The 43,888-nt window shown below is 65.1% G+C and carries 29 protein-coding genes and 1 tRNA gene; 16 read left to right on the plus strand and 14 right to left on the minus strand.

Going from position 1 to position 43,888, the window contains the following annotated elements; all coding sequences use genetic code 11:
* Nucleotides 1–183 precede the first annotated feature (183 nt).
* Nucleotides 184–891: an endonuclease domain-containing protein gene (locus tag MHY23_RS03810; RefSeq protein ID WP_239306493.1), complete on the plus strand. Its 708-nt coding sequence runs from the start codon at nucleotides 184–186 to the stop codon at nucleotides 889–891.
* A 140-nt stretch (nucleotides 892–1,031) separates the two neighbouring features.
* On the opposite strand, the gene amn is transcribed toward MHY23_RS03810, so the two are convergent.
* Entirely contained in the window at nucleotides 1,032–2,390 is a 1,359-nt protein-coding gene (amn, locus tag MHY23_RS03815) for an AMP nucleosidase (RefSeq protein WP_239306494.1), read from the minus strand.
* Between the two features lie 9 nt (nucleotides 2,391–2,399).
* Entirely contained in the window at nucleotides 2,400–2,987 is a 588-nt protein-coding gene (locus MHY23_RS03820; RefSeq protein WP_239306495.1) for a TetR/AcrR family transcriptional regulator, read from the minus strand.
* 41 nt (nucleotides 2,988–3,028) lie between these two features.
* Here MHY23_RS03820 and MHY23_RS03825 point away from each other — a divergent pair, with 41 nt between their 5' ends.
* Together MHY23_RS03825 and MHY23_RS03830 are read left to right on the plus strand one after the other, a co-directional pair.
* On the plus strand, nucleotides 3,029–4,339 hold the full coding sequence (locus MHY23_RS03825) for a M20/M25/M40 family metallo-hydrolase (protein ID WP_239306496.1): 1,311 nt from the start codon (nucleotides 3,029–3,031) through the stop codon (nucleotides 4,337–4,339).
* Between the two features lie 136 nt (nucleotides 4,340–4,475).
* Nucleotides 4,476–5,030 carry a hypothetical protein gene (locus MHY23_RS03830; RefSeq protein WP_239306497.1) on the plus strand — a complete coding sequence of 185 codons (555 nt, stop codon included), beginning with the start codon at nucleotides 4,476–4,478 and terminating at the stop codon, nucleotides 5,028–5,030.
* Here the strand turns inward: MHY23_RS03830 and MHY23_RS03835 are convergent.
* The 3 genes from MHY23_RS03835 to MHY23_RS03845 are packed head-to-tail and all read right to left on the minus strand — an operon-like array spanning nucleotide 5,009 to nucleotide 9,087.
* On the minus strand, nucleotides 5,009–6,166 hold the full coding sequence (locus MHY23_RS03835) for an alpha-amylase family protein (protein ID WP_239306498.1): 1,158 nt from the start codon (nucleotides 6,164–6,166) through the stop codon (nucleotides 5,009–5,011). The two genes, MHY23_RS03830 and MHY23_RS03835, sit on opposite strands and share 22 nt — an antisense overlap.
* Before the next feature lie 10 nt (nucleotides 6,167–6,176).
* Entirely contained in the window at nucleotides 6,177–7,421 is a 1,245-nt protein-coding gene (locus MHY23_RS03840) for an ATP-binding protein (protein WP_239306499.1), read from the minus strand.
* Nucleotides 7,422–7,455: 34 nt separating this feature from the next.
* Nucleotides 7,456–9,087: a glutaminase gene (locus tag MHY23_RS03845; RefSeq protein WP_181889467.1), complete on the minus strand. Its 1,632-nt coding sequence runs from the start codon at nucleotides 9,085–9,087 to the stop codon at nucleotides 7,456–7,458.
* 57 nt (nucleotides 9,088–9,144) lie between these two features.
* Here MHY23_RS03845 and MHY23_RS03850 point away from each other — a divergent pair, with 57 nt between their 5' ends.
* Nucleotides 9,145–10,317: a globin domain-containing protein gene (locus MHY23_RS03850; RefSeq protein ID WP_239306500.1), complete on the plus strand. Its 1,173-nt coding sequence runs from the start codon at nucleotides 9,145–9,147 to the stop codon at nucleotides 10,315–10,317.
* Here the strand turns inward: MHY23_RS03850 and MHY23_RS03855 are convergent.
* Nucleotides 10,314–11,000: a metalloregulator ArsR/SmtB family transcription factor gene (locus tag MHY23_RS03855; RefSeq protein ID WP_239306501.1), complete on the minus strand. Its 687-nt coding sequence runs from the start codon at nucleotides 10,998–11,000 to the stop codon at nucleotides 10,314–10,316. The genes MHY23_RS03850 and MHY23_RS03855 overlap by 4 nt on opposite strands.
* A gap of 91 nt (nucleotides 11,001–11,091) precedes the next feature.
* Between MHY23_RS03855 and MHY23_RS03860 the strand changes: the two genes are divergently transcribed.
* Complete coding sequence (locus tag MHY23_RS03860) at nucleotides 11,092–11,475, plus strand: cupredoxin domain-containing protein (RefSeq protein ID WP_239306502.1); 384 nt, start codon at nucleotides 11,092–11,094, stop codon at nucleotides 11,473–11,475.
* Here MHY23_RS03860 and MHY23_RS03865 read toward each other — a convergent pair.
* The 5 genes from MHY23_RS03865 to MHY23_RS03885 form a co-directional block, all read right to left on the minus strand.
* Entirely contained in the window at nucleotides 11,456–12,649 is a 1,194-nt protein-coding gene (locus MHY23_RS03865) for a copper oxidase (protein ID WP_239306503.1), read from the minus strand. The genes MHY23_RS03860 and MHY23_RS03865 overlap by 20 nt on opposite strands.
* Nucleotides 12,642–13,994: an MFS transporter gene (locus tag MHY23_RS03870; RefSeq protein WP_239306504.1), complete on the minus strand. Its 1,353-nt coding sequence runs from the start codon at nucleotides 13,992–13,994 to the stop codon at nucleotides 12,642–12,644. The genes MHY23_RS03865 and MHY23_RS03870 overlap by 8 nt, the downstream gene beginning before the upstream one ends.
* A gap of 68 nt (nucleotides 13,995–14,062) precedes the next feature.
* Entirely contained in the window at nucleotides 14,063–15,325 is a 1,263-nt protein-coding gene (locus MHY23_RS03875) for a hypothetical protein (protein WP_239306505.1), read from the minus strand.
* A 504-nt stretch (nucleotides 15,326–15,829) separates the two neighbouring features.
* Nucleotides 15,830–16,381 (minus strand): phospholipid scramblase-related protein, encoded by a 552-nt coding sequence (locus MHY23_RS03880; protein WP_239306506.1) that lies wholly within the window; start codon nucleotides 16,379–16,381, stop codon nucleotides 15,830–15,832.
* A gap of 378 nt (nucleotides 16,382–16,759) precedes the next feature.
* A complete protein-coding gene (locus tag MHY23_RS03885) occupies nucleotides 16,760–26,935 on the minus strand; it encodes a hypothetical protein (protein ID WP_239306519.1) in 10,176 nt (3,391 codons plus the stop codon).
* 387 nt (nucleotides 26,936–27,322) lie between these two features.
* Here MHY23_RS03885 and MHY23_RS03890 point away from each other — a divergent pair, with 387 nt between their 5' ends.
* Both MHY23_RS03890 and MHY23_RS03895 read left to right on the plus strand, forming a co-directional pair.
* A complete protein-coding gene (locus MHY23_RS03890; RefSeq protein WP_239306507.1) occupies nucleotides 27,323–27,739 on the plus strand; it encodes a hypothetical protein in 417 nt (138 codons plus the stop codon).
* A 305-nt stretch (nucleotides 27,740–28,044) separates the two neighbouring features.
* Complete coding sequence (locus tag MHY23_RS03895) at nucleotides 28,045–29,733, plus strand: ATP-binding protein (protein ID WP_239306508.1); 1,689 nt, start codon at nucleotides 28,045–28,047, stop codon at nucleotides 29,731–29,733.
* 84 nt (nucleotides 29,734–29,817) lie between these two features.
* Here MHY23_RS03895 and MHY23_RS03900 read toward each other — a convergent pair.
* A tRNA-Leu gene (locus MHY23_RS03900) sits at nucleotides 29,818–29,904 on the minus strand.
* Nucleotides 29,905–30,083: 179 nt separating this feature from the next.
* Between MHY23_RS03900 and MHY23_RS03905 the strand changes: the two genes are divergently transcribed.
* The 9 genes from MHY23_RS03905 to MHY23_RS03945 all read left to right on the plus strand — a co-directional run bounded on the left by MHY23_RS03905 (nucleotide 30,084) and on the right by MHY23_RS03945 (nucleotide 41,390).
* The gene (locus MHY23_RS03905; RefSeq protein WP_239306509.1) at nucleotides 30,084–30,977 is read left to right on the plus strand and encodes a DUF3662 and FHA domain-containing protein; all 894 of its coding nucleotides are present in this window, start codon (nucleotides 30,084–30,086) and stop codon (nucleotides 30,975–30,977) included.
* 12 nt (nucleotides 30,978–30,989) lie between these two features.
* Nucleotides 30,990–31,439 (plus strand): FHA domain-containing protein, encoded by a 450-nt coding sequence (locus MHY23_RS03910; protein ID WP_239306510.1) that lies wholly within the window; start codon nucleotides 30,990–30,992, stop codon nucleotides 31,437–31,439.
* On the plus strand, nucleotides 31,436–32,806 hold the full coding sequence (locus tag MHY23_RS03915) for a protein phosphatase 2C domain-containing protein (protein ID WP_239306511.1): 1,371 nt from the start codon (nucleotides 31,436–31,438) through the stop codon (nucleotides 32,804–32,806). Before MHY23_RS03910 ends, MHY23_RS03915 begins: the two co-directional genes overlap by 4 nt.
* The gene (locus MHY23_RS03920) at nucleotides 32,803–34,155 is read left to right on the plus strand and encodes an FtsW/RodA/SpoVE family cell cycle protein (protein ID WP_239306512.1); all 1,353 of its coding nucleotides are present in this window, start codon (nucleotides 32,803–32,805) and stop codon (nucleotides 34,153–34,155) included. Before MHY23_RS03915 ends, MHY23_RS03920 begins: the two co-directional genes overlap by 4 nt.
* Nucleotides 34,152–35,606, plus strand: a complete 1,455-nt coding sequence (locus MHY23_RS03925; RefSeq protein WP_239306513.1) for a penicillin-binding transpeptidase domain-containing protein — start codon at nucleotides 34,152–34,154, stop codon at nucleotides 35,604–35,606. The genes MHY23_RS03920 and MHY23_RS03925 overlap by 4 nt, the downstream gene beginning before the upstream one ends.
* Nucleotides 35,607–37,169 carry a serine/threonine-protein kinase gene (locus MHY23_RS03930; protein ID WP_239306514.1) on the plus strand — a complete coding sequence of 521 codons (1,563 nt, stop codon included), beginning with the start codon at nucleotides 35,607–35,609 and terminating at the stop codon, nucleotides 37,167–37,169. It begins immediately after the preceding gene.
* The gene (gene pknB / locus MHY23_RS03935; RefSeq protein ID WP_239306515.1) at nucleotides 37,170–39,266 is read left to right on the plus strand and encodes a Stk1 family PASTA domain-containing Ser/Thr kinase; all 2,097 of its coding nucleotides are present in this window, start codon (nucleotides 37,170–37,172) and stop codon (nucleotides 39,264–39,266) included. It abuts the gene before it with no gap.
* Nucleotides 39,267–39,314: 48 nt separating this feature from the next.
* Nucleotides 39,315–39,590, plus strand: a complete 276-nt coding sequence (gene crgA, locus MHY23_RS03940) for a cell division protein CrgA (protein WP_181889436.1) — start codon at nucleotides 39,315–39,317, stop codon at nucleotides 39,588–39,590.
* A 390-nt stretch (nucleotides 39,591–39,980) separates the two neighbouring features.
* Nucleotides 39,981–41,390 (plus strand): hypothetical protein, encoded by a 1,410-nt coding sequence (locus MHY23_RS03945; RefSeq protein WP_239306516.1) that lies wholly within the window; start codon nucleotides 39,981–39,983, stop codon nucleotides 41,388–41,390.
* Between the two features lie 70 nt (nucleotides 41,391–41,460).
* Here MHY23_RS03945 and MHY23_RS03950 read toward each other — a convergent pair whose 3' ends face one another.
* Together MHY23_RS03950 and MHY23_RS03955 are read right to left on the minus strand one after the other, a co-directional pair.
* Nucleotides 41,461–43,026, minus strand: coding sequence for a catalase (locus MHY23_RS03950; protein WP_239306517.1), 1,566 nt, complete (start codon nucleotides 43,024–43,026; stop codon nucleotides 41,461–41,463).
* 73 nt (nucleotides 43,027–43,099) lie between these two features.
* Entirely contained in the window at nucleotides 43,100–43,306 is a 207-nt protein-coding gene (locus MHY23_RS03955; RefSeq protein WP_181889433.1) for a hypothetical protein, read from the minus strand.
* Nucleotides 43,307–43,888 lie beyond the last annotated feature (582 nt).

The raw sequence follows: 43,888 nt of genomic DNA on the forward strand, positions 1-43,888 counted from the left end.
TGGAAAACGGATATTCGCAGCCAGTTGGTGGACGTTCGGGGGGCGGACTCTTCGCAACGCTTAGCGCTCCTCAACAATGAGCTCATTCGCCTATCGACGACCCACGCCCTGAGCCGCACCACATACACAGAGCTACAACGAAACCAACAGCACTGGGCACGGGCCTACTGCGTAGGGTTGTCCGTGCGGCAGGCGGTGATCACCGGACGCGCGTCGGCGTACTTGAACGACATGTGGGTGGCCAATACGCCGCTAGATCGGGTCGCACTGGTCGCCCGGCACGTCCCGCCGCGCTCACAGTGGCCGGATGGGGTGCAGTACGTCAAGGGGCGGCTCGCGGAGCGCGACCTGGTGCGGGGGACGGCGATGTCCACGACTTCCCCGCTACGCACATTCTTCGACGTTGCACGTTTCGACGGCTTCGCCCACGCCCTAGTTGTCGCCGACTGGCTGGTCAAACACGGCGGGTGCACCCCGGACCGGTTGCGAACTCTGGTGGAAATCCAACCGACATTCCCCGGGAAGGTTGCTGCCCGCTTCGCCGCACAGCACGTGTCGACCCGTCCGGATTCCGCGCCCGAGTCGTACGCGCGCGGGCTACTCCTCGCTGCTGGCATTACCAACGTGCAGGTCAACGTGTGGGTGCTGGGCGGGAAGTACCGGGTGGACCTGCTTATCAACGGGTGGCTGGTCATCGAGATCGACGGCTGGATCAAATACGACGGTGAAACGTACGGCAAGACCGACGAGCAGCTCATGAAGGAGAAGCAGCGCCAAAACGAGATCGAAAACGACCAGTTCAAGGTACTCCGCTTCTCACCCCGCTACCTCGAAGAGCACCCGGATAAGTTCATTGCCACCGTGAGGAAATGGCTGGCAAAGGGGTACTAACGGGTCGATATGCCCATGTCGATACCTCTATGTCGATAGTTCCTGGTCACAGCGTCGGACCCAATTTCAAAGTCATGTGTACCATAAATCGCTGACCTGCAACTATCGACATAGGCCTATCGACTTCGAGGTATCGACCCCTACCTAAACGGCACCTCGCCGATCGCGCGGCGCAGTTTGCGGGTGCGCAGTCTCTCCGGGTGCCGCGCGAGCTTCTCCACGGCCCTCACGGCGCACATGACGTGGGCTTCCTTCGAGTTGGAGTAGAACGCCTGGGCGCCGGCGGGCAGTTTCGGCACGGCGTGCAGCGGCAGGTCGGACACCGCCAGCAGGGTGCCGTAAGGAACGCGGTAGCGGTAGCCGTTCGCGGCGATGGTGCAGGACTCCATGTCCACGGCCGCCGCCGTGGAGCCGCGCAGCCATTCCCACAGGTCGCGCGGGTCCTTCCACTCCCAGTTCCGGTCGCCGGTGGACAGCACGGTGCCGGTGCGCATGAGCGACGCGTCCGAGCCGTAGACCTTCGACACCGCCTTTTCCAGGGTGCGCTGGATCTCGGGCACGGCGGGGATGGGCAGTTCGCGGCGCAGGTAGTCATCCAAAACGTGGTCGTGGCGCTCGTAGGCGTTGCCCAAAATCAGGTCGCCGATGCGCATGCGGGCGTCCAGGCCGGCGCAGTGGCCGATCATGATCCACGCCTCCGGCCTTAATACCGCCAGCGAGTCGGTGATGGTCTTCGCGTTGGACGGCCCGACGCCGATGTTGATCATGGTGATGCCGTCGCCGTCCTCGGTGACCAGGTCGTAGCGCGGCATCTGGAACTTCGACTCCAGCTCCAGATCCTCCAGCGCCACCGTGTCGGACACGGTCTCCCCGCTCGGCAGCACCAGACGCGTGTAGCGCGAGTCAGGATCAGACAGCTCGCGCAGCCCGAACTTCACAAACTCGGTCACGTGCATGGCGTAGTTCGTGAACAGGATGAAGCGCTGCAGCGAGTCGGCCTCGATGCCGGTGTAGTGCTCCAGCCGTGCCAGCGCGAGGTCGAAGCGTTGCGGCCCGAAGTGGAACAGCGGTTTCTCGGCTCCGTTGAAGGCGTCCCAGTGGCCGTCGACAATCGCGTCGTGCACCTCATCCAGGGTGGGGCGGGGCAGGTTCGCGGTTTCGTCGATAGGCGGCATGCCCTTGATGTAGGCGGGCGGGATCGCCACATCGGAGTACCCGACCTCGACCTCGCACGGGTAGTTCGAGGTCAGCGCCTCAAGCTGCGCCGTGAGGTAGCCCTCCATGAGGTCCGGGCGCGAGATGACGGCGGAGTAGGTGCCGGCCTCGTCGACGTAGCCGAAGGGCTCGGAGCGGTCGATCGGCCGCCACTGCTCCACCTCCACCGTGAGTTTGGGGTAGCGCACCTCCCCGTACCGGTCGAACTCCCCCGAGCGCGCGATTTCGCACGACTGCTCGTAGAGGGCTTTTAGCTTTGCGACGACCTCCGGTACCTCACACATGCAGCCAGGCTACTCACGAATGAGCACACGGCGCACGGCTTCGGCGCGACGGCCGATTTCCTCCGCGGTGCAGCCTTCGCGGACGCACTGCTCAATGAGGCGTTGCATGCCGGCGACGTAGACGCGGGACATGTCCGCGATGAGCTCAGCGTCCGCGTCCTCCCACTCCTTCGAGCGCGGCAGCAGCTGCTCGCGCATCGTGTCCTTCATGACGCGCTGCACCTCGTTGTCGAACACGGTGTGCACCGGGGAGTCGATCAGGCGCACGGCGGCCTCGTTCTTGCCGTCGACGACGCTGGCCAGCTCGACGACGGACGCCTCGAAGTTTTTGTCGATGCTGAATCGCTCCGCGAAGTGCTCGTAGGCGTCCAGCACCCAGTCCATGGCGGCGGCGAGGATCACCGCGTCGCGGTCCGCGAAGTGCTGGTAGAACACCTGGCGGCTCACCCCAGCCTCTTTCACGATTTGGGACACATTGAGGTCGGACACCTCATGGTCGTTGAGGAGGCGGAGCACTGCGTCGACAAGTGCCTTGCGGGTACGAAGGGCGCGCGGGTCGGTGCTGTCAGACCGGCGGCCGGGCAGGTCGTGGTTCATCCTGGACTCTCCAAAGACTTTGGACGTTAGGCTTTTGTGATATGAGCCTAACTGATGACACCATCGCATTATTGCAGAACCTCATCCAGAATGGATGCGTCAACTATTTTTCGGCAGATTCTGGACAGGAGGCAACTAACGCCGACACGTTGGAGGCCTTCTTCGCAGGTACAGACGTACTAGTGGAGCGTTATGAGCCGCACCCTGGACGCGTGTCCATCAGCTTCACCGTGGAGGGCACCGACCCCTCCGCCGAGCCGCTGACGCTCCTCGGCCACACCGACGTCGTGCCCGTGGACGAGGACAAGTGGACCACCGCCCCGTTTGGGGGCGAGCTTATCGACGGGCGCGTGTTCGGCCGCGGCGCCACCGACATGCTCTACATCACCGCGGCGATGGCGGCGTGCGTGCGCGACGTGGCCCGCGGGGAGCGGCCGCGCGGCACCCTAACCTTCGTGGGCTGCGCCGACGAAGAGGCCCGCGGAGGGCTCGGCGCGAAGTGGCTTGCCGAGCACGGGAAGTTCTCCTGGAAAAACTGCCTGTCCGAGGAAGGCGGCTCCCACATCCCTGCCGCCGACGGGTCCGACGCGCTGGCGGTCGTCGTCGGCGAAAAGGGCGCTGGCCAGCGGCGGTTGACCGTCCACGGCGACGCCGGGCACGGCTCCGCCCCGTACGGCCGGGACCTGGCCGTCGCGAAGATCGCGGAGGTGGCCCGGCGCGTCGCCGCGATCGAGCCCGAGGTGCGCGCCGACGACATCTGGGAGGGCTACGTCCGCGCCTGGAAGTTCGACCCCGCGACCGAGGAGGCGCTGTTGCGCGGCGAAGGCTACGAGGCTTTCGGCCAGCTGGAGAGCTACTCCCACGCCATGAGCCACCTGACCATCTCCCCGACCGTGCTGCGCGCCGGAAACGGCATCAACGTCCTGCCATCCGAGGCGTGGCTGGAGCTGGACATCCGCCCCCTGCCAGGCCAGACGCAGGAGGAGATCGACTCGTTGTTGCGTTCTGCGTTGGGCGAGCTCGCCGACGAGGTGGAGATCACACACCTCATCACTGAGGACGGCACGGTCTCCCCCACTTCCGGCCCGCTTTACGACACCATCTGCCAAACCTTCAACGAATTCTTCCCCGGCGCCCCCGTCGTGCCCACCATTGCGGCCGGCGGGTCGGACCTGCGCTTTGCGCGCCGTAAGGGAGGTGTCGGCTACGGGTTCGCCCTGCACGCGCGCGAGGAGACGCTCGGGTCCGTGCTGGGCCAGCTGCACAGCCACGACGAATCCGTCGCCGTGGAGGACGTGGACCTCACCGTGCGCGCGTACCGCTCTCTGATCCGCCGCTTCGTCGGGGCTTAGGCGCTCCCCTTCCGCAGACCCTGGGATCCAAAGCCTGGGATCGGCCGGGCGCGATCCCAGGGTCTGGATCCCAGGGCCTGCCTCAGGGGGTCGTCACTTCTGTCACATTTGCCCCATCCGTGACATACTGGCCTGCATGAAGATCCGCACCCTTGCAATGACCGCCACCCTCGCCGGCACCGTCGCGCTTGCGCCGACCGCCGGCGCCGACGCCATCGACGACACGCTGGCCAAGCTGCCGTCCGGCCCGATCTCCTGCGACCAGGCCTCCCGCTACTGGACCAACGACGCCGACTACCAGCAGAAAGTCCGCCAGGCCCGCGCAGTCGCCGCGTTCGACAGCCGTGGCCCGCAGATCCTCGACGCACTTTCGCGTGTCGACGAAGCCGCGAACCGCTGCGGCCTCAAGGGCACCCAAGGCGGCGCGAAGCCGGCCCAGAACACCCAGCAGCAGACCCAGCCGAAGCAGAACACTCAGAACACCCAGCCGGCCCCGAAGCAGCAGACCCAGAACCCGCAGAACCTGAACGTCCGCCCGCAGATCCCGGAGCGGATCAACCTCGCGCCGGCTGGTGCGCCCAGCTTCGACGTGCCGGTGGCGAATATCACTACGCTGCAGCTGCCGGACATCATCAAGATGATCCAGCAGGCGCTGGCGCAGATCCTGGCTTACTTCAACATCCAGCTGTAGAGCTCGTCCCCGCCAGCGTGGATGCGCACGCCGGGGGTGGGCGAAAGCCACAAATCTGTCTGGAGGGAGTGCTCGCCGTCGAAACAACGAAACGAGATGGTCTCGTTGGTCTTGTCCAGCACCTCAACCGTCGCGCGGGTGAGCCACGCGTTGCGGCGGCGCACCCCGATCAGCCGCTGGTACTCGGTGAACAGCCAGCCACCTAAAGGCGACAGCTCCGCCGGCGAGGCGGGCAGGGCGGGGCGCACGGCGTCGTCGGCGGACCAGCTTTCGCCGCGCACGCCGGTAAACCCCTGCTCGTCGCCGTAGTAGATCGACGGCATGCCCGGCACCGTCATCAGCACCGCCGCGGCCAGGACGGCTTTCTCCGGCCCCACCTTGGAGGCGATGCGGTCCACGTCGTGGTTGCCCACAAACGTGTTGGGCAAAACATCAACAGGATGCCGCTCCAGCGCGTGGGCGAGCTCCCAAAAATTGACGTCCACCAGCGAGGACCAGGTCGCCTTCCACAGCTCATACTGGGTCACGGCGTCCAGGGAGCCTGCCTTGCCTATCGACGAGTAGTCCCCGTGGATGACCTCCCCCAAAAACATCGCGTCTGGAAACTCCGAACGCACGCGGGCGAGCACGTCGGCCCAGAAGTCGGCGGGCACGGCGTATGCGACGTCGAGGCGCCAGCCCGCGATGCCGCGTCGCAGCCAGTGCAGCATAATCTCCACCACCGCGTCGCGGACAGCCGGATCCGCGTGGTGCAGGGTGGCCAGCTCGCCGTGGCCCTCCCAGTCCGTGTCGCCGGCAAGCCTCTGCTCAACCCACGGGTGCGTGCGGGCGACGTGGTTGAAGACCCCATCCAACATGATGTGGATGCCGCGGGCACGGCATTCGTCGATAAGCCAAGCGAAGTCCTCCTCATCGCCGAGGCGGGGGTCGATGCGGAAGTGGTCGAGGGTGTCGTAGCCGTGGGTGGCGGAGGCGAAGATGGGGCCGAGGAGCAGGCCGTTGCAGCCGAGTTCGACCAGGTAGTCCAGCCACGGCTCGAGGGCGCGGAGGCGGTGGGCGGTGTCGTGCTCCTCGCGGATCGGCGCGCCGAGGGCGGCCAGCGGGTAGACGTGCCACCAGATTGTGCGGTCCAGCATGCGACCGAGCCTACGCACCCAACAGCGCCAGGGGCACGACCGCGACGCCGTCCGGGCGGCGGTACGCGCGGGTGCCGGTGGTGAGGATGACGGTGTCAACCACGTCGTCGGGCAACTTCTCCCGCAGCCACAGCAGGTGCTTCACGTCGTCGTCGCCCACGTTCGCGGCGAGTTTGACCTCAAACGCCACGATGGCGCCATCCTGGTCCTGCGCGATCAAATCCACTTCCCTGTCACCTTTGACGGTGCGGAAATGGCCGACGTTGCCGAACGACGCTTGCGCCGCGACACGCACCGACAACGTGGCAAGCGATTCGAAGAGCGGGCCGAGCAGGTAGTTGAACCGGCCGGTGAGCTTCGCCGCGGGAATGTCTAAGAGCCGCAGCACAAACGCTGGGTCCGCGAGCTGGTGCTTCGGCGCTTTCGCCAGGCCCGCGAACGGAGAGCGCCGCATGTCCCACGCCGGCACCGGGTCCAGCATCCACACCTCGGCGAGTTTCTCGCGGTACACCATGGTTGTGGTTTTGGCGGGTTTATTCGCTTCTCCGGGCGTCGCGGCGTCGAGGATCTCCTGGTAGCTCGTGGTGGTCGAGCTCGCCGCCGCGTACGCCGCGAGCCAATTCATCAGCGCCGCCGGGTTGCGCACGACGTAGCCCTGCTCGGGCAGGTCTCGGTCCACCACCCGCGCGAGATACGAGTCGAGTTGCTGGTTGCGCAGCACCGGGGGCGCCTCGTAGAACCCGGGGAAGCCGCCCGATGCGATTGCGTCGATGTAGTGCTTGAGCGTGCGGTCGGTCTCTCCCGCAATCGTCGCGCCCCCTTGGAACAGCGAGCTCATGCTTATCGACGGCTCCGCCCCCGCCCGTTCAAACAGCGCCAACGGCCGCATGCGCAAGGAGAGAATACGGCCGGCTCCGCTGTGAGTGTCTGTGCCCGCCACTGGCGTGGCTGACCCGGTGAGGAGGAACCGGCCGGGCGCGGCGCCCTCATCGACGGCTCGGCGGACGTAATCCCAGGATTCGGGGTGCCGCTGCCATTCGTCGATGAGGATGGTGCCGGGCGCTTCCGCGCTGAAGGTGGGATCTGCGGCGAGCACGCCGGCGCCCTCCTGCGTGTCCAGCCGCATGACGGTGGACGCGCGGCGGCGCGCGGTTTCCGTTTTCCCCACGCCCTTCGGCCCCTCGACTGCGATTGCCGCAGCGTGGGGAAGGAGCTGGTCAAGCTGGGTGTCGACGGCCCGCGGAAGGTAAGTCATGGTGTCCTACACTACCAATTTTCCGCTCCCTACGCTACGAATTTTCCGCACGGTTGATCAAAGGCTGCAAGCCCTTGGCGATGCGGTCCTTCCAGGTTTTGGCGATCTCGTCGTAGCCGCGGTCGTGCGGGCGGATGCCGCGGTGGGTGAAGTTGACCTTGGTTTCGCCGTCGTCGTCCTCGGAGATGTCGAAGATCAGGGAGGTGTCGTCCCATTCGTGGTCGTTGTCGTCGGTGGGTTCGACGTTCCAGACCACGCGCTTGCCGTCGTCGGCTTCGCGCACGGAGAAGTCGCGGTCCTCGACGTGGAACTCGCCGCCCTTCTCGCTGGCGTTGCCTTCCGCTTTCTGGTCCCACCAGCTGTTGGGTTTGGTGATCGCGCGGTAGACCTCTTCGCGGGTGGCGGGCACGGAGAAGGAGGCGGTGAAGTCGCGGATGGCCTGGGCGGTGGTGCCGTCGGCGAAGGTCCAGTCGGACAGGGTGTGGTCCGGGTCGTAGATGGCCACCTCGACGCCGTCGTCCTTGTACTTCATCAGCCCGTCCTTGATCAGGTCGCGGCCGGCTTTGTTGAAGCCGGTCACGCCGGAGACGTCGAAGATCAGCTTGTCGCCGTGCAGCCGGCGCTGCGCCAGCCCGCGCAGGATCTTCTCGGCGGCGGTGAAGTTGATCATGCCCTGCAGCTCCACCACGTCCGCGCCCTCGCGCCGCTGCACGGACTTGATGCCCGGCGCGATGTAGAAGTTGGAGGACAGCAGGTTCAGCCCCAGCGAGCTGGACAGTTCGCGGAAGATTTTCACGCCGCGCACGGAGTTGCCTTGTTTGTTCAAGCGGGGGCTTAGCGACGCGATCCCGAGTTGCCCGGGCAGCGTTCCGATCAGTCCGCCGGCCACCCCGGACTTCGCGGGGATGCCCACGTTGACCATCCACTGGCCGGAGGCGTCGTACATGCCGGAGGAGACCATGACGGCCTGGGCGAGGCGGGCGGCTTCCGTGGAGAGCACCTTCTCGCCGGTGACGGGTTGGGTGCCGCCGTTGGCCAGGGTGGCGGCCATGGCGGCGAGGTCGCCGACGGTGACCAGCACTGCGCACTGGGCGATGTAGCTGGCCACGGCGTCGTGGGCGTCGTCGGTGATCATGCCGCCGTCGCGAAGCATGTGGGCGAGCGCCTTGTTGCGGTCGGCGCTGTCGAGTTCGGAATCCAGCACGCGCTGGTCCACGGCAAGGTCGCGGCCGGCGAGGCGGGAGAAGTAGTCGCGCAGTTTCTCGCTGCGCTGCTCCACCGGGATGTCGGGGCCGCCGATGAGTTGGTTCACCGTGATGGCGCCGGCGTTGATGAGCGGGTTGGCGGGCCGGCCGTCGTCGTCAAGCGAAAGCTCGTTGAATGCCTCGCCGGAAGGCTCCACGCCCACGTGTTTGTGCACCTCGTCGGGGCCGTACATGTCGAGTGCGAGCGCGTAGACGAAGGGCTTGGAGATGGATTGGATGGAAAACTCGTAGTCCGCGTCGCCGACGGTGTAGAGGTGGCCGTCTGTGGTGCACATGGCCAAGGCGAGTTTGTCCGGGTCGGCGTTCTTGAGCACGTCGATGTAGTCGGCGAGTTCGCCGCTGTCTTGGTCGCGGACGTCGTCCACGATGGCTTGGAGGTGTTCGGTCACTGACGAGAGCATGGCGCCAGTGTAGAGGTGTGCGCTGCGAAGCCATTTACACCGGATATAATCGGGTTTATGTACAACGACATTCTCCCAGATTCAAAGCACGCGCACCTCTCCGACGCCCACGCCGAGACCGTCAAGGCGACGCTCGGGCCGGTGGGCGAGAACATCCAGACCATCGCGAACACCTTCTACTCCAAGATGTTCGCCGCCCACCCCGAGCTCATCTCCGACCTGTTCAACCGCGGTAACCAGAAGCAGCAGGCGCAGCAGAAGGCGCTCGCGGCCTCTGTGGTGAAGTTCGCGTCGCACCTTGTGGACGACTCCGCGCCCGACCCGGTGATCATGCTCAACCGCATCGCGCACAAGCACGTCTCCCTCGGCGTGACCGAGGCGCAGTACAAGATCGTCTACGAGAACTTGATGGCCGCGATCGCCGAGGTGCTCGGCGACGCCGTCACGCCCGAGGTGGCCGAGGCATGGAGCGCGGTGTACTGGCTCATGGCGGACGTGCTGATCAAGGCCGAGAAGGACCTCTACGCCTCCGACGGCGTGGCGGACGGCGACGTGTTCCGCCGCGGCAAGGTCGTGGAGAAGCATGAGCTTTCCGACGCAGTGACGGCGTTTACCGTCGAGGGCGAGTTCACGCAGCCGAGGCCGGGGCAGTACACGTCCATAGGCGTCAAGCTTGACGACGGCGCACGGCAGCTGCGCCAATACTCCATCATCGAAGGCGACGCGTCGCGCTACCGCATCGCGGTGCAGAAAGACGGCGAGGTCTCCTCCTTCTTGCAGGAGCGTATCGACGTCGGCGACACCGTGGACGTCACCTTGGCCGCGGGTGACCTGGTGCTGCAGCCGGGCGAGCGCCCGGTCGTGCTGATCTCCTCCGGGATCGGCTCCACTCCCCTGACCGGCATCCTCCGCCACCTGGAGCAGAACGCCGATCCGCGCCGCGTGACGTACGTGCACTCCGACGACTCCGAGGAATCCTGGGCGCAGGCGCAGGAAACCCGCGAGTTGGTGGAAAAGCTGGGCGACGGGGCGCTGAAGACCTACTTCCGCGGTGATGCTGAGCGCGTCGACGTCGGCGAACTCGACCTCGCAGGCGCAGACGTGTACCTCTGCGGCGGCACCGGCTTCCTCCAGGCGCTGCGCGACGATTTGGCGCAGCTGCCCGCCGAGAAGGCCCCGGCCAACGTGTACTACGAGCTGTTCAGCCCGAACGACTGGCTGGTCGCTTAACCCTCCCGCTTAGTCAGACGCGCCCCGCACTGGCCGGGGCGGTCGTGCGGGATGAGCTGCACCTTCACGTCGCCGGCGCCCTGATCCAAGAAGCCCTCGTGCAGTGCGCACACCACTGGGGCGGGGCGGGTGCCCACTTCGGCGATGAAGGGGCAGGCGTTGAGCCCCACCTCGCGCACCTTGGCGGTGGCGGCGTCTGGGCGCGGCGCCGGGTCAAAGCCCATCTCGCGCAGGGTCTGGCATGTGTGGCGCTCCGCGGTGTCCAAGTCCACGCGCAGGTTGTCGTGGCGGCGGGTGTTCACCCGCTCCGCCCACTGGCGGCCGAGGCGCTTCGCGCTGTCGGTGTCCTGGTCGGCCAGGGTGCTGGCCAGCACCTCCACCAGGGCGATCATGGAGTGGGAGGCCAGGTTCGTGCGCGCCACGCGGGCGGTGTAGATGTGCGAGGGGCGGCCGCGGCCGGTGCCGGGGGCGACGCGGCGGGAGACCACACCCGCGGACATCAGCTCCTCCAGGTGGCCACGCACGGTGTTCGGGTGCATGCCCAGCGCTTTGCCGATCTCGGCGACCTGGATGCCGTCCGGGTTTTCCTGGATCACGTGAAACACCTCGAGCTGCTTTAGGCTGAGGTGGCCGACCGCGTTGATCAGATCACCGGCGGGACGGGGCGCGTGATTCCGTTCCATGCGCGTTCTCCTGGAGGCGTTTTGGTGTGACATCAAGAGTATATTCCAACCTAAGATGTAGGACAACTTGGTTTTTGGAGGTGTTGGCCACATGCCACGTGCGGTAGATGTTGCAGCGTGGGCGGTCGTCGTCGCGGGTGTCGCCGCCGTCGCCACCACGGCGGCGGTCACGCAGTCGCGCGAGGGCGAGCTACCCACCGGCGACGACGTGGTCACCGCCGACGTGCGCATCGAGCGCATGCGGTTTGTCCCCAACCAGATCGAGGTCCCGCGCGGCACCAAACTGGTGGTCAACCTGGTCAACGACGGCGACAAAGAGCACGACCTGAAGATCGGGGAGGCCAACTCCGGCAGGCTCTCCCCCGGCGAGGCCAGCGCCACCTACTTCGGGGAGTTCAACAAGGACACCCGCGGGTGGTGCACCATCGCCGGGCACAAGACGATGGGCATGACCTTTAAGGTCGACGTGACTTAATCACCGCCACCTGCGTCTTCACAGCGCGCGCCATCAGCGGCAGAAACGCCACCAGCACGCCGAACGCGATGAAGGACAGCACGATGCGTGCGTAGGAGTTGCCCACCACCAGCCAGGCCAAAAGCGCCGCGTTGAACAGGCCGGCGCGCAGGTAGGCGGCCCGGTTGAGCTCACGCAGTCCCGCCTTGACCGCCGCCGGGCCGCCGCCCATGGTGGTGGGCATGAGGTAGCTCATGGTGCCGATGAGCAGCTGGCCCGCAAACCCGAGCAGCAGCGGCAGGGTGGGGATCTCACCGGCCCCGCCGAACATCCGCACCGCGTACCAGGTCAGCCCTCCGATGAGCCAGGTCACCGCGAACAGCACGGACAGCGCCGGGTAGGTCACGCGCCCGCGGGGATCGTTGAGCACCGTCAGCGCGCTGGCCAAAAATCCCTGGTACAGCCACACCCAGCCCGCCAGGATGACCACAGTGCCCGCGCCCACGACCACGGGCAGGCGCATGAGCGACCCCGCCACCGCCACGACAACACCAGTGCCGGCCAGCGCGAGCGCCACGCCGACGCGGTCCTGCCCGCGGGTGCGCCACATCGCCGGGAACAGCACGCTCAGCGCGCCCATCGCCGCGAATCCGACGAACCCGCCCACGTTGGTGAACATGTGGGCCTGGCGCACCGCGCCATGCCACTGCCCGGGCAGCCCGGCGGACAGCGCGGCGCCGAACAGCGCGCCCACCGGCAGGCAGCACGCGGAGGCGAGGAATCCTACGACCCCGGCATGCTTACGAGACGCCGACCGCACCTGTTTAAAAAGCACCGCCGCGTGCCACGCCAGCACGACCGCGACCACGAGCGCGCCCGCCCACGTCAGCCAGTACCACCGCGCGACCTGGCCTACCAGCACGGCGACGGTGCCGGCGTTGAGGAGGTAGGTGCGGGAAAGTTGGGCGGGCCGGGAGGCGTCGTCAAGCTTGTGCCCCACAAAGCGCTCGGTGAGGTTTTGGGACCACAACATGATCGAGTTGGTCAAAATCCCCAGCGTGAAAATGTGGATGAGCAGCCACGACCCGTCCGGGATGAACGGGTGCGCAAGGCCGGCGAGGATGAACACCGCCATCCAGATGCTCACCGGGCGCGAGGCTTTGCGGTGCCACGCGCGGGGGTTCATGTCAGGCATTGACTCCTCCAGACTTCGGGTTGTCTCGGAAACACCACCAGGTGGCCGCAGCAAAGCACGCCGCACCCGCGGCCAGCACGCCGATCACACCGTTGTAGGCGTCCGTGTAGTCCGCCCCGCGGTCCAGCGCCGCCTGCAGCAGCGACCCCGTCAGCGCCACAGTAACCAGCGTGCCCAGCTCGTAGGACACCTCCTCCACGCCCGCGGCCATCCCGGAGCGGTGCATCGGCGCAGACCCGATGATCGCGATCGAGGAGACACTCATCACCGAGCCCGCGGACAGGCCCAGAAGCACCATGCCTATCGACGTCCATCCGGCCGCCAACGCCACCGCCCCCACTACCGCCCCGAGGAACCCGCCGGCGATGAGCGGCAGGAAGCCGACCTTGTGCAGATATGCCCCGCCGAGTGTGGAGGCCGGGATGGCGGACAGGGCCATCACGGCGACGGTGGCGCCGGCGTGAAGGGGCGTGAGCTCGTCGACAAGCTGCAGCTTCTGCGTGGTCATCAGTTCGGCGCCGGCGAGGACGAACATGCCGCCGGCCGCCGCGAGGACGCCGCCGGTGAACAGGCGGGAGCGGAAGATGTCGAAGGTGAGCAGCGGGTCGTCCAGGCGGTGCTGGCGGCGCACAAACAGCCAGGAACCGGCGGCGGTGGCGGCGAGCGCTGCGAGGGTGATGGCGGGGCTGTTGGCGGCCTGCTTGATGGCCATGGTCAGGCCCGACAGCGCGATCAGGGCGTAGAGCGAGGAGACCACGTCCCACTGTTTGTCCAGGTTGGGCAGGTTTTCCGGTGCGAGCGCAACGGTGAGCACGAGGGCGACAATGACGATGGGCACGTTGATGAGGAAGACGGAGCCGACCCAGAAATGCTGGATCAGCGCGCCGCCGACCACCGGTCCGAGCGCGCCGCCCGCCACCGCCACCGAGCCCCAGATGCCGATGGCGGTGTTGCGCTCGCGCTCGTCCGGAAACGTCAGCCGGATCAGCGCGAGCGTGGCCGGCATCATCACCGCAGCGCCCATGCCGAGCATGCCGCGCGCCAGGATCAGCTCCAGCGGGCCGGGCGCGAACGCCGCGCCCAGCGACGCCAACCCGAAGATAGCCAGACCCACGATGAACATCAGGCGGTGGCCCACCCTGTCGCCCAGCGCGCCGGTGCCCAGCAGCAGGCCGGAAAGCACGAGCGGGTAGGCGTTGATGATCCACAGGCCCTGCTCCGGGGAGGCGTCAAGGGAATGCTCCAGCGCCGGCAGCGCGGTGTACAGGATGGAGTTGTCCAGGCCAATCATGAGCAGCCCGAGCGAGACCACCGCGAAAAATCCCCAGCGCTGCGCCTTAGTCATGGGCAGATGGTACCGCGCGCAAAAAAGTGCGCCCCGGTTGCGGGACGCACTGTGTTTAGTTGGCGGGCTTAGCGCATTGCGAGGAATGCTGCGCCGATGCCGAGGACTGCCAGGGCCGCGACGACGCCGCCGATGATGGCCGCGACGTTGACCTGGTTGTTAGCCTGCTTCGGGGCCTCGGCCTTGGCCTTGGCTTCCACCTTCTGCTCAGCCTTGGGCTGCTCGGCGGGGACTTCACCCGGCTGGGCGGGGATTTCTTCCGCCGGCACGAGCGCGGTCAGGGGGTGCTCTTCGGCGACCTCGACGGGCTCCGGCTGTTCCACCTCGACGACCTCCTCCGGCTGCTCGATCTCCTCGACCTCAGCCTTTGCGCGGGCACCGATGGACTCGGCGTACGCGCCGATACGCGGGTTGTCGAGTACCAGGGAGTCCCAGTCGGCGGGGACGAGGACCTTGCCCGCCGGGGTGTCGGCGAAGTACGGCTTTTCGGAGTAGTTGAAGTAGTCGAACTGGCGGTCGTAGTTCATCACCGACTGGTAACCGGCCTGCATCGGGGAGCCTTCAGCGATGTCGGTGACGTACTGCTGAGCACCCCAGTGGCGCAGACCCAGGGTGTGGCCGAACTCGTGCAGGATGGTGTTGCGCACCTGCTCGTCGTTCGCACGCCCGCCGGGGTTGGCGACGTAGAAGGAGCTGTCGCCCACCAGCGACAGGCCCGTGGCGTTGGAGCCGGCGCGCATCCGGTCGCCCAGGACGCCGGGGCGGAAGATGTTGGCGCGGTCACCAAGGTTGTTGATGGTGTTAATGAGCTGGAACGCCTCAAACTTGCTCGGGTCGAAGTACGAGTCGCGGTACTCCAGCGTCTCGCCGCCGTGGACGTCGGAGTAGTTGGGGATGTTGGTGTAGTGCTCGCCGGCATCGATGTGCAGGCTAATGCCGTGGTCGGCAAACAGGTCCACTAAATCGTTCAGGCTCTGCTTCGACGGGGCGTAGGAGGTACGGTTGGCGTTGGCGCACTCGCGGGCGGCAGAAGTGTCGCAGCCGAGGGTGTCGTATTCGGATGCCATCCAGTTCAGCTGGAGGAAGACATCCGGGCGGTTAGGGTCGGCACCCCAGTCCGGCAGGGGGATTTCCGTGCCATCTGCTAAAACGACGCCTTGTTCTTCCCAGATGTCGGGCAGGCCGTCGCCGTCGGAGTCAACGAGGGTGGTGGTGTTGGTCAGCACCGGTGCCAGCTCAACGTCCTGCTGGGCGTGTGCGACGTTCGCGCCGGAAACCGCGATGGCGGCGGCAACTGCTGCGGCGATGGTGTTTCGGAATGCTGCTCGCATCTCGGTGACTCCTTGGTGTGTGTTTTTCTCTTTGTGACAACCCTGAGTTTATGCACCGAATATGCGCAGGTAAACCGCTCGCCGCCAGGCTGAAAAATACCCTAAATCGTTGAACATTCTTTCCGGATTGTTCAACGTTTCCACCCATTCCTAGCTGCGGATTGTTCATCAATCCGGGGGCGCGTTCCGGGGTTTCGTCAGTATTGTTCAACGATCAAACTGCGATCGCGTGCGGATGGTTGAACAATCCGTCAGCACTGCATTTTATGCACACTAAGGTGTTTTCCAGCATGGATCCCGGCAATTTTGCGTCTACCTGCATGTTTGGATTGCATACACAACTCATACACTCTTATTTTCCCCGGGTTTCCCCTCAGGGGTGTAGCAAACCCCCTGGATTGTTCAAAGATCCGCGGATTGTTCAGCAATCCGGAAAACCCTACTACCCCCGTTTTTTACCCCCGTTGCGGCGGCAAGGCACCGTCGCAAAGCAAAAAGCCCCCTTTAACCCGAGTTTCTGCGCATCTTGGCGCGGCGCATATCGATGGCCAACGCGATGCCAATGACCGCCGCGTGCTGGCGTTCGTCCAGGCCGGGCTCGATGCGCACGCGGTAGCTGGACTTGCCCATCAGCATCCGCCCCATGCCGGAATACTCGGCGTCCACGGTCGCGAGCGGACGGCCCTGGCTGGTCAGCGTGTAATTCAGCTGGAACGCCTGCCCCTGGATCTGCACGTCCGGGAAACCCGCGACCTCCACGTCGAACTTCGCGCCGATCCAGGCGAAGCGCTGCGTCAACCGCGCGAGCTCCAGCGGCGGGTTGACCTGGTGCACGACGTACTTGTCGCGGATGAAGTTCACCGGGTCCTCGATGCTCAGCACGTGCGCGCCGGCCGCGTCGAACACCTCCACCCCGCGCGACGCCTTGACCAGGTCGCTCATCTTCAGCGTCTGCCTGGCCGTGCCCAGCAGCTCCCCGCCCGGGCCCTCGATCGCGAACGTGTCGCGGCCCAGGGCCTTCGTTTGCCTTACGACGATCTCACGTTCCCTAAACACACCACCACCCTAACGGGGCGTGGCTGGTTGTGGGTGGGTGGTTTGGGCGGCTGGTTTTGCCTGCCCTGTCCCCCATCTCCACAAACCCCTAGTAAGCCCTCCCTAGTATGGCCATTTTTGGGCCTTAATAGGGGTTTGTTGCTCGGGGTATGTCCCGACGCCCGCCAGTCGAGTCGCTAACAGGTGAGACGCTCCCATCTCCGAGAGATACGCCTTGCCGTCGAGGTTGCGAGTACACTAGGGAGCCGTACGCCTCGGTGTCGCCTCTGCGAAAGCATGCGCCCGGGGCTTAAACTTTTTCGACTGGCCGCGCAGCGGAAAACCCCGGCGGGCTGGGGTTCCAGCCTGCCGGGGTTTCGCGCCTAGCTCAGAGGAGCGTTAGTTCGAGCTGCCCTCCGAGGAACCCGCGGAGGAGCCGTCAGCGGAGCCGGCCTCGGAGCCAGCCTCACCAGCGGCCTCGCCTGCGTCCTCGGCGGTTTCGTCGCGGCCGGGGGTGTTGGTGACGGGCGGGACGACCGTCGTCACGCGGTCACCCCCGAGGGAGGAACCGCCCACGCGCACCTCGTCGACGGAGGTCGACTTCTTCGGGCCGATGGCGGTGAACGCCTCGCCGGCCTCGTTGGAGCACCAGTCGTAGAGGACGGAGCCCGCGACAACCACGCCGGCGGCGATAGCTGCCCACTGGCCGTACTGCTGCACGTCCGGACGCATTGCCAGCTCCTGCAGCATGCGGTTCGCGGCCTCGGCCTTCGCGCGCAGCTCGGCGACCTGCTCGTTCTCCTGGCCGCGGCGGCCGTAACCGAAGTTCGGCGTCTTGCGGCGGATCTCATCCTGGATCTCCGCGGAGATCTGGTTGAACTGCTCGTTCACCGCGTTGACGTACGGGGCAGCGACCTCTCCCAGCACCTGGCCCGCCAGCAGCAGCGGCACCATGTACAGGATCGGCGAGCGCACCGCGTTGGCGACACAACGGCCGAGGATGTCGGTGCCTTCATCCACGGTGGCCTTGGTGGTGACCAGGGTGGTCGGCACTTCGGTGACCGTGATCTGCGGCAGCGTCTCCGTGACCACCGGCGGCAGCGTGTACGTTGCCGTCGCGGTCACCGGCGGGGTGTAGCCATCCACCGGGGTCGGTGCGACCTCGGTGACGGTCTTGCCGGAGTCGTCCACAACCACAACCACCTGGCCCGGAACATCCGGCGTGGTGGTCACTTCCGGACCCTCAACGGTGGTGACCACCGTCTGCGGCTCCGGCGTCACCGTCTGCACGGTGGTGACCGGCGTGGTGCGAGTGACCGTGATCGGATCCTGCGTCTGCACCACAGTGGTGACGATCGGCTCCGGGGTCTCCGTAGTGGTGACCTCAGAGGTGACCGGCTCCGGAGTCTCCGTGATGGTGACCTCGGAGGTGACCGGGTCCGGCGTGACCGTGGTGACCTCGCCGGACACGGTGGTGGTCACCGGCGCCGGGATGATCGTGGTGGTCTTGACCTCGCAGTCGCACGGTGCCACACCCGTGGTCGGGGTGGACTGCGCCTTGTTCGTCGGCGTGTTCGGGGTGCGCTCCACCACCGTGGTCTCGGTGACGAAGCTGCCCGGAACCGTCGTCGTCTCGTTGGTCGTGCCCGGCACGGAGGACACCACGGTCTCGGTGGCGGTGACCGGCGGTGCGGTCGCGATCGCCTCGTTGACGTGGTAGCCCGCCGGCGCGGAGACCTCGATCACGATCTCCACGGACTCGCCCGGCTCCAGGGACAGGCCGCGGCCTGCAGACTCCAGCGCCTTGTTGATCTCGGCGGTGAACTCGTCGGCGTCGCCGCCGTCCAGGCGGGTGACGTTGTCCACGATGTCGACGCCGTCCAGCTTCACGGAACCGGTGTTGGTCACCGTGTAGCGCAGCTCCATCGTCTCGCCCTCGCCGATCGGCAGGGCGTCGCCCTCGGTCTCGGCGTCGCGCCATGCGTCGTCGCCCTCATCCGCGCGCTTGATCTCCTTGAGGATCTCCAGCTGCGGGGAGTCGGAGGAGGCGTCATCCGGCGGCGCGGTCACGGTCACCACTGTCGACGGCACCGTGGTGCCCGGCACAGTCGTGTGCGGGTTCGTGGTGCCCGGGATCGTGGTGGCCGGGATGGTCACCGGCGGCACGGTCACGCCCGCGACGTTGTCGTGGCGGCCGGCCGGGGCCTTCACCGTCACGGTCACGTCCATGGACTCGCCCGGCTCGAGCGCGAACGGAGCGACCTTGCCCAGCTGGGCGTCGATGGCCTGCTGCAGCTCGGCGTTGTCTTCCTTCACCTCGTCGGTGAGGCGGATGCCGTCGATAGGCAGAGTGCCCTTGTTGGTCACCCGGTAGGTGATGTCCATGTCCTCGCCGGCGTTGACTAGGGCGTGCTCGTCGCGGCCGTTGATGAACTTCTTCACCTCAAGCAGCGGCGAGTTCGCGCGCGCGGTGGTGGACACCGTCGTGCCCGGACGGGTGGTGCCCGGCAGGGTCGTGCCCGGGATGATCACCGGCGGCACCGTCGTGGACGGGCCGGTCGTGCCCGGGATCGTGGTGCCCGGACGGGTGGTGCCCGGAACCGTGGTCTCCGGCACCTCGGCGCGAGCTTCGTTGACGTGCTCGCCCTTAGGCGCGGTGACCTCGATGCGGATGTCCTGGAAGGCGCCCGGCGCGAGGTTGAACGGCTTGGCCTTCTCGGCCAGCTCCGCGTTGATCTCGTCCTGCAGCTCCTGGTTGTCCTCGCGGATCTGGTCCGCGACCGCGATGTCGGTCAGTTCCACGTTGCCGGTGTTGCGGACGCGGTACCAGATCTCCATCTTCTGGCCCGGAGTGACGGAGGCGTCCTCGCGGCCGTTGATGCGCTTTTCAATGTTCAGGCGGCGCAGCTCAACCGGCGTGCAGACAACGTTGTTGCCCGGGCCGTCGGTGTCGCCGTCCATGTTGACCACGTTGACCAGGCCGGAATCCGCACCCGGGTTCGCGCCCTCGGCGGTGCACTGGCCGACAGCCTCCGGCAGGTTGTTCGCCGCGGCCTCAGCCAGGGTGCCGGTGACGGTGACCTTGTAGTCCTTGTACTTGCCCGGCTTCAGCTCAGCAGCGTCGGCGACCTTGTAGCGGCCGTTCTTCACGTCCACAGCCTTCTCATCGACGGTCACTTCGTTGACCGTGAAGCCGGCGCCGCGCAGCGGCACGTCCCAGATGGTGGCGTGCTCGCCGGCGACCAGACCGGAGTTGCGAACGCGGATGACGTACTCGTTGGAGTAGTTGTAGCTGCCCTCGTCGTTGCGGGTCAGCTCGACGTTGCCCGCACGAGCAGCAAGCTTCTCGACGGCAAACTGCGGCCGCTCAGGCGCCGGCGCAGTCGTCGTCTCCGTGACCGGCGGCGGCGGAGTCTGACGCGTCGTCGGCGTGGACTGTGCCTTATCTTCCGGCTCGTTCGGGGTGATGGTGACCTGGGTGGTCTCCGTGGTCACCGTGCCCGGAACCGTGGTCCCCGGGACCGTGGTGTCCGGGCTAGTCGTGCCCGGCTCAGTCGTGCCCGGGATGGAGGACACGACGGTCTCTTCGGTCACCACCGGCGGAGCGCTCACCTTCGCCACGTTGGTGTGAGCGACCTTCGGCGCCTTCACACCCTCGAGCTCGATGGTGATCTCCTGCTCCGGCTCGAGGTTGATGCCGTCCGGGTGCTCCTCAGCCAGTTTCGCCTCCAGGGCCGCGTTGATCGCGTCCTGCAGCTCCTGCTGGCCTTCCATCTCTTCGACGGTGTCCGTCAGGACCACGCCGTTGAGCGGCAGCGAGCCGGTGTTGGTGATCACGTAGCGCAGGTCCATGGTGCCGTCGGCGTTCACCGGTGCGGCGTCCTGCGCTTCCTCAGCATCGCGCCATACGCCGTCGACGCCGCGGATGTACTTCTTGATCTTCAGCTCAACCGAGTCGGTCGCTGCGTCATCCGGCGGCGCGGTCACCGTGACCACGGTCGCCGGCACGGTGGTGCCCGGGAGCGTGGTGCCCGGAACGGTCACCGGCGGGACATCGACGTTGACCTCGTTGCGGTGCTTGCCGGCCGGGGCCGGCACAGTGATGGTCACGTCGTGGGACTGGCCCGGCTCGAGCGAGATCGGGGCGAACTTGCCCAACTGCGCGTCGATGCGGCGCTGCAGGTCCTCGTTGGCCTCTTCGATCTTGTCGGTGAGGCGGATGCCGTCGATACGCACCGGGCCCTCGTTGGTGAGGCGGTAGGTGATCTTCATGTCCTCACCCGGGACGACCACAGCGTGCACGTCGCGGCCGTTGATGAACTTCTTCACCGACAGCTTCGGCGAGGACGCGCGTGCCGTGGTGGACACCGTGATACCCGGCTCAGTGGTGCCCGGGATCGTGCTCTCCGGGATGGTTACCGGCGGAATCGTCGTGGACGGACCAGTGGTGCCCGGGACCGTGGTGCCCGGACGGGTGGTCTCCGGAACCGTCTTCGGCGGAACCTCAGCCGTGACCTCGTTGTTGTGCTCGCCCTCAGGTGCCTTGACCGGGAACTTCACGTCCTTGTACTCGCCCGGTTCCAGGTTGAACGGGTTGTACTCCGGCTTCGCAAGCTCAGTCGCGAGCTTCTCGTTGATCTGCTTCTGCAGATCCGGGTTGTCTTCCTTGATCTGGTCCGCCAGCGTGATGTCCGTCAGGGTCACGTTGCCGGTGTTGCGGACGCGGTACCAGATCTCCATCGGCTCGCCCGGGGTGACCGGGGCATCCACGCGGCCGTTGATGCGCTTCTCGATGTTGAGGCGGCGCAGCTCAACCGGCTCGCAGACGATGTTGTTGTCGATGCCATCGCCGTCACCTTCCATGGTGACCACGTTGACCAGGCCGGAGCCTGCGCCCGGGTTCTGCGGCTTGACGGCCTTGCACTGGCCGACGGCAGCCGGCAGCGCAGCTGCAGCCTCGTCGGTGACGGTGCCGTCGACCACCACGCGGTAGTCCTTGTACTGGCCCGCGTCCAGCTCGGCGACGTCGGAGATGAGGTAGCGGCCGTTATCCGCGTCGACCTTGGTGCCGTCGACGGTGACTTCGTCGATGGCGAAGCCGACACCGCGGACCGGCACGTCCCACACCTTCGCGTGCTCGCCGTTGACCAGGCCCGTGTTGCGCACGCGGATGGTGTACTCAGCCTTGTAGGCGTACACACCCTTGTCATTGCGCTCCAGGGTGACGCCCGGGTTGCCCGCGTTGAACTTCTCCACAGCGAACTGCGGGGCGTCCGGCGGAATCGGAGTGGACTGCGCCTTGTTGGTCGGCGTGTTCGGAGTGATGGTGACCTGGGTGGTCTCCGTGGTCACGGTGCCCGGAACCGTAGTCCCCGGGACAGTGGTATCCGGGTTCGTGGTACCCGGCTCCGTCGTACCCGGGATAGAGGACACAACGGTCTCCTCCGTCACCACCGGCGGAGCAGTCACCTTCGCCACGTTGACGTGGTAGTCCTTCGGCGCCTTCACCGTGATCTCGACGGTTGCAGCGTTTTCGGCGCCCGGCTCGAGGTTGATGCCGTCCGGGAACTCCTCAGCCAGCTTCGCCTCGATTGCCTTGTTGATCGCTTCCTGGAACTTGTCCTTCTCCTCCGCGAGCTCCGTCACCTCATCGATCAGGGCCACGTTGTTCAACGGGACCGAACCGGTGTTGGTGATGGTGTAGCGAAGCTGGATGTCCTCACCCGGCACGACCGGGAGAGCATCTGCCGGTGTCTCGGCGTCGCGCCAAGCATCCTCACCGTCAGTTGCGCGCTTGATCTCCTTGAGGATCTCAAGAGACACGGTGTCGGAAGCGGCGTCATCCGGCGGTGCGGTCACGGTCACCACAGTCGGCGGCACGGTCGTGCCCGGAACCGGGGTGCCCGGGATGGTCGACGTAGTCGGGGTGCCGTCAACGGTGGTGACGGTCGTGCGCGGCGGCGCGGTGGTTTCCGGGATGGTGGTGCCCGGAACCGTGACCGGTGGAACAGTCACGTTGACCTCGTTGTCGTGGCGACCAGCCGGCGCCTTGACAGTGACGGTCACGTCGGTGGACTCACCCGGCTCAAGCGAGATCGGGGCCACCTTGCCCAGCTGCGCGTCGATGGACTGCTGCAGGGCGGGGTTTTCTTCCTTCACCGCGTCGTTGAGGCGGATGCCGTCGATACGCACGGCGCCCGTGTTGGTGAGGCGGTAGGTGATGTCCATGTCCTCGCCAGCGACGACCATGGCGTGCTCGTCGCGGCCGTTGATGTACTTCTTCACCTCGAGCGACGGGGAGCCCGCGTGCGCGGTGGCGGTGACCGTGGTCGGCGGCACCGGACGCTCCGGCACCGTGGTGCCCGGGATGGTCGTCGCCGGGACGGTCGAGCCCGGGATGGTGGTGCCCGGCACCGTGGTCTCCGGGTTGGTGGTGCCCGGGACGGTCACCGGCGGGACGGTGGTCTCCGGGATGGAGGTCTCCGGGCGGGTCGTGCCCGGCACGGTGGTCTCCGGCACCTGGGCGCGCACCTCGTTGGTGTGCTCGCCCTCGTACGCGGTGACCGGGAACGTGATGTCCTTGACTTCGCCCGGCGCGAGGTCGAAGGCCTCGATCTTGGCGATCTCAGCGTCAATCTCCGCCTGGAGCTCCTTGTTGTCTTCCGTGATCTGGTCTGCCAGCGTGATGCCGGACAGCGTGACGTTGCCCGTGTTGGACACGCGGTACCAGATCTCCATCGGCTCGCCCGGGGTGACCGGGGCGTTCTCGCGACCGTCGATGCGCTTTTCAATGTTCAGGCGGCGCAGCTCAACCGGCTCACAAACGATGTTGTTCTCGCGGCCGTCGGAGTCGCCCTCCATGGTGACCACGTTGACCAGGCCGGAGCCTGCGCCCGGGTTCTGCGGAGTGACGGCGTCGCACTGGCCGACAGCTGCCGGCAGCGCGTTCGCTGCCTGATCGGTGACGGTGCCGTTGACCACCACGCGGTAGTCCTTGTACTCACCCACGGCCAGCTCAGCCTCGTTGGAAATGAGGTAGCGGCCGGAATCCGGCTTGACCTCGGCGTCGTCAACGGTGACGGAGGTGATGTCGAAACCGACGCCCCGCACCGGCACGTCCCACACCTTCGCGTGCTGTCCAGCAATCGGGCCGGTGTTGCGAACACGGATGGTGTACTCGGCGGAGTAGCCGTACTGGCCGTTCTCGCTGCGATCCAGGCTGATGCCGGTCTGGTTGTTGAGCTTCTCTACTGCGAACTGCGGGTCCGGAACGACGGCGGGCGGCACTTCGGAGGTTGTTGGCGTAGAGCGTGCCTCGTTCGTAGGGGTCGGTGGGGTGACCGTGGTCTGGACGACCGTGGTCTCCGTCTGGGGCTGCACCGTCGTGGTGGCGTTAGTGGTGCCCGGAACCGTCTTGGTAACGGTCTCCGTCACTGGGACCTCAGGCGCGGTCGCCTTAGCCACGTTCACGTGGGCACCCTTCGGCGCCTTCACAGTGACGATGACTTCCTTCTCTTCACCCGGTGCAAGCTCAAAGCCGCGGCCCTCTGTCACGAGTGCCTCGTTCAGGGCGTCGGTAAGCGCCTGGCGCTCAGCCGTGGTGCTGCCCTCGATGCTTGTGACCTGATCGACAATGTCGATGCCGGTCAGCTTCACCTTGCCGGTGTTGGTCACCGTGTAGCGGATCTGCATGTCCTGGCCCGGGGTGACCACGGCTGCCGGCTGGCCGGCCTCCGCGTCGAGCCACGGATCGGTGTCCTTCGCGCGGATCTCCTTGAGGATGCTGAGGTTCACCGGGGTCGACGACGCATCATCGGACGGCGTGGTCGTCGGCGTGACCACACGCTCCGGCACTGTTGTCTCCGGAACGGTGGTCACGTTCGGGATCGTGGTGCCCGGGATCGTCGTTGCAGGGATGGTCACCGGTGGCACAGTTGGCTTTGCGACGTTCACGTGCCCGTCCACCGGCGCCGTCACCGTGATGGAGCGCTCCACCACCTGGCCCGGCTGCAGGTCGAGCCTGATGCCCTGGAGCTTGGCGTTGATCTCCTGCTGGAGTGCGGTGAGGGGTTCGGTGGTGGCGGACTGCACCTCGTCGATAAGCGAGATGCCCTTGAGCGGCACGCCGCCGGTGTTGGCCACGCGGTAGGTGATGGTCATCGGCTGACCCGGGACCACTAGGGCGTTCTTGTCGAAGCCGTTGATCAGCTTCTGGATGCTGATGCCAGGCGTGTTCGCCGTCGCCGTGGCCGTGGCGGTGATGCCCGGCAGTGTGGTGCCCGGAACTGTGGAGCTCGCGTTGGTGGTGCCGGTAATCGTGGTCGGCGGGACCTCAGCTCGTCCCTCGTCGGCGTGGTAGCCCTCGGGGGCCTCCACGGTGATCTTGATGTCGCGGATAGCGCCCGGCGCGAGGTCGAACGCGTTGATCTTCTGGAGCTCGGTGTCGATCTGTGCCTGGAGCGCCTGGTTGCCTTCCTTGATCGTGTCTGCGACCGTGATGCCGGTGAGCGTGGTGTTGCCGGTGTTGATCACGCGGTACCACAGCTCGGTCGCTTCACCAGCGGTGAGCGCGGTGTCTTCGTAGCCGTTGATCCGCTTTTGCACCGTGAGGCGACGCAGCTCGACGGGCTGGCAAACGATGTTGTTCTCTGGGCCGTCGGAGTCACCTTCCATGGTGACCATGTTGACCAGGCCGGAACCGGCACCCGGGTTCTGCGGGGTGACGGCGTCGCACTGGCCGACAGCTGCCGGAAGCGCGTCCGCAGCCTTGTCGGTGAGCGTGCCGGTGACGACAACCTTGAAGTCCCTCGTCGCACCCGCCGCCAGAGTGGCCGGGTCGCTGACCTTGTACCGGCCATTAGTTGGCTGGACCTGGTTGCCATCTACGGTGAACTGGGTGATGTTGAACCCAGCACCCTTCAACGGGGCGTCCCACACCTCGGCGAACTGACCCTCGGCATCGCCGGTATTGCGCACCCGCACGATGTACTCAGCGCTATAGGCGTAGCCTCCTTCGCTGCGGCGCTGCAGCTGGACGCCGCCGGCCTGGAGGCCGATTTTCTCCACGGCAAACTTCGGGTTCTGGACGACTGGTGGTTTGGCTGGAATGACGGCGTTTGCCTCATCATCGTTCGACCGGACAGACACCATTTGGAGATTCTGTGGGAACGGGTCGTAGGTGAAACCATCTTGAATTCCACCGTTGAACGTCGGGAAGCCCTGATTGTTCGGGTCAAAGGTGCCTTGTGCGAAAGCGGAATTTCGGTGCTTGTAATCGTTCTCTGGCTGGGTCTTTAGGGGAACATCGACGGTGATTGTCTCAGACGTTTCTGCACCCCCGTCGAGATCGAACTCTGGAACTTTCGCCAGTTCGACGTTGATGGCGTTTTGAAGCTCCGTTGAACGCTCTCCTGCTGTCACAGCGTCTTGCAGCTTAATGCCAGTGACCTTGCCGCGCCCCGTGTTCTTTATGTCGTACCGGATGGTGATTTTCCCGTTGACGGCAAGCTCAGGCCAGTCACTCGGATCGGTGTCCTGAGCGTCCTGACCGTTGATGTACTTTTTGATCTCGAGTTTCGGATCACAGTCACCGGCCGCCACAACATCGTTCGCCGGGGTTGGGTCGATCTCGTTGCCGATCACCGCAACCTTGTTGATTGCGCACTTGCCGTCTGCAACTCTCGCGTTCACCTTCAACGTTGCAGACTGACCCGCCCCCAACGGCCCGTGGGTCCAGTTGATCGATCCGTTAGTCGACCTGCTTTGTGTGAGCCAACCCTGGGTTTGTGGTTCCACCCGAACGTCCGAGAGGCCGCTTGAAATGAGATCGCGGACAGTGAACCCAGACGAAGAGCACCCGGAGTTATTGGTGACGGTGACGGTCCACTGTGGCTGCCCGTCGATCATCTCCAGCTTCTTGGCGATAGACAGATCTACATCAGCCTTCCGGTACTCCTGCACCGTGATCGCATTAGTCGTCGCGTCGTTGTTGTACGATGCCGGGACCTTCTCAACGGACACCAAACCGATTTTGATGTCATCTTTGTTCGTCGCGTTCGGGTTCTCCACCGAGATCTGGTAGGCGTCGCCTGTGCCGTTGACGCTGAATCCGAGGTTGCCATTGGCATACGTCCATGCGTTGCCGTAGATCCCGTCCACGAGCTTCTGATCGGTAGGTGTAGAGAGATCATCCACCTGCCAGTAGATCATGGAGCCGTCAAGCACGTTCGTGCGGTAAAGGTAGCGGTGGCCGTTCTCTGAGTTGATGGACCACGCGTACGGGCTCTTGTCGAAGCCTACGTAAGCCCAGTCGTTCGCACTCGTTGGCCTTGCATCCCCGAGCTTCTGCCTAGTCGACTTCACGCGATTTCCTGCCGCTGTCACCTCAGGAATGGAGAATTCTGTCTTGCTCCCGCCGTTGAACTTGACACGGTAGATGTCGCCGGTGCCGTTACCGGAATTGTTGGAAAAGACGTAGTTGCCATTCAGGTCAAACGCACCGTTTGTGATACCGGAGCGAACATCGACATCAACCAGGCCGTCGACCCGTCCGATGCTCTCCGCCTTTCCAGTCACGGGACTGATTCGAAGTAGGTGGCCTGCTGGGTACTGGGGATCAGGGTTGTTGTTAGAAAGGCCGGAATCGGCACCGTTCTGCGGCCTGTCCTGCGAGACTGCGTACAGATATCCATCGGCCGGGTTATACGCGAGAGCGTTGTAGACCCACGGGCTCACGCCATTACCGTTCACCGGCTTGAAGGCATTATCGCCTTGCACTCCATCAACCCGGTACTGAAGAACTGTGTAGTTGCGCTTCACGTTCCTCGGACGGGAACCATCCGGGTTCATGTAGAAACTTTCGGCGATCCAAGTCGAGACACCGATATCCCGCTTCGTCACCTCGACGATGCACGCGTCAGTGTTTTCTGACGCCTTGAGCGGGTCGCGGAGACCCGGGTTGGCTTGGAGATCGACGGTGTCAACAGCGACATCCTCGGCCTTGATTGTGCCCGTGGTCGGTTTGGAACCGGCTGCGGGCGCCGTCGTTTCAATTACGACTGGCACATTCTCAGCGACATTCAGACGTTTCTTGAGATCCAAGATGAGGACTGCGTTGGTCTGACCGTCAGCATTGGTCTCGATCCGAGGCTGACCTTGCACGGTTTCGTGCACAACACCGTTCACGGAAATGGTGTATTCGCCCGCAGGGAACTGAGTGGCCTTCCCACCGACACCGCCCGTGCGGAGAATCAGCCGGTTACCTGTCAAAGCAGGTTGGGAATTGGCGCTGCCTTGGGTGTTCGTGATCATCCGGACACCATCGTCATCGTCCCATTTCGTAAAGGCGAGACCGCGGACGCCGGCCGCAAAAGCCACTGAGGCGGTGTTTCCTGCAATCTGCGGGACAGCCACAGATCCAAACGTGAGGGACACCGCCATGGCGGTGGCCAAAAGGCTTGAGTTTTTTCGTGGACGAGAATTGGGCAGAGGAGATGTTTTTTGAGTGGGCATCCAGTGGCTCCGAGCTATGAACAAGCAAACAGTAGAGGACAAAAGTGATTGTATTTCAGTGGAGAACCGCCGACAACCGTTTGTCCCGCAATCTAATAAAAAGTTCGTTACACGTAACAGAATCTGCATTGCATTTTCATTACGCGTAACGCAAATGCGTTACAGTTCGGTTCATGTCCGAACTTGACCTCGCGGCTTTGATCGACCTGCTGCTCAGCATCGGCACCGATACCTGGAATATCGAGGCCAAGGATGCCTCCGGTGGGCTGCCGACCTCACTTGATGAGACCCTCAGTGCGTTCGCGAATATGCCCGATGGCGGTGTCATCGTCCTCGGCCTCGCCGAAGAAGACGGGCAGATGCGCGTCCGCGGGGTTGCAAATGCGAAGGACCTGGCAGCCGGGCTTGGCACCAAGGCGCGCGAGCGCATTCACCCTCCAGTGCAGCTTGGGGCCGTGCAAATCGCCACCATCGACGGGAAGCAAGTTGTAGGTTGCGTAATTCCTCCGCAACCACCCGAGCGCCGACCATTTCGGGTCGGGGCCAATGGTCCTGCCTTCACACGATCGAGCGATGGCGATCACGAATTGAGCCGAGAGGAGGAGCTCTACCTCACCTCCCAGCGCAGCCAGCCAACCCACGACCGGCAACCGGTCGAAGGAGCGGACGTGGACCGCGACCTGGTGCCGGAGCTGCTGGAACAGTACCTGAGTGCAGAGCAGCGAAGTTCGCGCCGCCTCCAGGGGATGAGCCGTGACGAACTGCTCGTGCGTACAAACGTCGTCGACCACGAGACTGGTCTACCGACGGTTGCTGCGGTGTACGCGATGGGGCTCCACCCGCAGCAGTTCCTCCCGCACACGGCCGTGAAGGCGCACGCGAGAGGTGACGGGCAGAACACCGGCCTGCGTCTCACCGACCACGATGAGTTCACCGGCCCTATTCCCGATCTCCTCGAATCAGCCGAGTCATGGGCCCGCAAGCACCTGATGCGCGGGGTCGCGTTTCGCGATGGCCACGGGTTCGACGCTCCCGAAATCCCGGCCGTCGCGCTGAGAGAAGTTATCGCCAACGCGCTCGTTCACCGCGACCTTTCCGTTGCCAGCTTCGGCAGCTACCCGATGCTGGTCAAACTGCCGATGAAGTTTATCGTTGAGAATCCCGGTGGGTTGTGGGGCCTGACAGAACGCGAGCTTGGCAAGACAAGCCCGCGGGCGAAAAACGCAGTGCTGTACCGCATGTGTTCCGCAATCAGGACCGAGGACGGCAAGCGAGTCATTGAAGGACATGCCACCGGGATTCCCGAAGTGCGGCGAAGCCTCCGCGACGCTTTCCTTCCGGCACCCTATTTCAAAGACGAAGTAATCAAGTTCAAGGTGCTGCTGACCTCGTCGAGCATGCTGTCAGAGGAAGATAGGAACTGGCTTTCCCAGCAGCCTGGAGCCAACGTGATGTCTGTCGCGCAGAAACACGCGCTTGTAGCAATGCGGCACGGTGCGGAACTGACGAACTCCGCTTACCGCAATGAGTTCCCGATGGATTCGGTTCAGGCCCGGGACGAACTCCAGGAGCTGGTCCGCTTTGGGTTAGCCGAGCAGGTTGGGACCGGAAGAGGGACCGCGTACCGCCAGAGTGGGAGCGGCCAAGCGGAACTGCCGGTCCGTGCTGTCGGCGAAACTGCAACGAACGAACAGCGAGTGCTCGACTCGTTACAGCAGACTGGCCACCCTCTGAGCAGACGCGAGCTGGCTTTATCTACCGGGCTAAGCGAAAGCCAGGTGTACCGAGCCCTGAAAAACATCGATGGCCTCCAGCAGGGCCCGGCGCCCCATGACGGCAGAGTGGTCGTCTACTGGGTGTGATGTGGAGGCTGCCGGCGCGGACCGGAGGTCGTCGAGAAGCAAAAGCCCCGACCCACACTCCGCGGAGTATAAGTCGGGACTTATTGGTGCCCGGGGGGGGACTTGAACCCCCACGTTCTTGCGAACACTGGCACCTGAAGCCAGCGCGTCTGCCAATTCCGCCACCCGGGCGGGCGACTTGATTAATATAGAACGCAGCTCACAAAAACTACAAATCGCCAGCGCACACCGCCTTTTATCCCGCGTCTGCAACGGGGCCGACACGCTGCGCGGATAGGTGGTGTCGGGTGCGGCACCTATACTGTCCGGGTTACTTAAATTCTGATGTGAAGAAAGGAGGTGCGCAGGAAATGGCAGTGATGGACAGGCTGGCAAAGCTGGATAGTTCCCTGCAGCGCGGCTTGGATAATTCCATGGCGGCGCTGTTCGGCGGCAAGGTTGTGCCTGAAGAAATCGAGGAGCTGGTCAAGCAGGAAGCCCAGGACTCGCTGGTGGTCACGGACAGGGACGAGTATGTCGCCCCGAACGTGTACGCGGTGGGTGTGTCTTCGAAGGACTTGGAGAACCTGTCGCAGAACCGCGATCTTCCTGTGGACCTCGCCGATCAACTCATGCGCTACGTGCGCAACAAACAATGGTTTTTGGATGGCCCTGTTGTTGTGCGTATCGCGGAGGAGTCGGGTCTGCGCACTGGCCAGCTCCGGGTGTCTAGCTACATCGACACCATGCCGGATGTGGTCAGCGGCTTCGACGCCATCGTGGCGGAGCCGAAGAAGCGCAAGGCCTCGCGCTCGCAATTGAAGGAGGATGCAATGTCCGAACCTAACGCCAACCAGCCGCAGGACCCGCAGGCTGCCGCCAACCCTGAGGCAACCACGGTGAGCCTGCTGCTTCAGGACGGCTCGTCGCGCACGTACCTGGTCCACGAGGGCTCCAACATCCTGGGCCGCTCCAACGATTCGGACTTCCGCCTGCCGGACACCGGTGTCTCGCGCCAGCACGCGGAGATCACCTGGGACGGCCAGGTGGCGGTGTTGGTGGATCTGCAGTCCACCAACGGCACCACGGTCAACGACGAGCCGGTGGAGAACTGGATGCTGGCGGACGGCGACGTGATCACGCTGGGGCACTCCAATATTGAGGTGCGCATCGTCGGCAGTCAGGACCAGCCGCAGGCCGGTGCGAACGAGCCGCAGTTCACGGACTCGGTGGCGCACCCCAGCACCGAATACTTCCGCCCGTAAGAAGGGTTTGCCATGGACTCGACCATGATCCTCAGCGCCCGCTTCGGCCTTCTGGCCTTGCTCTGGGTGTTCATTTTCCTGGTGATGTGGACGCAGAGGAAGGATGTGGTGTCGGCGGGTGGCGCGGTGCGTCGTCAAGCAAGTGCCTCCGCCCCCGCCCCCAGGGAGAAGGTGCGCACCCTTGCGGTAGTTGAGGGGCCGCTGCAAGGCTCCCATATGGAAATTGCCAGCTTAGAAGACTTGACTGTCGGCAGAGCGGGAGACAACGATTTCCAGCTGGGCGACGATTTCGCCTCCTCGCGCCACGCGCGCCTGTTCCGCAGGGGCAGCGACTGGTTCGTGGAGGACCTGGATTCGCGCAACGGCACCTTCGTCAACGGGGTGCGCATTGATCAGCCTGAGCGGGTGACCGTGGGCACGGACATGAAGATGGGACGCACGATTGTGAGGCTGATGCCGTGAAGCTCGCGCTAGATTTCGTGGCCGTGTCCGACCGGGGCCTGGTCCGCGGCAACAACGAGGACTCTGCCTACGCGGGCCCGCACCTGCTGGTGCTTGCGGACGGCATGGGCGGCCACGCCGCCGGCGAGGTGGCCAGCCAGCTCATGGTCGAGCACCTCGAGCACCTGGACCGCGACCCCGAGGACGCGGACATGCTCGCGCTTTTGGGCGCGGCGGCCGAGGACGGCAACGCCTCCATCGAGGCCTCCGTGGCCGAGCACCCCGAGCAGGCCGGTATGGGCACCACCCTGACCGCGACGATGTTCAACGGCCGCGAGCTCGGTCTGATCCACGTGGGCGACTCCCGGGGCTATCTGCTTCGCGACGGCGAGCTCCGCCAGCTCACCGTCGACGACACCTTCGTCCAGTCGTTGGTCAACGACGGCAAACTCGCACCCGAGGACGTCTCGTCGCACCCGCAGAAGTCCCTGATTTTGAAGGCGTACACCGGCCGGGCAGTGGAGCCGCACCTGGAGCTGATCCAGGTCCAGCCGGGCGACCGGATCCTGCTGTGCTCCGACGGGTTGAGCGACCCGGTGACCCAGCAGACCATCCAACTCGCGCTCGGCGACGGCACCCCGGAGATGGCGGCGAACCGCCTGATCGAGCTGGCGCTGCGCTCCGGCGGGCCCGACAACGTCACCGTCGTGGTGGCGGAGGTCGTGGAGGCCGCGGAGGGCGATGCGGCCCGCGAGACCCGCGCCGTGGTCAGGGCCGGCGCGCTGGACCCGGGCTACGAGTCCTCCCACCCGGACTCGGCCGCCTCGCGCGCAGCAGCGCTGTTGCGCAAGTCCGAGACCATCACCCCGGACCACAACCGGGCCAAGCTCCAAGACGCGGACGCGTCCGACGACGAGGAGGGCCACACTAGCGGCGCTGTCGGTGTCACAGGGAAGAAGCAGCCGTCGTCGGTGTGGCCTTGGGTCGTCGCAACGCTTGTGCTTCTGCTGGTGCTCGCGGTGGCGGGCGTGATGTGGTCGCAGTCCCGCGCCACCGACGAGTACACGCTGAAGGTGCAGGACTCCGGCGAGTTCGTGGTGCAGCACACCACCCGCGACAACCTGTTCGCGGACGCGAAAACCGAGGACATCCAGCGCGCCTGCCTGAACACCAAGGGCGACCTGCGCGTGATTTCCAAGGACACCAAGCCGGGCGATTGCAGCATCTTTACCACCGAAGACTTGCCGCAAGACAAGCGCGAGGTCGCGGACGTCACCGGCTCCTACGACGACGTATTAGCCAAGCTGAATGAGTTGGCGGATCAGGCGCTGCCGGCCTGCACGGACAAGAAGAGCGCCGACGAGGGCAAGTGCCGGGAGGTGCGATGAGCCGCCTAGTATCCCGCAGCCGCGAGCTGCTCCTCCTGCTGTTCACCACAGGCCTGCTAGCCCTCATGCTCTTTGGCTTAGAGACGAGCCAAGGGCGCACCCTGTCCACCGAGATGCTCTACATCATCGGCGGGTTCATGGGCGTCTACGCCATCGCACACGTAGCCATCGCGTTCTTGGCACCGCACGCGGACCAGGTGATGCTGCCCGTGGTGGCGCTGCTCAACGCCGTGGGCCTGGTGGTGATCTACCGCCTTGACCTGGCAGAACGCCCCGGCTACGGGCCGCTGGCGGAGCGCCAGATGCTGTGGTCCTTAGTCGGCGTGGGGCTGATGGTGCTCACGCTCATTGTCATCCGCGACCACAAGTCCCTGTCGCGCTACTCCTACCTGCTGGGCCTGGTTGGCCTGATTCTGTTGGCCCTGCCGCTGGTGTGGCCGCAGCCCCCGGGGTATGAGGAAGCGCGCATCTGGCTGTGGCTCGGGCCGTTTTCCATCCAGCCCGGCGAGTTTTCCAAGATCCTGCTGTTGATCTTCTTCGCCCAGCTGCTGGCCCAGAAGCGCGCCCTGTTCACCGTCGCCGGCAAGCGCTTCTTGGGCATGACCTTCCCCCGCCTGCGCGACCTCGCGCCGATCCTCATGGTGTGGGCCATCGCCATTTTGATCATGGGCATCTCCAACGACTTCGGCCCGGCGCTGTTGCTGTTCGCCACCGTGCTGGGCATGGTCTACTTCGCCACCAGCCGCGCCTCCTGGCTGTTCATCGGCGTCGGCCTGGTGGCCGTCGGCGGCTACGCCGTCTACCAGGTCAGCTCCAAGATCCAGGAGCGCGTGTCCAACTTCATCGACCCGTTCGCGGACTTCGACGGCATTGGCAACCAGCCCGCCAACGCGCTGATCGGCCTGAGCTGGGGCGGCATCACTGGCACCGGCTTGGGCTACGGCCACCCGGAGCTGGTGCCGGTGGCGCACTCCGACTACATCCTGGCCGCCCTCGGCGAGGAGCTGGGGTTTGTGGGCATCGCCGCGGTGCTGTGCCTGTTCGCGGTGTTTATCACCCGCGGGTTCCGCACCGCCATGCAGGCGCGCGACTCCTACGGCAAGCTGCTCGCCTCCGGGTTGGCGCTGACCATTGCCATCCAGATCTTCGTGGTCGCCGGCGGCGTGTCCGCCATGCTGCCCATGACGGGCCTGACCACGCCGTTCATGTCCGCCGGCGGCTCGTCAGTGATGGCCAACTACATCCTGCTGGGGCTGCTGCTGCGCATCTCCAACAGCGCCAACCGCCCCGCGGACTACGACGCCGTCGCCGCGGGCACGGCGCGTCCTGAGGCGGTGGGTGCACGATGAACAAGTCCATCCGCTACGGCGCCGTGGTCGCGCTGCTGATGATCGCGGCGCTTTTGGTCAACTTCACCGTGGTGCAGGGCCTTCGCGAAGACGAGTACGCGCAGAACCAGCACAACTCGCGCATCCTCATGGACCTCAAGCGCACCAACCGCGGCGACATCGTCGCTGGCGAGACCGTGCTGGCGCAGAGCCACCGCGACGAAGAGACTGGCTTCTACCAGCGCGCCTACCCCAACATGCCGTGGTCGTTTGCTCCCATCGTGGGGTTTGTCTCCGACCAGTTCGGCACCTCCCAGCTGGAGGCCACCCACAACGGCGACCTCACCGGCGACTCCGGCACCGCCTCGCGCTTCCTGCGCACCGGGCTCGAGGACGGCAAGAAGGGCGACACCGTCGATCTGACGCTGGACCCGAACCTGCAGGCCTTCTCGTACGACCAGCTGGCCAAGCCGGGTTTTGATGGTGCGGTGGTGGCCGTGAGGCCGTCGACAGGCGAGGTGCTCTCCATGGCCTCGACCCCCAGCTACGACCCGAACGGCATCGCGGACCCGGCCACTGCCGAGGACGCCTGGGCCGAGGCCACCGGCAACCCCGCGAACCCGCTGCTGAACCACGCGGCGCAGGAGCAGCTGCCGCCGGGCTCGATCTTCAAGATCATCACCACCGCCGCGGGCCTGAGAAACGGCTTCACGCCGGAATCGCCACTGACCGGCGAGGCGCAGACGATCCTGCCGGGCACGGACAACATCCCGCTGACCAACTACGGTGGCCAAGCCTGCGCCGGCGGCGGGCAGGTGCCGCTGCGCACCGCGTTCGCCCTGTCCTGCAACACCGCGTTCGTGCAGATGGGCCTCGCCGTCGGCCCGGACGCGCTGCGCGACGCCGCCGCCCGCTTCGGCGTGGGCGAGCGCTACAACCTGGGCCTGCCGAATGCGGCCGGCTCGCTGGGCGACCTGCCCGGCGGCGCCGAGGTGGCCCAGTCCGCCATCGGCCAGCGCGACGTGACCATGACCGCGCTGCAGGCCGCGATGATGTCTGCGACCATCGCCAACAAGGGCAAGCGCATGGAACCGCACGTCGTGCGGCAGGTGCGCAACGCCGACGGCAAGGTGGTGCACGAAACCGAGCCGGTGGAACTCAACGAGGCCGTAACAGAACAAGAAGCCGCGACGATCACGGACTTGATGTTCGCGTCCGAGCGGTGGACTTGGGGCTACGACGGCAACGGCTTCGCCTCCAAGACCGGCACGGCCGAGCACGCCGAAGGCGCCGCCCCGCACGTGTGGTACGTCGCCTTCGACCCGGCCAAGGACGTCGCCGTTGCCGTGGTGGTGAAAAACGGCGGCAACCTCGGCGAGGCCGCTACCGGCGGCCAAGTCGCCGGACCGATCGGACGCGCCGTGCTGCGCGCAGCACCCGCCGCCCCCGCACCCGTGGAAGGAGCACAGTAGATGAACACCGAAAACCGCGAGGACCTGCAACAGCTCGTCGGCGACGGCTACCAGCTGCAGTGGATCATCGGCCACGGCGGCATGTCCACCGTGTGGCTGGCAGACGACCTGGCCAACGAGCGCGAGGTGGCCATCAAGGTGCTGCGGCCAGAGTTCAGCTCCAACGCGGAGTTCCTCGCCCGCTTCCGCAACGAGGCGTTGAGCGCCCAGGGCATCAACTCCGACAACGTGGTGGCCACCTACGACTACCGCGAGGCAGACACCGACGCGGGCTTCACCGTCTGCTACATCATCATGGAGTACATCCGCGGCGAGTCGCTCGCGGACCTCATCGCCCGCGAGGGCCAGCTGGATGAGGCGCTGGCTCTCGACGTGCTGGAGCAGGCCGCCCACGGCCTGGCCGTGATCCACCGCATGGGGCTGGTGCACCGCGACATCAAGCCGGGCAATCTCATGCTCACCCAGCACGGGCAGGTGAAAATCACGGACTTCGGCATCGCCAAGGCCGCCGCGGCCGTGCCCCTGACCCGCACGGGCATGGTGGTGGGCACCGCCCAGTACGTCTCCCCCGAGCAGGCCCAGGGTATGAAGGTCACCGCGGCGTCCGACGTCTACTCGCTCGGCGTGGTGGGCTACGAGCTGCTCTCCGGCAAGCGCCCCTTCACCGGCGACTCGTCGGTGTCCGTGGCGCTCGCGCATGTGTCCGCCGAGCCGCCCGCGCTGCCCATTTCTGTCTCTGCCCCGGCGCGCGAGCTCATCGAGATCGCCCTGCGCAAGGACCCCGGCCAGCGCTTCCGCGACGGCAACGAGTTCCAGCTGGCCGTCTCCCAGGTCCGCCAGGGCCTGCGTCCCGCCCAGCCCGGCGGCCACACCCAGGTCGTGGCCACCGAGCCGTCCGCGACCGCGTCCACCCAGATGCTGGCCAGCGTCGCCGAGGAACGCACCTCCCGCCCCGAGGGCGCCTACCCGCCGTCCGCGGCCAGGGCCGTTGCTTCTCGACGTCCTCCGGCTCCCCCCGCCCCATCCCGCGCCGCGACACCAGCGCCGCGCGAACGCGAACCGGAAAAGAAGTTGTCTGCGGCAGGGCCGGTGATCTCCGGAATCTTGCTGCTCGCGCTTCTGGCCGGCGGCGCCGCCTGGGCGTACACCGAGGGCGTGTTCGACCGCTTCACCGGCGGCGGCACCCCCACCACCCCGCGGCCCACCATGAGCGCAGCCACGCCGACGCAGGCGGAAGAAGACACCGAGGATCCGGTCACCGAAACCACCACCCAGCGCGAGCGCACCACCATCACGGAGCCGCGCAACCCGGGCACCCTGCGCTTCGAGGAGTCCGAGGCCGACAACTCCCCCGCCCCGGCGGAGCCGTCCGCCGAGCCGTCCGCCCCGTCCGCCGACGCCGAAACATCAGCGCCGGCGCATTCATCGGCGGCGGCTCCGACGCCTTCGGGTGGGGCGCTGGACGGTGGGACGTCGATAGGCAATCAGCCCGAGGTCACGAACGAGCCTGCCCCTGCGGTAGAATTGCCCAACCTTGATAGCTTGCTCGGAGGTGGCAGGTAAATGCTGATCGCGGACCGGTACGAACTCGGCGACATCATCGGCACCGGCGGCATGTCGGACGTGTATGCCGCCACCGACGTGTCCCTTGGGCGCGAAGTCGCCGTGAAGATGTTGAAAATCGACATGGCGCGCGACGAAAACTTCCGCGAACGCTTCCGCCGCGAAGCGCAAAACTCCGCGCGCCTGAACCACCCCAACATCGTCTCGGTCTACGACACCGGCTCCGTGGAAACCTCCGGCGTGGACGTGCCCTACATCGTCATGGAGCTCGTCCACGGCATGAACCTGCGCGATATCGTGCGCAACGAAGGGCCGCTGAGCCCCGAGCGCGCCGCGAAGCTGCTGCTGCCGGTCACCCGGGCACTGCAGGCCAGCCACGACGCAGGCATCATCCACCGCGACATCAAGCCCGCCAACATCATGGTCACCAACACCGGTGCCGTGAAGGTCATGGACTTCGGCATCGCGCGTGCGCTGGATGATTCCACCTCCGCGATGACGCAAACCTCCGCCGTCATCGGCACCGCGCAGTACCTCTCCCCCGAGCAGGCCCGCGGCAAGGCTGCCGACGCGCGCAGTGACGTCTACGCGCTCGGCTGCGTGATGTACGAATCGGTCACCGGGGTCCCGCCGTTTGAAGGCGAGTCCCCGTTCGCCGTGGCCTACCAGCACGTCCAGGAAGACCCGGTGCCGCCGTCCGAGCGCATCAACGCGCCGCTGTCGGACAACGAGGCCGTCAACGTCGACTCCGTCATCCTCACCGCGATGGCGAAACACCCCGCCGACCGGTACCAGACCGCCGACGAAATGGGCGCTGACCTCGCGCTTCTGGAGCGCGGCAACGTCACCACCGCCGCCCGCAACCACCTCGCCGCCGCGGAGGAGGACGCAGGCTCCCACGCCATCGACGCGCAGTACCCGCCGTCCCAGGACCACACGGTCGTAGTCGGGGATGTGGTGCGCGAACCTATGGTGCGTCGAGAAGCATCTGCCGCCTCCTCCGGGCACACGCGCTACGCCGACCACCGCGCCGCCAACGAGAAAACCTCCTCCAACTGGCTGAAGTGGCTCTCCGCGCTGCTCGGACTGCTGCTCGCCGCCGCGGTGTGCTGGTTCGTCTACGACTACTTCTCCGTAAACAAAGACAACAACGGCCCGGCCATCACCCAAGAGGAAATGGTCCCCGTGCCCGAACTCGCGGACATGCCGCGCAACGACGCCGTCCGCAAACTCGAACACCTCGGCTTTTCCGTCTCCGTCATGGAAGAACCCAGCCCCGACATCAAACGCGGCAACGTGATCTCCACCAACCCCGCCGCCGGCTCCGAGCTCAAGCGCGGCACCCAGATCACCCTGACCGTCTCCTCCGGCAAGGAGATGACCGACGTGCCGGACGTGACCAACCTGACCGCCGAAGAAGCCATCGAAGAGCTGAAGAAGGCCGGGCTGGAGCTCAACCCCAACGTGCGCCGCGAATCCAGCGCCAACATCGACGAAGGCATCGTCCTGTCCCAGCAGCCCGCCGGCGGCACCCAGATTGCCAAGGGCTCGCGCATCGCCATCACCGTCTCCTCCGGGCCGGAGATGGTGCAGGTGCCGTCCCTGGTTGGGCTGAACGTCGAGCAGGCCACCGCCACCCTGTCCTCCCTGCAGCTGCGCTCCACCGTCACCAGCGTGGACTCGCCGAAACCGGAGGGCCAGGTGCTCGCCGTCGCCGGTGAAAACACCGACGTGGAATCCGGCACCACCATCGAGCTGCGCGTCTCCAACGGCATGCTCATGAACATGCCGGAGATCACCCGCCAAAGCCCCGAGGAAGCCGAGAAGGCGCTCCGCGACGCCGGCTGGAACGGCCGCCTCGTGGCGGGACCGACGGTGCCCACCGGCGCGCTTGTGGACGACGGCCTGATCGGCCACCAGGAAGTCGACGCCGGCGAAACCATCCGCAAGGACCAAGCCATCGGCTACAACCTGTGGAAGTTCGACGCTGGCAAACTCATCCCGCAGAATAACGCGGCCGCGCCGCAGGCTGATACAGTTCAACCCCAGAACGCGAACAACGCGCTGCGGAATGTGCAGCGCGGGCTCGGGCTTTAGACGTCGATAAGCACGACGCATTGGCCCGCACACACCAAGGGAGCGCACATGCCTAAAGCAAAAGTAACCAAAGACCCCATCCGCCCAGCTAGCAGCACCTCCGCCGGCACCACGCGCACGCCGGTGAAGGTCAACACCGGCGGCACCCCAGTCTGGTACAAGGTGATCATGTTCGGGCTGATGATCTTCGGCCTGGCCTGGCTGATCCTCTACTACCTCGCTGGCGACCAGCTTGCGTGGCTCGGGCAGCTTGGGCCGTGGAACTACGCCATCGGCTTTTCGGGCATGATCCTCGGTCTGCTGATGACCATGGGTTGGCGGTAGTTCTTCTTCGGGGGTTTTGAGTTGGGGGTTGTGTGAAATCGGATTGTGGCAAATATTTGCCGCAATCCGATTTTTGCTTTGGCGGGGGTTCGAGGCTGAACGCATTCCTAGAGGGACCTGAGAAGCCGATTTATGCGACACATCACTGTATTTAAATAGCGCGATAGATTGCGCCGGGGTTTTACCCACAAATAACAGTATTAATACTGGTGAGCTGGCTTTCGCGACATGTCAATTACTTTAGTTTGACCCCGGATTGGGTGGATTGTTCAACAATATTATGACTCTTCCTTGGCAAGTGACTAGGTGTTATATGAGAGCTCCTCGCTGAGAGGTTGAGAAGCCCGTCCCCTGAAGAATCCACAATTGTTTCCCCGAAAGGAACGCCAAATGCGCGCATTCCGCATCGCTGGTGCCGCCAAGGCCGCGATCGCAGCCGTCGCCGCTGTCGCAATCGCAGGCTCCGGCATCACCGCCACCGCCCAGACCTTCGAAGAGTCCTACCCGGAGACCCCGGCAACCAACTCCGCGCTGCCGATCATCCACACCTACCGCGGCTCGGATCACCTGAAGGCGAACATCCTCAACCCGCGCCCGGTGTGCAACTCCACCGAGGACTACCGCACCATCGTGTACAAGGTGAAGGACAACTTCCTGCCGGTGGGCACCATCTCCACCACCAACCTGTCCGACAGTGCCATCCCGCTGTCCCAGGACCTGTCCCGCACCCAGACCATCTCCGCCTCCGTCAACGGCTCCAAGACCGAGACTCTGACGCTCGGCGGCTCCGGCTCGAAGGACGGCCTTCAGGGCAACATCGGCTACTCCCTGGCCAAGTCCCTGGGCTGGGACGTCTCCGGCTCCCTGTCCTGGTCCGTCGGCCAGAAGATCGGCCCGTACGACGTGCCGGCCGGCAACACCGGCGAGGCCACCTACGGCTTCCGCACCGTCACCATGACCGGCACCCAGCAGCGCTGCCGCCCGAACGGCACCTGGGCTACCCCGACCGCCTGGATCGCCAACATGCCGATCAAGAACGAGGTCCGCGTCAAGAACTACTCCACCCCGGCCGGCTCCTGGGCGCCGAACAAGGGCGCACAGGTCACCGACACCGTGGAGAACCCGAACCCGGCGTACAACGAGGACGTCAAAAAGATCGAGACGGGTGCAAACCTTGACGACGTCACCGTGGTCGACAACGACGAAGCCACCGACGTGACCAACAACGACATCGCGAACGAGGGCGCAGAGGTCATCAACGAGGTCGAGGAAAAGGCTGCTGACGAGGTCAACGAAGTCGTCGATAAGCAGGCAGATGCCCAGCGCGACCTGGACCTCCAGCCGTACTTCACCACCTCCTCCTGGAAGGTGCCGGGCGCCGCTGGCTCCGTCGCACTGCGCGTGAAGAACACCGGCGCGAAGCGCTACTGGGGCGAATTCCCGGCCCTGACCTTCCGCGTCGAGGTCGGCACCGAGGCAGGCCCGGAGGGCGTTGACCGCCTGATCACCACCACCCAGTACAACGGCACCCACATCCGCGACCTGGGCTACGACTTCGACCGCGGCATCCGCACCTTCGAGGTCACCCTGTCCAACCCGATCCTCGCCGGCGACGAGATGCTGCTGGGCGCATTCTCCTTCGGCGACGGCAAGACCAAGGAAGGCCGCCTGTACAACTACATGAAGGTCACCCAGACCGGCCGCCTCGCAGGCGACACCTCGTTCTACAACGACCAGGACGTGGACTCCCGCGACGTGACCGTCTCCGACTTCGGCAAGAAGATCCGCGGCGTGTTCTAAAGCACTGCTGAATAGCGCGAAAGCCCGTCGAGTCTGTTGCGGACTCAACGGGCTTTTTTATGTGCGGGGACTAGTTCTCCTTCTCAGCGCGCTTCTTGGCGAAGGACTCGCGGACCTTCTTCTCCAGGTCGGCGTCGACCTTGCCCCAGTACTCGTAGACGCGCTCCTCGACGTCCTTGTGCTTAATCGCCATCATCTTGTTGGTGATGTTGTGGACGAAGCGCTCCTTCTCCGCGTCGTCGAACACGTCGCGGTAGAGCGTGCCAGCCTGGCCGAAGTCGTCGTCCTCGGCGTGCTTGACGTACGCCTCGCGCACCAGGTCAGTGCCCTCCGGATCCGGGTTGACGTAGAGGTTCTCCGCCTGGCCGTAGTCGGTGAAGTTGGAGGAGGAATCCTCGTTGTTGTCCAGGTAGCCGGCGCCCTTCTCGGTGCGGTTGGGCACGTAGTTCGGCTCGTTCTCCTCGTTGAAGAAGTAGGCCATGTTGCCACGCTCGGAGTAGGTGTTCACGTCGTTGAGCGGGCGGTTGACCGGCAGGTCCTTGTAGTTCGCACCGATGCGGTGGCGCTGCTGGTCCGAGTACGCGAACACGCGGGCCTGCAGCATGCGGTCCGGCGACAGGCCCACGCCCGGCACCAGGTTGGCCGGATCGAGCGCGAGCTGCTCAATCTGCGCGTGGTAGTTCTTCGGGTTGCGGTTGAGCACGAAGTAGCCCACCGGGATCAGCGGGTAGTCCTTCTGCGACCACGTCTTGGTCAGGTCGAACGGGTTGAAGCGGTAATCCTTCGCCTCCTCGAACGGCATGATCTGCACCTTGACGTCCCAAATCGGGTAGTCGCCGTCCGCGATGGCGTTGAACAGGTCCGCGCGCTGGAAGTCCGGGTCGGTGCCGGCCTTCTCGGTGGCCTCCTCGTCGGTGAAGCACTCCCAGCCCTGGCGGGTCTTGAAGTGGTACTTCACCCACACCGGAGTGCCCTCCTCGTTGATCCACTGGAAAGTGTGGGAGCCGAAACCGTCCTGGTGGCGCGACGTCTTCGGGGTGCCACGGTCGCCCATCAGGTAGGTCACCTGGTGCGCGGACTCCGGCGTGCGCGTCCAGAAATCCCACTGCATCTCATCATCGCGCAGGCCCGAGTTGGGCTGGCGCTTCTGGGAGTGGATGAAGTCTGGGAACTTAATGCCATCGCGCAGGAAGAACGTCGGGGTGTTGTTTCCCACGATGTCGTAGTTGCCGTCCTCCGTGTAAAAACGCAGCGCGAAACCGTGCACGTCGCGCCACGTATCCGGGGAACCAGCCTCGCCCGCCACGGTGGAAAAACGCGCCGCCATCGGGGTGACGGTGCCCGGCTGGAACAGCTTCGCCTTCGTGTACTTGGACACGTCCTCCGTGATGTGCAGCTCGCCGAAGGCGCCGTGGCCCTTCGCGTGCGGGATGCGCTCAGGCACGTTCTCCCTGTTGAAGTGCGCCAGTTTTTCCATCATGTGGACGTCGTTAAGCACATTGGCTCCCTGGCGCCCCTGAGTGACCGAAATGTGCTCCGAGGCGACCGGCTGCCCGCCCAGCTCGGTGGTGCGGCCCTTGCCTGCGGGGCGATCGCCCCTGGAGACGATCTCTTCCGCCTTGCTCTGATCAGCCATTGCTCACTCCTTGGATCGTTGGTTGCGTACGTCCCCACCCTAGGCATTTTCATGGGCGCGCGAGTTTCCACGACTACCGCTCCCCGAGAAGTGACTCCACCCTGCGCAATTCGTCGTAAACGTCCCGCTGGTCATAGGTGAAACCACCGGACCAGGCCAGCTCTTTCAACGCATCATCAGTTGGCTCCTCCATTCCCAAGGATTCCGCCAACTGTGCACGCAAGCTGCGTCGACGCTCTCGCAGCTCCGTATTGGTAAAGCGGCGCACCTGAAGCTTCATCAGACTCACCTTCCTTTCTTTGGCCTTGATCTTGGTTAACGAGCTCGACACCAACTCGCCGTTGTTCGAACGATATCTATCCACACCTGTGGATAACTCTGTGCACAACTCCACAGGGCAGTGGAATGTGCTGGTTTGCTTTCGAAAACGCCACGTTCCTTCGGCGTGTCATTTTCGCTGTTCGACGTGTCGTTCGACGAGTTACACGCGTGTAGTTATCCACACTGTGGACAACCGCTGTGGATAACTTGAAAGGTCTGGTTAAAGGTCAAAAAGTGTGTCTGGAATCGGCGATTTCTGGGGCTTGACCTCGGCGTTTCAGGAAAATATATGGTTCGGGAATTTCCGCCTTCCTTTCGGACTGTAAATTCTCGGTTTGCGGCGGCGATCTGGTAGAGCTTGATCACTCAGCCCGCGTGTAAACCCAAAAAGAAGACCCTAGCCGGGCTTTCGCTGGCTAGGTGTTCAAAAGACCGAAATGGTAGCGGTGTGGTGAGTATCCGGTAGCGGCTGAGTGAGTACCCGGTAGCGGAGGCTCACCCGGGCTCGGCACCGGCGGCGAGCCGGTCAAGGATTCTGGGA

Source organism: Corynebacterium sp. ACRQP (assembly GCF_022345915.1).
In the GTDB taxonomy this organism is placed as follows: domain Bacteria; phylum Actinomycetota; class Actinomycetes; order Mycobacteriales; family Mycobacteriaceae; genus Corynebacterium; species Corynebacterium lehmanniae.

Excerpts from the sequence above, each read along its gene's own strand:
- MHY23_RS03840 (WP_239306499.1), bottom strand. The coding sequence starts at position 7,421 with ATGACTTACCTTCCGCGGGCCGTCGACACCCAGCTTGACCAGCTCCTT.
- pknB (WP_239306515.1), top strand. The coding sequence starts at position 37,170 with ATGCTGATCGCGGACCGGTACGAACTCGGCGACATCATCGGCACCGGC.
- MHY23_RS03930 (WP_239306514.1), top strand. The coding sequence starts at position 35,607 with ATGAACACCGAAAACCGCGAGGACCTGCAACAGCTCGTCGGCGACGGC.
- MHY23_RS03830 (WP_239306497.1), top strand. The coding sequence starts at position 4,476 with ATGAAGATCCGCACCCTTGCAATGACCGCCACCCTCGCCGGCACCGTC.
- MHY23_RS03865 (WP_239306503.1), bottom strand. The coding sequence starts at position 12,649 with ATGCCTGACATGAACCCCCGCGCGTGGCACCGCAAAGCCTCGCGCCCG.
- MHY23_RS03855 (WP_239306501.1), bottom strand. The coding sequence starts at position 11,000 with ATGGAACGGAATCACGCGCCCCGTCCCGCCGGTGATCTGATCAACGCG.
- MHY23_RS03820 (WP_239306495.1), bottom strand. The coding sequence starts at position 2,987 with ATGAACCACGACCTGCCCGGCCGCCGGTCTGACAGCACCGACCCGCGC.
- MHY23_RS03950 (WP_239306517.1), bottom strand. The coding sequence starts at position 43,026 with ATGGCTGATCAGAGCAAGGCGGAAGAGATCGTCTCCAGGGGCGATCGC.
- MHY23_RS03825 (WP_239306496.1), top strand. The coding sequence starts at position 3,029 with ATGAGCCTAACTGATGACACCATCGCATTATTGCAGAACCTCATCCAG.
- MHY23_RS03910 (WP_239306510.1), top strand. The coding sequence starts at position 30,990 with ATGGACTCGACCATGATCCTCAGCGCCCGCTTCGGCCTTCTGGCCTTG.
- crgA (WP_181889436.1), top strand. The coding sequence starts at position 39,315 with ATGCCTAAAGCAAAAGTAACCAAAGACCCCATCCGCCCAGCTAGCAGC.
- MHY23_RS03875 (WP_239306505.1), bottom strand. The coding sequence starts at position 15,325 with ATGCGAGCAGCATTCCGAAACACCATCGCCGCAGCAGTTGCCGCCGCC.
- MHY23_RS03870 (WP_239306504.1), bottom strand. The coding sequence starts at position 13,994 with ATGACTAAGGCGCAGCGCTGGGGATTTTTCGCGGTGGTCTCGCTCGGG.
- MHY23_RS03835 (WP_239306498.1), bottom strand. The coding sequence starts at position 6,166 with ATGCTGGACCGCACAATCTGGTGGCACGTCTACCCGCTGGCCGCCCTC.
- MHY23_RS03895 (WP_239306508.1), top strand. The coding sequence starts at position 28,045 with ATGTCCGAACTTGACCTCGCGGCTTTGATCGACCTGCTGCTCAGCATC.
- MHY23_RS03920 (WP_239306512.1), top strand. The coding sequence starts at position 32,803 with ATGAGCCGCCTAGTATCCCGCAGCCGCGAGCTGCTCCTCCTGCTGTTC.
- MHY23_RS03905 (WP_239306509.1), top strand. The coding sequence starts at position 30,084 with ATGGCAGTGATGGACAGGCTGGCAAAGCTGGATAGTTCCCTGCAGCGC.
- MHY23_RS03850 (WP_239306500.1), top strand. The coding sequence starts at position 9,145 with ATGTACAACGACATTCTCCCAGATTCAAAGCACGCGCACCTCTCCGAC.
- MHY23_RS03860 (WP_239306502.1), top strand. The coding sequence starts at position 11,092 with ATGCCACGTGCGGTAGATGTTGCAGCGTGGGCGGTCGTCGTCGCGGGT.
- MHY23_RS03945 (WP_239306516.1), top strand. The coding sequence starts at position 39,981 with ATGCGCGCATTCCGCATCGCTGGTGCCGCCAAGGCCGCGATCGCAGCC.
- MHY23_RS03955 (WP_181889433.1), bottom strand. The coding sequence starts at position 43,306 with ATGAAGCTTCAGGTGCGCCGCTTTACCAATACGGAGCTGCGAGAGCGT.
- MHY23_RS03845 (WP_181889467.1), bottom strand. The coding sequence starts at position 9,087 with ATGCTCTCGTCAGTGACCGAACACCTCCAAGCCATCGTGGACGACGTC.
- amn (WP_239306494.1), bottom strand. The coding sequence starts at position 2,390 with ATGTGTGAGGTACCGGAGGTCGTCGCAAAGCTAAAAGCCCTCTACGAG.
- MHY23_RS03925 (WP_239306513.1), top strand. The coding sequence starts at position 34,152 with ATGAACAAGTCCATCCGCTACGGCGCCGTGGTCGCGCTGCTGATGATC.